The organism is Proteocatella sphenisci DSM 23131, from assembly GCF_000423525.1.
Lineage (GTDB): Bacteria > Bacillota > Clostridia > Peptostreptococcales > Filifactoraceae > Proteocatella > Proteocatella sphenisci.
In genome coordinates this window covers 1-47,896 of the sequence record NZ_AUID01000021.1, presented here as the reverse complement: position 1 = coordinate 47,896, position 47,896 = coordinate 1, and the positions used below count along the sequence as shown (strand labels likewise).

Annotated in this window: 36 protein-coding genes, 1 pseudogene and 1 riboswitch; of the genes and pseudogenes, 24 read left to right on the top strand and 13 right to left on the bottom strand. The window is 38.9% G+C overall.

What is annotated here, in order from left to right:
* From G558_RS14180 to nhaC, 4 genes and pseudogenes are all read right to left on the bottom strand, one after another.
* Positions 1 to 216, bottom strand: a pseudogene (locus tag G558_RS14180) (hypothetical protein); the annotation flags it as partial.
* A gap of 147 nt (positions 217 to 363) precedes the next feature.
* Positions 364 to 1,893 (bottom strand): amidohydrolase, encoded by a 1,530-nt coding sequence (locus G558_RS0108790; protein WP_028829850.1) that lies wholly within the window; start codon positions 1,891 to 1,893, stop codon positions 364 to 366.
* A gap of 42 nt (positions 1,894 to 1,935) precedes the next feature.
* Positions 1,936 to 3,558 carry an amidohydrolase gene (locus G558_RS0108785; protein ID WP_028829849.1) on the bottom strand — a complete coding sequence of 541 codons (1,623 nt, stop codon included), beginning with the start codon at positions 3,556 to 3,558 and terminating at the stop codon, positions 1,936 to 1,938.
* On the bottom strand, positions 3,555 to 5,009 hold the full coding sequence (gene nhaC, locus G558_RS12840; protein ID WP_051188611.1) for a Na+/H+ antiporter NhaC: 1,455 nt from the start codon (positions 5,007 to 5,009) through the stop codon (positions 3,555 to 3,557). Before nhaC ends, G558_RS0108785 begins: the two co-directional genes overlap by 4 nt.
* A gap of 199 nt (positions 5,010 to 5,208) precedes the next feature.
* Here nhaC and G558_RS0108775 point away from each other — a divergent pair, with 199 nt between their 5' ends.
* Entirely contained in the window at positions 5,209 to 6,351 is a 1,143-nt protein-coding gene (locus G558_RS0108775; RefSeq protein ID WP_028829848.1) for an AfsR/SARP family transcriptional regulator, read from the top strand.
* A gap of 17 nt (positions 6,352 to 6,368) precedes the next feature.
* Here G558_RS0108775 and G558_RS0108770 read toward each other — a convergent pair whose 3' ends face one another.
* The 4 genes from G558_RS0108770 to G558_RS0108755 form a co-directional block, all read right to left on the bottom strand.
* Positions 6,369 to 7,451 carry a hypothetical protein gene (locus G558_RS0108770; RefSeq protein WP_028829847.1) on the bottom strand — a complete coding sequence of 361 codons (1,083 nt, stop codon included), beginning with the start codon at positions 7,449 to 7,451 and terminating at the stop codon, positions 6,369 to 6,371.
* A 78-nt stretch (positions 7,452 to 7,529) separates the two neighbouring features.
* Positions 7,530 to 7,916: a hypothetical protein gene (locus G558_RS0108765; RefSeq protein WP_028829846.1), complete on the bottom strand. Its 387-nt coding sequence runs from the start codon at positions 7,914 to 7,916 to the stop codon at positions 7,530 to 7,532.
* A gap of 34 nt (positions 7,917 to 7,950) precedes the next feature.
* On the bottom strand, positions 7,951 to 8,436 hold the full coding sequence (locus G558_RS0108760) for a hypothetical protein (RefSeq protein WP_028829845.1): 486 nt from the start codon (positions 8,434 to 8,436) through the stop codon (positions 7,951 to 7,953).
* An 11-nt stretch (positions 8,437 to 8,447) separates the two neighbouring features.
* Positions 8,448 to 9,671, bottom strand: a complete 1,224-nt coding sequence (locus tag G558_RS0108755) for an MFS transporter (RefSeq protein WP_028829844.1) — start codon at positions 9,669 to 9,671, stop codon at positions 8,448 to 8,450.
* A gap of 158 nt (positions 9,672 to 9,829) precedes the next feature.
* Between G558_RS0108755 and G558_RS0108750 the strand changes: the two genes are divergently transcribed.
* From G558_RS0108750 to G558_RS0108725, 6 genes are all read left to right on the top strand, one after another.
* Complete coding sequence (locus G558_RS0108750; protein ID WP_028829843.1) at positions 9,830 to 10,852, top strand: alpha-hydroxy-acid oxidizing protein; 1,023 nt, start codon at positions 9,830 to 9,832, stop codon at positions 10,850 to 10,852.
* Positions 10,853 to 11,156: 304 nt separating this feature from the next.
* Positions 11,157 to 11,411: a TM1266 family iron-only hydrogenase system putative regulator gene (locus tag G558_RS0108745; RefSeq protein ID WP_028829842.1), complete on the top strand. Its 255-nt coding sequence runs from the start codon at positions 11,157 to 11,159 to the stop codon at positions 11,409 to 11,411.
* A gap of 22 nt (positions 11,412 to 11,433) precedes the next feature.
* Positions 11,434 to 12,456 (top strand): [FeFe] hydrogenase H-cluster radical SAM maturase HydE, encoded by a 1,023-nt coding sequence (hydE, locus tag G558_RS0108740; RefSeq protein ID WP_028829841.1) that lies wholly within the window; start codon positions 11,434 to 11,436, stop codon positions 12,454 to 12,456.
* A gap of 13 nt (positions 12,457 to 12,469) precedes the next feature.
* Positions 12,470 to 13,891, top strand: a complete 1,422-nt coding sequence (hydG, locus tag G558_RS0108735) for a [FeFe] hydrogenase H-cluster radical SAM maturase HydG (protein ID WP_028829840.1) — start codon at positions 12,470 to 12,472, stop codon at positions 13,889 to 13,891.
* A gap of 34 nt (positions 13,892 to 13,925) precedes the next feature.
* Complete coding sequence (hydF, locus tag G558_RS0108730; RefSeq protein WP_028829839.1) at positions 13,926 to 15,170, top strand: [FeFe] hydrogenase H-cluster maturation GTPase HydF; 1,245 nt, start codon at positions 13,926 to 13,928, stop codon at positions 15,168 to 15,170.
* Positions 15,171 to 15,222: 52 nt separating this feature from the next.
* Positions 15,223 to 15,789 (top strand): hypothetical protein, encoded by a 567-nt coding sequence (locus G558_RS0108725; protein WP_028829838.1) that lies wholly within the window; start codon positions 15,223 to 15,225, stop codon positions 15,787 to 15,789.
* Positions 15,790 to 15,819: 30 nt separating this feature from the next.
* Here G558_RS0108725 and G558_RS0108720 read toward each other — a convergent pair whose 3' ends face one another.
* Positions 15,820 to 17,535 (bottom strand): sigma-54 interaction domain-containing protein, encoded by a 1,716-nt coding sequence (locus G558_RS0108720; protein WP_036931840.1) that lies wholly within the window; start codon positions 17,533 to 17,535, stop codon positions 15,820 to 15,822.
* Between the two features lie 344 nt (positions 17,536 to 17,879).
* On the opposite strand from G558_RS0108720, the gene G558_RS0108715 reads away from it, so the two are divergent.
* The 4 genes from G558_RS0108715 (at position 17,880) to G558_RS0108700 (ending at position 22,853) form a co-directional block, all read left to right on the top strand.
* On the top strand, positions 17,880 to 18,674 hold the full coding sequence (locus G558_RS0108715; protein ID WP_028829836.1) for an SDR family NAD(P)-dependent oxidoreductase: 795 nt from the start codon (positions 17,880 to 17,882) through the stop codon (positions 18,672 to 18,674).
* A 27-nt stretch (positions 18,675 to 18,701) separates the two neighbouring features.
* A complete protein-coding gene (gene gcvPA / locus G558_RS0108710; protein ID WP_028829835.1) occupies positions 18,702 to 20,102 on the top strand; it encodes an aminomethyl-transferring glycine dehydrogenase subunit GcvPA in 1,401 nt (466 codons plus the stop codon).
* 1 nt (position 20,103) lies between these two features.
* Positions 20,104 to 21,660 (top strand): aminomethyl-transferring glycine dehydrogenase subunit GcvPB, encoded by a 1,557-nt coding sequence (gene gcvPB, locus G558_RS0108705; RefSeq protein ID WP_028829834.1) that lies wholly within the window; start codon positions 20,104 to 20,106, stop codon positions 21,658 to 21,660.
* An 83-nt stretch (positions 21,661 to 21,743) separates the two neighbouring features.
* Entirely contained in the window at positions 21,744 to 22,853 is a 1,110-nt protein-coding gene (locus G558_RS0108700) for an ATP-NAD kinase family protein (protein WP_028829833.1), read from the top strand.
* 61 nt (positions 22,854 to 22,914) lie between these two features.
* On the opposite strand, the gene G558_RS12835 is transcribed toward G558_RS0108700, so the two are convergent.
* Entirely contained in the window at positions 22,915 to 24,546 is a 1,632-nt protein-coding gene (locus G558_RS12835) for a Na+/H+ antiporter NhaC family protein (protein ID WP_051188610.1), read from the bottom strand.
* A gap of 223 nt (positions 24,547 to 24,769) precedes the next feature.
* Here G558_RS12835 and G558_RS13440 point away from each other — a divergent pair, with 223 nt between their 5' ends.
* Positions 24,770 to 27,373 carry a bifunctional diguanylate cyclase/phosphodiesterase gene (locus G558_RS13440; RefSeq protein ID WP_051188609.1) on the top strand — a complete coding sequence of 868 codons (2,604 nt, stop codon included), beginning with the start codon at positions 24,770 to 24,772 and terminating at the stop codon, positions 27,371 to 27,373.
* Positions 27,374 to 27,454: 81 nt separating this feature from the next.
* Here the strand turns inward: G558_RS13440 and G558_RS0108685 are convergent, their stop codons facing one another.
* The gene (locus tag G558_RS0108685; RefSeq protein WP_028829832.1) at positions 27,455 to 28,009 is read right to left on the bottom strand and encodes a helix-turn-helix domain-containing protein; all 555 of its coding nucleotides are present in this window, start codon (positions 28,007 to 28,009) and stop codon (positions 27,455 to 27,457) included.
* 196 nt (positions 28,010 to 28,205) lie between these two features.
* Here G558_RS0108685 and G558_RS0108680 point away from each other — a divergent pair, with 196 nt between their 5' ends.
* The 9 genes from G558_RS0108680 (at position 28,206) to aspD (ending at position 39,851) form a co-directional block, all read left to right on the top strand.
* Positions 28,206 to 29,564, top strand: coding sequence for an APC family permease (locus G558_RS0108680; protein WP_051188608.1), 1,359 nt, complete (start codon positions 28,206 to 28,208; stop codon positions 29,562 to 29,564).
* Between the two features lie 140 nt (positions 29,565 to 29,704).
* Positions 29,705 to 29,888, top strand: a riboswitch (cobalamin riboswitch).
* Positions 29,889 to 29,989: 101 nt separating this feature from the next.
* Complete coding sequence (gene tsaA / locus G558_RS0108675) at positions 29,990 to 30,412, top strand: tRNA (N6-threonylcarbamoyladenosine(37)-N6)-methyltransferase TrmO (RefSeq protein WP_028829830.1); 423 nt, start codon at positions 29,990 to 29,992, stop codon at positions 30,410 to 30,412.
* Entirely contained in the window at positions 30,409 to 31,461 is a 1,053-nt protein-coding gene (locus G558_RS0108670; RefSeq protein ID WP_036931839.1) for a FecCD family ABC transporter permease, read from the top strand. Before tsaA ends, G558_RS0108670 begins: the two co-directional genes overlap by 4 nt.
* Positions 31,458 to 32,210, top strand: a complete 753-nt coding sequence (locus G558_RS0108665) for an ABC transporter ATP-binding protein (RefSeq protein WP_028829828.1) — start codon at positions 31,458 to 31,460, stop codon at positions 32,208 to 32,210. The genes G558_RS0108670 and G558_RS0108665 overlap by 4 nt, the downstream gene beginning before the upstream one ends.
* Before the next feature lie 8 nt (positions 32,211 to 32,218).
* Entirely contained in the window at positions 32,219 to 33,328 is a 1,110-nt protein-coding gene (locus G558_RS0108660; RefSeq protein WP_028829827.1) for an iron ABC transporter substrate-binding protein, read from the top strand.
* A 225-nt stretch (positions 33,329 to 33,553) separates the two neighbouring features.
* Entirely contained in the window at positions 33,554 to 33,715 is a 162-nt protein-coding gene (locus tag G558_RS13985) for a hypothetical protein (protein WP_156888535.1), read from the top strand.
* A 196-nt stretch (positions 33,716 to 33,911) separates the two neighbouring features.
* On the top strand, positions 33,912 to 37,085 hold the full coding sequence (locus tag G558_RS0108650; RefSeq protein ID WP_028829826.1) for a DEAD/DEAH box helicase: 3,174 nt from the start codon (positions 33,912 to 33,914) through the stop codon (positions 37,083 to 37,085).
* A gap of 77 nt (positions 37,086 to 37,162) precedes the next feature.
* Positions 37,163 to 38,203 carry a PDDEXK nuclease domain-containing protein gene (locus G558_RS0108645; RefSeq protein ID WP_028829825.1) on the top strand — a complete coding sequence of 347 codons (1,041 nt, stop codon included), beginning with the start codon at positions 37,163 to 37,165 and terminating at the stop codon, positions 38,201 to 38,203.
* 16 nt (positions 38,204 to 38,219) lie between these two features.
* Positions 38,220 to 39,851 (top strand): aspartate 4-decarboxylase, encoded by a 1,632-nt coding sequence (gene aspD, locus G558_RS0108640; protein ID WP_028829824.1) that lies wholly within the window; start codon positions 38,220 to 38,222, stop codon positions 39,849 to 39,851.
* 1 nt (position 39,852) lies between these two features.
* On the opposite strand, the gene G558_RS13435 is transcribed toward aspD, so the two are convergent.
* Complete coding sequence (locus G558_RS13435; protein WP_051188607.1) at positions 39,853 to 41,550, bottom strand: DUF5301 domain-containing protein; 1,698 nt, start codon at positions 41,548 to 41,550, stop codon at positions 39,853 to 39,855.
* A gap of 2 nt (positions 41,551 to 41,552) precedes the next feature.
* Complete coding sequence (locus tag G558_RS0108630; RefSeq protein ID WP_028829823.1) at positions 41,553 to 41,915, bottom strand: BlaI/MecI/CopY family transcriptional regulator; 363 nt, start codon at positions 41,913 to 41,915, stop codon at positions 41,553 to 41,555.
* A gap of 182 nt (positions 41,916 to 42,097) precedes the next feature.
* Here G558_RS0108630 and G558_RS0108625 point away from each other — a divergent pair, with 182 nt between their 5' ends.
* The 3 genes from G558_RS0108625 (at position 42,098) to G558_RS0108610 (ending at position 47,818) form a co-directional block, all read left to right on the top strand.
* The gene (locus G558_RS0108625; protein ID WP_028829822.1) at positions 42,098 to 42,829 is read left to right on the top strand and encodes a LytR/AlgR family response regulator transcription factor; all 732 of its coding nucleotides are present in this window, start codon (positions 42,098 to 42,100) and stop codon (positions 42,827 to 42,829) included.
* Between the two features lie 852 nt (positions 42,830 to 43,681).
* Positions 43,682 to 44,152, top strand: coding sequence for a GHKL domain-containing protein (locus G558_RS0108615; protein WP_169337716.1), 471 nt, complete (start codon positions 43,682 to 43,684; stop codon positions 44,150 to 44,152).
* A 207-nt stretch (positions 44,153 to 44,359) separates the two neighbouring features.
* Positions 44,360 to 47,818: an S-layer homology domain-containing protein gene (locus tag G558_RS0108610; protein WP_028829819.1), complete on the top strand. Its 3,459-nt coding sequence runs from the start codon at positions 44,360 to 44,362 to the stop codon at positions 47,816 to 47,818.
* Positions 47,819 to 47,896: the final 78 nt, after the last annotated feature.

Below are 47,896 nucleotides of genomic sequence, written 5' to 3'. Positions count from 1 at the left end.
CATATTTGCGTAAAGCAATACTGCAAATAACATAATAGGGTTATAGCCTTTTCTTCCCTTGTTTGAGTATCTAGCCAGTAAGCTAGAAAAATCGAAATCCTCCAATACATTTATTAGGGTATAGACTGGATCGTCAGCAGGTAAACCTATTGTGTAAAGATTAAAATTAATAACCTGTTGTCCTTTTTCAAAAAATTGGTTATAATATTGTTTCATGGGCAGTTATATTATAAAATATAACGGGAAAAGATGGCAATATTATTTTGTCATTTTTTTTTGTTTTTTTTGCATTAAAAAAAGCGAACTAGTCGCTTTTTTCTTTGGGAGCTATTTCCCGACAGCCCCTTTTTATATTATAAATCTTTAAATTTTATAGATAATATCTCCAGATTTTATTGTAGTAACTACCTTTATTTGGTCTATAAGGGACTGGTCTACGCAAAGTATGTCTCTGTCAAGAATAATAATATCAGCCAGTTTTCCAGATTCCAGTGTTCCTTTGATATTTTCCTCAAATATGGCATATGAAGAGTTTGAAGTGTACATTTCAAGTGCCTCGTATACTGTGATTCTGTGTTTTTCCACGGGATGGTTTACCGCAGCTGAAATTCCTACCAAGGGATTGTAATCCGTAATATCACTGTCAGAGCCTCCCACAAGAAGTACGCCGCAATCTATTATTTCCCTGAACATATTAGTCTTTACATAATTTTGTCCCAGACGTTCAAAATACATCTTGTCCGGCCCGCCCCAATATGTCTCATAAGTTGGGTTCATAGAAAAGATGATTCCTAATTCTTTTGCTTTTTTTATGTGGTCTATAGTAGCGAGTTCAACATGTTCAAGTCTATGGCGAAGTCCCGTTATTCCAGTATGATAAAGCGCATATTCATGGGCAGCCAGTGCTGAACCTATAGCGCGGTCTCCTATTGTATAAAGAGATAATTGCAATTTATTCTTATAGCACTGGGCCACAAAATCATTGAGCTCATTTTGCGTATACCTTAGACTTCCCATTATTCCCGGACAATCTGCATATTCAAAGGAAAGGGCCGCTGTTCGAGCGCCCATGGTACCATCCACATAAAGGCTTCCGCCAACACGCTTCAGGTTATTGAGCTTGACTTTTTCCAAGTCCAGAGACTGATAAAACAAGACCATGTCTACAGGGAAATCACTTTCATATTCAAGTATAAAATCCGCATCTTTATCGCTGTACATATAACCGCCTTCCATAGCGTTGACGGTAGTAATTCCAGTCGACAGCAGAGCAGGGATCATATCAGACACCACTTCTTTTCTATACTTATCAGTTATGGTATCCAAAATAGTTTTTCTTAATACAGCATTTGCCTTGCCCCTTATAACTCCAGTTGCAACATCATTGGCATCTTTTTCAATACCATCCATATTAAAAGGTATCTTATAATACAAAAGACCATAAGTATTAAGCATGCTTACCTGATAATCCAGACTGTTTATCCACAAGGGCACATTTTTGCAATATTTATCAAGGAGAAGTCTGTCGGGGAAGGTTTTTTCTTCCAGATGATCCATTTGAAGACCTATGCCCATGATACTTTTTCCTGGATTTTTGAGTAGGGCATTTTCTATCTCACGTCCTATATCATCAAAGCTCTTTACCTTGTTTAAATCCATACTCTTTGCGTTAAGTGCAGTCTGAACAACATGGAAATGGCTGTCAATAAATCCAGGAAGCACGGTATTGCCCTGAGCATCAATAATAGTGGTGTTTTTGCCAATCAGGTTATCTTCTTCTCCACTTAGACCAAGAGAAAGAATGTTTTTACCTTTTATTGCAATCCAATCACCAACAAATCCATCCTTCATGGTTAAACACTTTGCATTTTTTATCAATATATCTGCTTTCAATTTATTCCCTCCAGCCATTTCCCATATTGTTAAACTAAGAACCTAAAATACTCTTCTTCCAGCTATATAAGTCTGGTTGACTTTGATATCTTTCAGATCGGATTCACTTGATTTAAATGGATCAGAGTCAAGAACCACTATATCTGCAAACTTTCCAACTTCGAGTGTCCCTAAAAAATCCTGCTGACCGGTAGCGTAGTGGACATTTTTTGTAAAGATTTCAACAGCCTCATATACAGACAATTTTTGCTCAGGGCCGTAACCGCCAGGGGGATTTCCATCTTTATCAGCGCGGGCAACAGATGCGTATATTCCAGATATAGGATCAAAGCTTTCAACAGGACAATCAGAGCTTCCTGTCTGAATAAGTCCGGCATCTTTAAGCGTTTTCCATGCATAAGCATTTTTTGCTCTTTCTGGTCCAATTCTGTCTTCAATCCAGCGATAATCCGTACACAAAAATATTGGCTGGATGTCAAGCACTACAGGTAGTTTTTTCATTCTCTCTAACAAAGAATCATTTATCATCTGTACATGGATTATTCTAAAAGGCAGGCGATTTGTCTGTTCTTTTTGGGTCATTCCCTTTGATCTTGAAATTTCAAGTGTCTGTTCAATAGCAGTAAGGGTCATATCAAGAGCCCTGTCTCCAATAGCATGAATTGCTGGCTGAAGCCCACTTTCATAAGCTTTGAGAACATTTGAAGTAAATTCATCCTGAGAGTAGAGAACAAAGCCTTTTTCCCCGGGCGCATCTGAATAATCTTCATAAAGAGCCGCAGACCTGGACCCCAAAGAACCATCAGAGAAGATCTTGTATCCGCCAAACTGGGTCAATCTGTATGGATCGGATTTTTGCTTATCAGTAAGCTTTTCCGGGTTGAAAAGTTCATCCATATACACAGTTACTCTTACGGGAAGTTCTCGAGAAGCATCGAGGTCTCTATAAGTATCTATATCTTCATTATATTGCCAGATTTTTGCGGCGTAGGTGTGAATGCTGGTAACGCCCTTAGAAGACATATGACCAAGCACCTCAAGCATAATCTTTCTTTTTTGAGCCTCATCTAAAAGAGGATCAGGGATTATATCGTCAAATACTCTTGTGCTTTGTTCTTTCAAGATACCATTAGGGTATCCATCTTCTTCAAACTCTACTATACCGCCAGAACCTGGATCATATCCAGGACCTACCCCGGTAATTTCCAAAGCAGACGTATTTGCAACTACCGCATGAAGACAGCAGCGCTTTACAACTATAGGGTGTTTAGTACTTATTTTATCTAAATCATGTCTTGTTGGAAATATGTTTTTTACAAACTTTGTCTGGTCAAAATTCACACCTTTAATCCAGTTTCCTTGTGGAGTTTCCTGAGCTTTTATGGACATGGTAGCAACAAGCTCATCTATGCTTCTGGCATGTTCGAGATTGACAAAAGTCTGGTTTTGGCAGTATGCGTACATATGCATGTGAGAATCAGCCATGCCAGGGATTAGAGCTTTTCCACCCAAATCAACTGTATGCCTGCTTTCATAATCCTCAGCAGCCTTGTCTGTTCCCGCAAAGACGATCTTTCCGTCCTTTATACCCAGTGCCTCAACTTTTTTGCCTTCATATTCCATTGTATATATATTTCCGTTTTTTAGCAATAGATCTAATTTCATTTTGTCACCTCATCCGTATATATTTCTTCAGTATCATTAATATTATCAGAAGGAGAGTCTACCTTCCACACAAACATACCAGTAATTGCATAGAAGAAGGCTATTACTGGAACTGCCCAGCACAATATTGCATATGGAGCGTATTCAAGCGGGCTAACCCCTAAAACTCCTGAAAAATAAACCGCACCAAGAGACCATGGAAGAAGCGGGTCAAGGCATATACCCGAATGTTCTAAAGTTCTTGAGGCAACAGTTCTCTTTATACCTAACTTGTCATATCCAGCTATAAACATCCTTCCTGGAATCAAGATACTTACATAGGGACTTGCGGTAGCCGCAATAGTTGCAAATCCTGCAATCATCTGGGTGATTATAAGGTTTCTTGAATTGCTTGTAAAAGCCCGGGCACTAAATAGCAAGGTATCCAGCACCCCTGTTTTTTCAAGAATTCCGCCATAGGAAAGCCCAAGGTATCCTATAGAAACGGTCCACATCATAGACTGAAGCCCACCCCTGTTAAGGAGTTTATCTACGTCAAAATTTCCAGTGTCGATTACATAGCCGTAATTCATATAGCTCATCATGTCGACAAGGTTATAGCCTTGAAATATAATGGCAATTAACATACCTGTAAGTGCACTTATTACAATTGTTGCCAGCGCATTGAACTTTCTAAGAGCAAGCACAACAACCAGTATCATGGGGATTAAGCTGATTATAGCATACATGGGAGTTATGTTGAAATTATCACTTAAAATATTAAGAAGTGGTCCGATTTGCTGATCGTTTATCTGCCCACTGGAATATTTCATTCCCAGAAAAACGGAGACTACAAGAGCAATTATATAGCCGGGAACTGTTGCAGTAGCTACACTCTTTATGTGGTCAAATACATTTACCTCGCAAGTTGCAGATGAAAGGTTTACAGTGTCTGAAATAGGAGATAGTTTGTCGCCAAAGATAGCTCCAGAGACAACCGCTCCTGCAGTCATAGCAGGGTTAATTCCAAGGCCTCCCCCTATTCCCATCAATGCAACCCCAAAAGTAGCAGCAGTTCCCCACGAAGTTCCCGTTGCCAGGCATGAGAGCGAACACACAAGAGTAGCCGTTAATAAAAAGTAAGTTGGAGATATAATCTGAACCCCATAGTAAATAAGTGAGGGAATAGTTCCAGCAGCAATCCATGCCGGAATCATAACTCCAATAAACATCAAAATCATCATGGAGATAGTGGCTATCTTAGAGCCATGAATAATACCTTCCTCAACCAAAGAAAGCGGGGTTTTGTTGAATACACATAACATCACTATTGCAAATACTGCTGCAAAAATCAAAGTCATATGTACATCTGGCGAGCCTATAGTAATTATCTGTGCTGCAAAACTGACAAATAAAAACAGTACTATGGCCAGGGATATCCCTAAAGAGGGCTTTTTAAAATCTTCATTCATTTTAGTTCTCCTTTTGTAGTGTATTTTTCTATATTATAAACAAAGAGTGTTCTTTGACCCGTTGTTTTTCTTATAACATATAAAAATACTATTTTTTTGATTCAACACCTTTCTCAACAACTTTTTGTGTCGACATGTGATACAATAAGGATAATTTACAAAATTGGCAAGTAGGATAATTTAGGATGAAGGTGAATGTATGTTAAAAATATCTTTTTTGGGGAAACTATATTTTGAATATGATGGCTTTGAAATAACAGATAAAATAGGAGCAAAGACCGCTGCACTTGTGGCGCTTTTAATGCTGCGAGAAAATAAAAATATGAGCAGGGAAAAAGCAACTTCCTATCTTTGGCCTGACAGCAATGAAGAATCTGCAAAATACAACTTGAGATATACCTTCTGGATGCTGAAAAAACTTATAGGAGAAGACTCTAAAAAAGAAAAATTTTTAAACATAGACAAAGAATACTGTGGAATAAATTCCAAATACAGGTTCAAATGCGACATATTAGAACTTTTGCATTTTGATGAAAACAAAGAATATGACATTAAAGAGCTTTTAGAAATAAAAGGTATTTTACGAGGAGATTTTTTTGAGGGGCATTATTTTAACAACTGCGACGAATTCAATGAACTCATATTATTTGAAAGAAATAATTTTGAAAATAAAAAAATAAAATTATTAAAAAAGATGGTAAATGTATATCAAAATCTTGAAAAATACGAAGAATGCATTAGTATACTAAATGATATATTCAAGCTTGATCCCTACAGCGAAGAAACAGCTGTAAAGGCTTTAGATATACACTACTTAAAAAACGACAGAGCCGGAGCCGTAAAATTTTACAAAATTTTTTCTAACAAACTCGTAAGTGACCTTGGAATAAGGCCATCATCTGATTTAGTTTCAAAATATAACGATATAAAAACAGAAAAAGCAGAAATTGTATCAAAAGCCACCAGCCATATTTCAATGAGCCGCGTTGACATCAGCACATACTGCATGAAAGATATAGAGTTCTTCTGGATAGCGGAGGTTATCGAAAATATAACAAGAAATAAGAATTTCAATCCACCCGTTTTTGAAGAATATGTATTAAGAGATATTTCATATATTGTCCCAGATATATGGGAAGATAATATAAAATATGATGAAATCTTTGCCGTGCCTCAGGTGAGAACAGTAAAAGCCTGCATATGTTTCATAAAGCAGGCCTGCAAGAATAATTTACTGGAGATAAGGATTGAGAATTTTAAGGATATGGACAAGATATCTTATGGAATATACAAGCACATAATAGATCTGAATATTGAAAACATAAAATTCATATTACCTTAATTCAATGTAATGCGGGATTAGGGCGATATGAATTTTATGTCGTAATATCGTATATAGTCCTCTTCTATTTTGAAATCATTATCCGCAGTTTTCCTTAACAGTAGCTGTCCCTTGTCTGAAAATTCAAAGCTCCTGCTGTCTTCGGTCTCAGCAGTATAAGTAATTGTATAATCATATGCAATAGCGTCATCTTCTTTTTTAGCTAATTTAAGATCTATATCCATGTTTTTTATAGAAACTATATTATTCTCTTTAAAGAACTTAAGGCGTGCTCTGTAAATTTCATTATTCAAAAAGCTTGCATACCCTTCTTTGGTAAAGTATTGCTTATAATTATCATACAAATATTTATACATTACGGTCACTTTTTTTTCAAACTCATCTTCGCCAAAGCCGCCTGTATCTATGGTAGCTAGATCTATATATAAGAGCGTCTCAAGATACTCTAAGGACATTTCATCAGACGGAATTGAATGATCCTGATTATTGGGAAGGAAAGTATCCAGGTTAGTTGATATTAAAATAATGCTTAGATACTCTTCTGAAGAATTAATATATGGCTTAACTAAATCAATTTGAATATAATAATCATTAATTTTATTTTCCCAGGAAGATCTCTCTTCAAAACCAAAACGATCTCCTGATGTTCTTTCACTTGGAAATTTAGTAGTGTTTACAGTATCATATTCTTTTGAAAAAACATTATAAAGCTGATGCTTATTTTTAAATCCACCGTTTAGAATAGTAGCAAAAACAATAAAATTTTCCCATTCACTTTTTGGTAATGAATATTCATTGTTATAGTACAAAGCTGCTGAAACATTGAGAAATGTTTCTCCATCTTTTAAACCACTTATAACATTACCAATTAATTCATCATCTTTTCTAAGATTATATATAGTTTGGCCCTCAACAACAGGTTCTTGTTCTTCCACAGTCCATGAAAGACCGGCTTCTTGTAATGCGGATTCAACAGTAGTAATGTCGAGGGGGTACTTTGGAACTGTTAAAGTCTGATTTGTACAGCCACTAAAAAAGATAAGAGAAAAAATAAAAAATACTGCTAATAAAAAACTACAAATACGCTTGTTTAGATTCATAATTTTCACCTCGGTTCAGTTAAGATATTACTCAGAGTGTATCGTTTACTATGTAGGGTGGTTCTTAATTGGATTTGATTATAGGCGTTTAAATAAAACGCTAAATAGTATAAAAATCCCTCCGAAATAATGTTGGCTGGCCAGGACTCTCAGGTGTGTAAGCCATGCCTGATGAGCAAGAACATAATCACTTCTTGGTCTGAACCATACGCTCATCAGGAATAAACCAAGTCCAAACTGAATTCCAAAGATTATCAGGCTTAATATGATTTGATTCTTTCTGATTTCAACATTTTTCACAGACAGATATGTAACAATCAGCAATGTGAAACTCAGGATATATAACGGAGCAACTTTAGAAATTGGCGCCATTTCATCTTTAATGTATATTGACAGAAAGAACATATACAATAATACACTCACAAAACTACTAATAATAAGCTGACGCAGATTTAGATTTTTCATTGTGTAAGCCTCCCTGTTAAATATATTTTGAGCATCATTCAAAATCAGATATAAGCTTTTTGCCGGGAGCCACAGTTTCATCATAAACTGACTTCCACAGCTCCTCTTTTTGAGCATCAGAATAGTTCTCAATCCTCTCTATCACAGCTTTGGTGCTGACTTCAAAATCGGATTCAGCTGATTCTAGTGCCTTGTCCTTAACTTTCTTATAGGCAGAAGAAATGCTCTTCATCTCTCCGGCAAGCAGCCTGGATGGATATTCGTAGTTCCTGATATAGTCGGTGTAATCATACTTGTCTTCAATTTCCAGTATAAGTTCATTAAAAGAATCTTCAAGAACTTCTATATGAGACTGAGCTTCTCCAAGGCTGATATCATCATCGAGCTCAATCTTCGGGATGGTATTTGTTATGACTATCTCATCCAGAGCGGACTGAACCTCTTTTGAAGGCCCGCATCCAGTGAGCGAAAAGGCAACAAAAACAATGACGAAAAGGTACATGGCAATTTTTTTATACAATAGAATACCTCCTATTCAGTTTTCCCTATCCTCATTATAAAAGGTGAAATGATCAGTATACATATACCCGTAACCATTATTATATATTCTATCTTTACCGCATCACCGAGGGGTCCAAACAGGAGCATCCCAAGAGGCATCACAGAAGAAATTATAATCTGAACTATGGAAAACACTCTTCCCAGCATATTTTCTGCTACGTTTTCCTGTATAAGTACAGTTTCAGCGGTAGCAAACAGAGGCATGAAGATACCCGAAATAAATATTATAATAAGATACGCCCAAATGTTGCTCGCGAATCCAATAAGTGTCAAAGTGATTCCAAATCCTACGCAGCTTAGTGTCATAGTTGCGAGTCTGTTCTTAAATCCTCCCCATAACGAGATGATTATTCCCCCGATTATGGAGCCCGCGGTCCATAAAATTTCATTCGCTGTCAGTTTCCATACCTCGGATCCAAAACTTCTTTTTACAAGAAGCGGAGACAGAAATGCGACAGGAGTTACAAGAAAAAAGAACAACATGTAAAATACAAGCAGACTGCGAATAAGTGGATTGCTCTTTATATATATAAAACCTTCTTTCATGAACGCCAAGGTTGAAACCTTGGCCTGGTCAGCTTCTGACGGTTTTTTTTGATGTACATTTTCATATTTAAGGGCAGCCATTATAAGGATGGCTACAAGAGCAGAAAACACATCCACGTAAAGCGTAGAAGCAAAACCCATGGTTCCCAGAAGTATCCCTCCTGCGGCAGGCGAAGCTATCAGAAGCACTGACGTGAGTGAAGAGTTGATGCCGTTTACCCTCGTGAGTTTGTCCTTAGGAACCAGTTGAGGGAGGATTGCACTCACTGCAGGCAGCTGTATGCCCGTACCTATTGACCTGATTGCATTTACGAGAAATATCATGCCAAGGCTGAAGTTTCCCCCTGCGAGAAATATCACAAGAAAAAGGCTTGCCAGAGCAGACATAAGATCTGACAGCATTATTATAACTTTTCGGTTGTAACGATCGGCCCAGACCCCTGCAAAGAGTGATATTACTATCTGAGGAAGAAACGACGTTATTATAGAAAGCGCCATTACCTTAGCAGATGAAGTCTCAAGCGTTATATGCCATATTATTGCGTAACTTACTATGGAAGAGCCAAATATAGAAAACATCTGACTTGCAATAAAAATTCCCGTTCTTTTTTTCCATGCCTGTGAATCATATTTTAAAATTTCACTCATATATTACTTCCTTTTTCCATTCAGTATACAGTGAAAAAAGCACACATACAATCATTTTGTGCTGCTCAGATTGCATTTTGTGCAAGCTCGATAGCCCTTGAGTATCTTGATATGATATAATTATAGAACAAGAATAATATAAAGAAAAGAGGTAAAAAATGAACTATCAAGAAGTTATTGCAAACGCAAAAAAAAATATAGGACCACACTGCAAGGTATGTCCGCAGTGTAACGGTATAGCATGTAAGGGCGTTATTCCAGGACCTGGAGGAAAAGCAAGCGGAATCGGATTTATCAGAAATTATCAGGCCTTCAAGGCGGTATCACTAAACATGGATACTCTGCATGATGTAGTAGATCCGGACATATCCATAGAGCTTTTTGGAAAAAAATTCGACCTTCCGGTATTTGCAGCACCGGTAGGCGCAGTGCAGCTTCACTACAGCGATCTTTACGATGATCTTAAATATTCAGAGATTATAATAAAAGGAAGCAAAAATGCAGGAAGCATAGGCTTTACAGGGGATGGAGTTGTAGCATCAGTATTTGACGGTACGGCAGATGCCATCAAGGCATGCGGAGGACACGGAATCCCAACAATCAAGCCGTGGAGCAAAGATGAAGTGATTGAAAAAATAAGAACTGCCGAAGCAGCAGGTTCTTTCGCGGTAGCAATGGATGTTGATGCGGCAGGCCTTGCAATACTTGCAGTACAGGGAAAACCTGTATATCCGGTATCTGAAGAAGTGCTTAGACAGATAATATCTTCAACAGAGCTTCCATTTATAGTAAAGGGAATAATGACAGCAGAAGCAGCCCTCAAAGCGGCAGAAGCTGGCGCATATGCAATAATCGTATCAAATCACGGAGGAAGAGTGCTTGATGATACACCGTCAACGCTGAGCGTGCTTCCCGAGATAGTGCAGGCAGTAAAAGGAAAAGTAAAGATATTTATAGACGGCGGAATAAGAACCGGACTCGATGTATTCAAGGCTATAGCTCTTGGCGCAGACGCAGTGCTTATGGCCAGACCATTTGTTACGGCAGTATACGGCGGCGCAGAAGAAGGCGTGGAGCTGCTTTACAATCAGATTGGATCGGAGCTTAAAAATGCCATGCTGATGACTGGCTGCAAAGACCTTGCTTCAATAAATGAAAAGCATGTGAGAAAAACCCATTGACAAAACTTTGACAATGATATAGAATGGTATAAATCCAAAATTATTATTTTTACACTGAAAAATGCTGATCCTGAAGGTAAAGGAGTACCTGACCCTGATGGATCAGCTGTAATTTCGGTAATACAAATATGATTTATGGTAAAAATTAAATAGTGTGAAATTTTTCTGATGGCCCAAGGGGTAAAAACCTGGGATAAAGTTAACTTACAGAGATTATAAATCTGCCTTTTAACACATCAGAAATGGTGTGTTTTTTATTTCACAAAAAATAAAGAGATATAAAAATAAAAATTTGGAGGAAAAGATGGATACCAAAATAGCCATAGTTAGCATAATAGTCGAAGACTCTGAGAGCAGCGCCCCAACAAATGACCTGCTTCACGAATTTTCAAACTACATAGTAGGACGTATGGGCATACCCTACAGGCAAAGAGGAATAGGGATCATATCAGTAGTTGTAGATGCCCCGCAAAATGTTATCAGCAGCCTTTCTGGAAAACTTGGAATGATAAAAGGAATAAATGTAAAGGTAACAGTATCTAAAACAGGAGAAAAATAAAATAGTGCAGAAGGGAGGTAATATGGATAGAAATGCCACCAAAGAAAAATCATACCTTATAGACAGCTTGTCCCAAGGATACTTACCAGAGCCTGAAGAACTCATAACCCTTCTTGAGGGCGGCATAGACGAGTATCTTTTCCAAAAAGCGAATGAAATGACCCTTGAAAGAAAAGGCAAAAAAGTAGATATAAGAGCTATACTCGAATTCTCAAACTACTGCAGATGCAGGTGTACATACTGCGGTCTGAGCGCCGAAAACCCAAATGTAAACAGATACAGACTATCTGAAGAAGACATAGTAAAGACGACTCTTGAGGCTGCTCAGGCAGGCTACAGAACAATAGTGCTTCAATCAGGAGAAGATCTCTTTTATACAGAAGAAAAGATATGCAAGATAGTAAGGAAAATAAAAGCGCAATCAGACATATCAATAACCCTGAGCATAGGAGAGCGCCCATACCAAGAGCTCAGCGCCATGAGAAAAGCAGGGGCGGACAGATTTTTACTCAAGCATGAAACCTCAGACGAAGATTTTTATAAAGAGATCCACAAAGGTGATCTTCTAAAAGACCGAGTAGACACTCAGAAAAATCTCAAATCCCTGGGCTATGAGACTGGAGGAGGGTTCATGATAGGAATACCAGGGCAGACCCTTCAAATGATTGCAGGAGACCTTCTTCTCATAAGAGAAATTGGCTGCGAGATGGCAGGAATAGGACCATTCATATCCCATGAAGATACTCCGCTCAGAGGTCAAAAAAGTGGAGATCCACTGCTTACAAGAAGGACCGTAGCAATAGCAAGGCTTCTGCTTCCAGATGCCAACCTTCCGGCAACGACTTCACTCGGGGTAATTGACAGTTCTCAGCTTGATCTTATATTCAAAAACGGAGCCAATGTAATAATGCGAAAAGTGACTCCCTGGAGCGAAAGAACCAAATACGAAATTTATCCTACAAATTTTGGTGAAGAAAAAGACATAAAAACCGCAAGAACAGAACTTGAAAAATATATAGAGTCGTTAGATAGAATTCCCGTTTAGAAGAGGAGAAAATATGTATAATTCAAAATCAAAAATAGCAGAAGAATTTATAAATCACGATGAGATACTGAAAACCATCGAATATGCAAAGCAAAACAAAGACAACGCCGAGCTTATTGATTCAATACTAAAAAAAGCTTCAAAATTTGAAGGATTAGACCATACAGAAGTAGCAGTGCTTCTTGAATCAGAGGACAAAGAAACAATTGCAAAAATCCATGAGACTGCAGCAAAGATAAAAGAACATATATATGGAAACCGAATAGTTATGTTTGCCCCTCTTTATCTGTCAAACTACTGCATAAATGAGTGCAGATACTGTGGATACCACCATTCCAACAAAGAGATGACAAGAAAAAAACTTACTCAGGAAGAAATCAAAAAAGAAGTAATCGCCCTTCAGGATATGGGACACAAAAGACTTGCGTTAGAGCTTGGAGAGGACCCCGAAAACAGCTCACTGGAATACCTTCTTGAAAGCATAAAGACAATATACTCTGTAAAACATAAGAACGGAGAAATAAGAAGAGTAAATGTAAACATAGCAGCGGCAAGCGTGGAAGACTATTTAAAGCTCAAGGAAGCGGGAATCGGAACCTATATCCTCTTTCAGGAAACATACAACAAAGATACTTATGGATACATGCATCCAAAAGGTCCAAAGCATAACTACGCATACCATACAGAGGCTATGGACAGAGCCATGGAGGCTGGACTTGATGATGTTGGAATAGGCGTACTTCTGGGGCTTCATGACGACTACCACTATGATGCAGTAGGCATGATGCTTCACGTAAAACATCTCGAAGATACCTTTGGAGTAGGACCTCACACAATGAGCTTTCCAAGAATCAGAGCAGCAAGTGACGTGGAGATGTCGCAATACACTGGAATCACAGACGAAAAATTTTATAATCTGGTAGCCATATTCAGGCTGGCAGTCCCATATACAGGCATTATAATCTCCACAAGAGAGACCATGGAAAGCAGAGCGGACCTTTTGAAACTTGGAGTATCACAGCTTAGCGGAGGCTCATGCACAGGCGTAGGCGGATATGATGAGATGGCAAAACTGGAAAAGGCAAACACATCACAGTTTGATGTAGAAGACCACAGAACGCTTGACGAAATAACTCTTGATCTCGCAAAAAACGGCTACATTCCAAGTTTTTGCACAGCATGTTACAGAGAGGGCAGAACAGGTGACAGATTCATGGCCCTTGCAAAAGTAGGCCAGATAGGAAACGTGTGTCAGCCCAATGCCCTGCTTACACTTCAGGAATACCTTATGGACTACGCTTCGCCAGAGACAAAGGAAATTGGAGAAAAAGTTATAAGAGACCAGGCTCAAAAGATACCAAATCCGGAGATGAAGCAAAAAACAGCCCAGTGGCTCGAGAGGATAAAAAACGGAGAAAGAGACTTTAGAGTATAGATAGCATAGATAGTTATAGAATAAAGGAGGCGACATGGCAGTAAACGAACTAAACGCTACCCCAAATGCCCTAAGGCTTCACATAGCCATATTTGGAAGGCGAAACAGCGGAAAATCATCACTCATAAATGCCATCTCAAATCAAAATACAGCGCTCGTGAGCGATGTGGCTGGAACGACCACAGACCCAGTATACAGGCCAATAGAGATACATCCCCTTGGACCATGTGTACTTATTGACACAGCAGGCTTTGATGATGAGGGCGAGCTCGGACTTATGAGGGTTGAAAAGACCAGAGAAGTCATCTCAAAGACAGATCTCGCAGTAATGGCAGTAGTAGCAGGTCAGAGCGATTTTTCAAAAGAACTTGAGTGGCTGGCGTTTCTGGACGAAAAAAAAATACCAGTACTGCTTACGATAAATAAACTGGACACTGTTATGACTTTGCCACTGGGGTCAGGCGTCCATGAGGCGAAACCGAATGAGCGCTCTGCCATTAATCTTCCCCAGGAGCTTGAAGGCCTTGAGAGAGTATATATAAGTGCAAGAGAAAATACCAACATCGAAAAATTCAGGCAAAAACTCATAGAACTTGCGCCTTCGGAGTATGAACTCGACTCCATAACAGCCCACCTTATAAACAAGGGAGATCATGTGCTGCTCGTAGCGCCGCAAGACATACAGGCTCCAAAAGGAAGGCTTATACTTCCTCAGATACAGACTATAAGAGACCTTCTGGACCACAAGGCCATAGTATCAATAGTTACTACAGACAAGCTCGAAGAAAGCCTCATGCTTTACAAAAATCCACCAAAGCTTATAATAACCGACTCTCAGGTATTTAAATATGTAAAGGACAGATGCCCCAAAGAGACCCTGCTTACATCGTTTTCGGTGCTTATGGCAAGGTACAAGGGCGACATAGACGAGTTTGTAAGAGGGGCCGCGGCCATAGACTCTCTCAGTGAAAAAAGCAGTATACTCATACTCGAGGCCTGCAGTCACAATCCCCTTGATGGAGATATAGGAAGAATAAAAATTCCAGCAATGCTCAAAAAACGCTTTGGAGAGAATATAAAATTCACATGGAAGAGTGGAAATGACATACCAGCAGACGTCTCAAGCTTTGATTTAGTAATTCATTGCGGGGGCTGCATGCTCAATAGAAAGAATGTAATATCAAGGATACAAAGGTGCAAAGACCAGAAAATACCAGTTACCAACTACGGAGTTTTTATCGCTCACATGAGTGGAATCCTCTCAGATGTGGTATATTAAATAGTATAACTCTAAAATGAGTATCATTTGATTAACATCTGGAGGGGTAATTATGAAAACTGTATCAAAACATAGAAGATCCAGGTCACTATATAAAAGATTTCTCGCACTACTGACCCTGATTATAGTATCTTCATACCTGACGACAGCGTGTGCGGTATTGCCTGTAAAAGACTCAGTACAAAACTTTACAAAAGAGTACCTGGGCAAGGTTCTCAGCGAAAGTTTTAAAAAATCCAAAGAGGATTTCCCTGGAGAAGATCAGGCAAGCAGACTTAAATCAGAAAAATATATCCAGAGTGAATTTGGAAAATATTTTACAGATTCAGGCTATGAGCTTTTTGTCAGTGAAGAAATATTTGCCAGAAGACTTGGATATTTTAGAGAAAATGATATACAAAAGATACTCAATATCATAATAACCGTCAGTGCAAGCCAAGGCAGCGATGAAAAAGAAGACGAAATAAGCTATGACTACAGGATCGAATACTATGCAATAGACTCAGATAACGGATCCGAAAAAATAACAGACTCTGGAGTGCTCCAGGTAATAAAAGAAAACGCAGGAAGCTACATCATAGATTCAGATGAGATAAATTACAGCGATGTATTTTCTTAAAAAAATAATATCACAAACAAAAATACGGGATCATGAGATCCCGTATTTTTCCATTCTCCTATAAAGCGTCCGCAGGCTTATGCCCATTTTTTTTGAAATGTTATTCTTGCCCTCAAGAGAGCAGCCATATTCATCAAGAAGCTCAAGTATATGTTGGTGCTCAAGCGTATCCAGATTGCATTCCAAAGATTGACCAGAGACTTCTAAAGCGGCATGAGTAAGGGCAGGAGGCAGGTCGCCTATAGACATCATTCGCCCATCTGAGAGATTGGTCGCATATTCTATGACATTTTGCAGCTCTCTTATGTTTCCGGGCCATGAATACCTGAGCATGAAATTCGTGACATCTTCATCAAAACCCTCAAGACTTGTGTCCATGCGATTCTTGAGAGTTCGCAGATAATCAGAGGCTATAGGCATTATATCTTGAGTCCGGCTTCGCAGAGGAGGAAGCTCCAGGTTGATTACCCCTATCCTGTAATAAAGGTCCTGCCTGAACTTGCCTGATGTCATCATATCAGATAGATCTCTGTTGGTGGCTGCTATAACTCTTATGTTGAGTGAAATCTTTTCAGTAGAGCCAACCCGCTCGAGTTCATAATCCTGAAGGACTCTGAGCAGCTTTGGCTGGGCATGCAGGGGCATCTCTCCAAGCTCATCAAGAAACAGAGTTCCGCCCTGAGCCATCTCTATCTTTCCTGTTTTTCCACCTTTGCGGGCACCTGTAAAAGAGCCCTCTTCGTATCCAAAAAGCTCACTTTCAAAAAGATTTTCAGGAATGCTGGAGCAGTTTATGGCCACAAAAGGATAGGTCCTGCGACTGCTTCTTTCATGGACAGCTCTCGCGACAAGCTCTTTTCCCGTCCCTGTTTCACCTGTTATGAGAATTGGGGTAGGGCTGTCGGCAAGCTTTTTGACAAGTGAGTGGATTTTTTTTGTCTCACTGCTGGCTCCGACCATGCGGTCGAGATAGTCACGCTTTTTGTCATCTTCAAATATTTCATTGGAAAACCTCAGCACTATTGCCACCACGACCTCATTTATGACAACATTGCTGGTAGTAAGCCTTGCACGATAATTTTCCATGGATATCTCATTTTCAAAAAACTCCTCCCCCGCTAGTACTCGCTTTACTATATTATCAGGCAGGATATGCCACAATGAAGAAGACATCAGGTCACACGAAGGCATGTTCTTTACAGCTATGGAATTACACTGAGTTATGACTCCGTTGGAGTCAGTAAGGAGCATAGAAGACCTGGATACATCAAATATTCCGTTTACATAGTGCTCTGCCTTGAAGGCGTGTCCCTGTCCGTTTTGATTAACGATGCTTTCCCCTATAAGGCCAGAAATTTCCGTTAAAACATCTCGATACATATCTATATTTGAAGAAATCCTCTGATGACCTTCCTTTGTAAATGAAGTCATTGCAATAACTCCCATAACAATCCCATCAGCCTTTATGCAGCTGAGGATTTCAATTGTAGAAGGGCAGTTGTCCTTAAAGCGGCAGCCAACGCACGATGCCATCTCACCCGGCCGATTGACAAGCACACTTCCATAACTGAGCACCTCATTTATAGAAGGTTCATGAACGGTCCTTCCCTTTCGCTTGAGATATACAGGAGTAGAGTAAAAAAGCGCTGCACTGTTGTCAAAAACGGCAATTTCAACCTTCATTGCATTAGCAACTGCCTGGGTGATTCTTTGCACTGATGAACGTACTTCTTCCAGAATATACAATCTTACACCACCTTACATAATAAATTTTCAGACTATTGGGTCATTATATAATGAATTGTCAATGTTGACAAGTAAAAAACCTGCTTGCCACAAATATTGTCAAAGCATATAGTGTTTGCCATAAAAACTGACAAATAAATTGTGGGATATGACAAATTCCCGCCTGTAAAGGATTTTTTTGGATAGACAAATCATTTAAAAAAATTACAAATGTCATTGTTTGCAGCGCTTACATATAAGGAATTTAATTTCCTATATAAAAAAACAGAAAAGTGGCAATGTTGGCACGATTAATGCATTAAATATATTACATGAAAAATAAAATTACATAGGAGGAATTAAATATGCTATACAAAAAAGATTTGCTTGATTTAACAGGTAGAGTTGCCATAATAACAGGAGCAGGTTCAGGAATAGGTCTGGGAACGGCTCAGCTTCTTTCTGCCTACGGTGCAGCCGTAGCAATGGTAGACGTTAGTGATGCAGCAGAAGAAAAAGCTGAAGAGATAAGAAAAGAAGGAAGACAGGCAGCATTTTTCAAATGTGATGTAAGAGACGAAGCTCAGGTAAAAGCTACAGTAGAAGCCGTAAAAGAAAAATTTGGAAGAATAGATATACTTTTCAACAATGCCGGAGTTACTGTAAGAAAGACAGTTCCAGAGCTTTCAGAAAAAGAATGGGATTTTGTTCTCGATGTAGGCCTTAAAGGACTGTTCCTGTTCTCTAAATATACAATACCAGTAATGGAAGAGCTTGGAGGCGGAAGCATAATAAATACCGGTTCTGGCTGGGGCCTAAAAGGCGGAGACATGGCAGCGGCGTATTGCGCAGTCAAAGGCGGAATTGTCAATGTTACAAGAGCAATGGCAATAGATCACGGAGCAAAAAAAATAAGAGTAAACTCAGTAAATCCGGGAGATACAGATACAGCAATGCTAAGGGATGAGGGAGTACAGACAGGGCTTGTCAAAGATGAGAACTCCCAAAATGCATATCTGGAGGACTGTGGAACAGGAAGACCACTGGCAAGAATAGGAATGCCAGAAGACATTGCCAACGCAGTTTTATACCTTGCAAGCGATCTTTCAAGCTGGGTTACTGGAGCAGCACTTGTGGTAGACGGAGGCGGAATCGCTTAAATAAGATTAACAGAGGAGGAAAGATAAATGAAGGGATTTAAGAATCACCCATATATACCAAACTCAGATCCTGCAATCCAGAAAGAAATGCTGGAATACATTGGACTGAGCTCTTTAGAGGAACTTCACGAGGAGATTCCAGAAGAGATAAAACTGAAAGCACCGATGGATATGGAAGAAGCCATACCATCTGAATATGAACTAAAGAGACACATGATGTCAATTCTTTCAAAAAACATGGACTGCACAGAAAATCTTTGTTTCCTTGGAGCGGGATGCTGGCCTCACTATGTACCGGCAATCTGTGATGAGGTAAACAGCAGAGGCGAGTTCCTTACAGCTTATGGTGGAGAGCCATACAACGATTTTGGAAGATTCCAGACGCTGTTTGAATATCAGAGTATGATTGCAGAGCTTGTTGACATGGAAGTTGTCAATGTGCCAACTATGGACTGGGGTCAGGCAGCAGCTACATCTATAAGGATGGCAGGAAGAATAACGGGGAAAAAAGACGTTTTCGTATCGGGAACAATAGCTCCAGACAGACTGAGTGAAATCATAAACTACTGTAAATTAGATCTTAACATCATAAAAATAGCCTATGATTCAAAAACAGGACTCATGGACCTTCAAGATTTAAAATCCAAGCTGACAAAAAATGCAGCCGCAGTATATTTTGAATATCCATCGTATCTTGGATTTGTTGAAACTCAGGGAAGTGAAATTTCCAAAATAACGCATGATGCAGGAGCAGAGCTTGTGGTAGGAGTAGACCCAATATCACTGGGAGTGCTTGAATCACCAAGAACGTGGGGAGCAGACATAATATGTGGAGATCTTCAGCCGCTTGGAATCCACATGAATTATGGAGGAGGCCAGGGCGGATTTATGGCAACCATGGACGAAGAAAAATACGTAATGGAATATCCATCCAGACTTTTTGGTATAGCACCAACCTCAAAAGCGGGTGAGTACGGATTTGGAGACGTTGCATATGACAGGACTTCCTTTGGAAACAACAGAGAAAAGGGAAAAGAATACGTAGGAACTCAGACCGGTCTTTGGGGAATAACAGCGGGAGTATATCTTGCGATCATGGGACCAAAAGGAATGCAAGACGTTGGAAATAATATAATTCAGAAAAACCTTTATACAAAGCAGGAGCTTTCAAAAATAGACAATTTATCCCTTAGATTTGACAGTTTTGGATTCAAGGAATTTGTCGTAGATTTTGGAAAGACAGGAAAGACTGTAAGTGAAATAAACAAAAAGTTAATTGAAAAGAACATATTTGGAGGAAAAGACCTTTCAAAAGAGTTCCCAGAGCTTGGACAATGCGCACTATACTGTGTGACAGAAATCCATACAAAAGAAGATATAGACTGCCTTGTAAACGCGATAAAAGAATCAGTGAAAGGAGAGTGCTAAAATGAAAAAAATAGACAGAAGCAACATAGTAAGGGACTTTCATCAGGCAAAATGGGACGAGCCGATAATATTTGAACTGAGCACTCCCGGCGAAAGAGGTATAATCGTACCAGGACCAGGACGTGAAATAGAATCACAGGTAGGTGATGCAGTATCTGCAATACCAGAAAATCTGAGGAGAAAACAGGCACCGGCTCTTCCTGAAGTTGCACAGCACAGAGTACTTAGACACTATACAAGACTTTCACAGGAAACACTTGGAGCAGACGTAAACCTTGAGATAGGCCAGGGTACATGTACTGTAAAATACAGTCCTAAAATAAATGAAGTAATAGCAAGAAGCTCAAAGATGACAGAGCTTCATCCAGAGCAGGATCCATCAACAACACAGGGAATCCTAGAAGTTTTTTACAAGATGGACAAATCCCTTCAGGCAATATCAGGTATGGACAGATTTACATTCCAGCCATCAGGAGGAAGCCAGGCAATATATGCAATGGCTGCCCTGGTTAGAGCATATCATGAAAAAAATGGAAATGCAGGTATAAAGGACGAGATTATAACAACCATATATTCACATCCATCGGATGCAGCAGCTCCGGCAGTGGCAGGATACAAGATAAAGTACATCTACCCTGACAAAGACGGATATCCAGATCTGGAAGCCTTCAAAGAAGCAGTATCAGAGCGTACAGCAGGTTTCTTTGTAGCAAACCCAGAAGACACTGGAGTATACAACAAAAACATTCTCGAATTCACAAAACTTGTACATGAAAACGGCGGACTTTGCTGTTACGATCAGGCAAATGCAAATGGACTTCTTGGAGTTACAAGAGCAAAAGAAGCGGGATTTGACATGTGTTTCTTCAACCTTCACAAGACCTTCTCAACCCCTCATGGATGCGGTGGACCGGCATGTGGAGCGCTTGGAGTAACAAAAGAAATAGAAAAATTCCTGCCTGCACCGGTAGTAGAATTTGACGGAAAATCATACATCCTCGATTACGATCGCCCAGACTCCATAGGAAAAATAAGAAGTTTCAGTGGAGTGGCACCGGTTGTACTTAAAGCATATACCTGGATCAGAACTCTTGGAGCAGAAGGACTTTACGAAGTTGCAAAAGTAGCTGTGCTGAACAACAACTATATGTTCAGGAAACTTATGGAAATCGACTGCGTAGACGCACCATATATAGAAGGAAAACAGCGTATAGAGCAGGTAAGATACACACTTGAAAAGATGTTTGATGATACAGGAATAAGCACAGGAGATATACAAAGAAGAATGATGGATTTTGGAACCCATTACTGGACAAGCCATCACCCTTATCATATTCCAGAGCCGGCAACACTTGAGCCTACAGAGTCTCCTTCAAAGGCGGATATAGATGAATACGTTGCAATATTAAAGCATGTATTGACCGAAGCATACGAAAATCCAGAGATATTCAAAGATGCACCACACCGAAGTGTATCGCATCAGGTAGATGAATCAGGCATGGACGATCCACAAAAATGGGCAATCACATGGAGAAGCTACAATAAAAAGTATAAATAAAAAATGCAGATAAAATAAACAAATAAAAACAAACGGCATAGCAAAGTCTATGTCTTTTGTTTATCCAAAAAGGAGATTTTACATTGAAAAAAATAGGCCTTATAGTAAACCCAATAGCAGGAATGGGTGGCAGCACAGGGCTCAAAGGCACAGACGGGATGCTTGAAGAGGCCCTTAAAAGAGGAGCAAAACCAAACTCTCCAGGCAGAGCAGTCAAGGCCCTTGAGATTCTTACAGAAATAAAATCAGAGTTTTCAATCCTTTGCGGAAGTGGAGCGCTTGGTGAGGATGAAGCGCTTTTGGCAGGACTTTCTCCAGAGCTAATAAACATAGAGGCGCAAAACAATGCACAAGACACCAGAAATCTCTGCCGGGAATTTTTAAAAAATGAGGTAGACGCAATCATTTTTGCAGGTGGGGACGGTACCGCAAGAGACATACTAGATATAATACAGGACCAGATTGTAGTAGTTGGAATACCAGCTGGAGTGAAGATTCACTCCGCAGTATTTTCACAAAAACCCGAATATGCAGGTCAGCTGCTGAGAAAGTTTATCTTAGGAGAACTAAGAGGCACAAGACTTGCAGAAGTAATGGATATAGACGAAGAACTCTACCGGGCAGGGACTGTATCATCAAAACTCTACGGATATATGACGGTGCCTTTTGACAACAAGCTGCTCCAGGGCAAAAAATCAGGGAGCCTTCCATCAGAAGCAGCTAATCAGCAGTCCATGGCCTGGGATATAACGGATTTCATGGAGCAAGACGTTATATATCTGGTGGGACCAGGATCCACGACAAGCTATATAATGAAGACTCTTGAGCTTCCATACACACTGATAGGAATAGATGCAGTGATGAACAAAAACCTCATTGCACAGGACCTTTCAGAACAAGGAATACTGGAGCTAATGGATAAATTTCCAGCTCAGAAAATAAAGCTCATCCTTACCCCAATTGGAGGTCAGGGAATAATCCTGGGCAGAGGTAATCAGCAGATAAGCAGCAGGATTTTAATGCACATCGAGAAAAAAAACATAATCGTCATGGCATCAAAAAACAAGCTGGCAGAGATTAGAGGCAGAGCATTTATATTAGATACAGGAGACAAGGCTACCGACGAAAAATTCGGGGGATACATGAACGTAGTTACAGGCTACAAAGAATATGTCATTTACAAAGCAGAATAAAAAACCCCTGATATCAAAGGATCACATGTTCCTTTTGATATCAGGGGTTTTACTTTAAGGATTAAACCTGCGCTTCAGAATCTTCTATATCCTGGAAATTGTGTTCTACAATATCTTTGATCATAGAATTCGCATAATCTTCATCCATATCATATTTCTTTATATAGTACTTGTGAAGAACGTTTTGGAGTACAACTAGAATTGCAACTCCAATAGGAAGAAGTACAAAAGGACTCACTCTTGTAAATCCATATATAGTGTAAAGCACAGCTATGACACCACCAACGGTAAGTGCATAAGGAAGTTGAGTCTGTACGTGATCTATATGGTCAGCCCCTGAAAATATGGAAGCCATAACAGTTGTATCAGATACAGGAGAAGCATGATCTCCAAGTATAGCTCCAGAAAGCACTGCGCCAGACATTGCTATGGCAACGTTTACATCTCCAGTAAGCGAATAAGCAAGAGGTATAGCGAGTGGAGTCATTATAGCCATAGTTCCCCATGAAGTACCAGTTGCAAAAGCAACTCCAATAGAAAGAAGAAGTATAAGCGGTGGAAGCAGTCCAAAGGGGATATTGTCACCAATCAGATGAATAACATACTGAGCCAGTCCAAGTTCCTTTGTTATAGATCCAAGAGACCACGCCATTATAAGGATGGCACCGGTAAGTACCATGAGCTTAAATCCATCAACTATACATGTCATAGTTTCATCAAAATTCATTATTTTGCTTGAAAGAGCGATTACAATTCCAGTAAGAGCCATTACAAAAGAACCCCATAGCAGAGCAGACCTTGCATCACACGTCTCAAGAACTGCCATTATGCCCTGGGGTGCAGCTTCTCTTCCAGTCCAGTATATACCAATTAATATAGTGGCAAGTGAAAGCACTATAGGAAGCACAAATGATTTTATCATGGGCTTTGTCTTTTTTGGTTCACCAAGGTCAGAACCAACATTAAGCATAGGGTTTGCGCCGTCTCTCGTAAATTTTCCTGTAGTCATGCATCTCATCTCAGCCTTAAGCATTGGTCCGTAATCTTTTCCTGTATACATAAGGATTCCTACAAATATAAGGGTAAGAATCGAATACATGTTAAAGGGTATACTTCTTATGTAGGCAGCAACAGGTTGTATCTCGGTTATTCCGGCAACGTCGAGTCCCTGACCTATCATTCCTATCTGATAGGCTATCCAGTCAGAAATAAATATAGCAGCCGCTGGAGCCGCAGTAGAATCCAGTACATAAGAAAACTTTTCAGATGAAATCCTGTATTCACGGCAGATATCACGAAATACGTTTCCGTCAACCGCGGCAACAAGACAGTCATTTATAGACGTTCCCATTCCAAGTCCCCATGTAGCAAGACATACAGAGCGTCGAGTCTTGAACCTCTTTTTAGCAGCCTCAGCAAGTGCAAAACTTCCGCCCAGTCTCCATATAAAAGAAATACCAACTCCCATAAACATGGTAAATAAAAGCAGCATAGCATTAGACGGGTCCGTCATGTTTTCAATAATGACCGCCAGTGAATATCCAACTCCAGCTATGGGGTTCCATCCCGAAATAACAAGAGCCCCAGTAAAAAGTCCAGCAAAAAGTGAAATAAGAACCTGCTTTGTGATAAAGCAAAGAGATATTGCAACCACGGGTGGAAGCAGGCATAAGATTCCATAAGAAACATCCATAATTTTTTTCCTCCTTTGTATTTTTACTATATATAAGCATTAATCGTGCCAAAAAGGCACAATTGACAAGAGTAGATGACAAATTGCCACAGCAATCAACCCCAATGTGGCAATAAAATAATTATCAACAATTACTCACAATATCTTAAACTATTTTATAAAATTGTCGATAGTACTTCTATGATGATAAAAAATTAGAAATCAACATAGAAGCAGGTGTTAGATGTTTAAAAACAGTTCCATAAGAAGAAAATTAATAGCAGGAATAATACTGGGAGGAATGATACCAAGTCTCATAGGAAGCATTTATATTGTTGACAGTTCAAGAAACTGGATGTACAAAAACAATTTAGATAACAACAAAATCATGCTTGAGCAGATGGCAGTTTATGTTGATGGAGTAATTTTGAAAAATATGGAAGGCATTGTCGGTGCGGTTTCACAAGAAGAAAGACTTATGACAGCAAGCGGCAGTATAAAAAAATATACAGAATTTTCACCTCAAATTCTCTCTCAGGAACCATCCCAAAAAGAAAAAGAAATCTATGACTTATTCAAAAATATAACAGAGAATAACGAAAATATCACCTTCATATCATTTGGGACTTCAGATGGAGGTTATGTTGAATATCCGCAGTTCAATCCAAAAGAGTCATACGACCCAAGAAGTAGAGACTGGTACAAAAATGCCCTGGAAAAAGAAGGGGTATCCATATCAGAACCCTACCTTACAAAAGTTAGTGGCGAGATAGTGGTAAGCGTTGACAAAAGAGTAATAAATGAAGGAAAGACGGTCGGTGTAATTAGCCTGACCATAAACATAGAAAAATTCATATCAAGCCTTAAAATGACAAAATACGGGAAAACCGGATATGTGAGCATACTTAGCAGCGAAGGAGTCTTTATAAACTCGCCCGCAAATCCAGACTGGCTTATGAAACAATCATCAGAAGTCCTTCCTCAGGTGTATGGAGAATATAGGAGTGTAGACGGAGATTTTTATGAAAGTGAGTTTAAAGGAGAATCGGGAACAAGCACAAAGGTAATAAGCACATATGAATCCCCTTACAGTGGCTGGAAATATATATCAGTAATAGACAAAAGCGAAGTAATGGATGAAGTAACCAGATGGGTAAGCTTTTTGATAATCACAATCACCTCGATAATACTCATAACAGTATTTATAATAATATTCCTTTCAGGCTATATAACAAAACCCATACTTAAAATATCAAAAATGATAAACAAGATGTCATCTTTTGACTTCGAAGATTACGAAAATCGCAGTCTCGAAGAATACAATATAAGGAAGGATGAAATAGGGGAAATATCCAGAGCAATGAGTGGAATGCAAAAAAACTTTACCGAGTTGAAAAACAATATTTATGATATGGATCTTCAAATCAAGAATATAGATATCAGCGAAAGTGGATTAAACAAGCTCACAATGTCAAAAGAAAACCCATTTTCAAGAGTAGCAGACTCTGTAAACGATCTTCTTGGAAGAGTCAATAAATATGTGGAAAAAATAAAAACACAAAATGAGCACATACACTTTCTTGCACATAATGACATTATGACAAAGCTTCCAAACAGAATCAGATTCAATGAAAAACTCCAGGAAGTTATAAATTCAGGGGCAAAGGGTGGAGTAATCCTAATAGACATAGATGATTTCAAAGGAATAAACGATTCCATGGGCCATATGTATGGAGATAAGGTAATAAGCACAGTAGCTCAAAGACTGACTGAGATATCTGATAAACTAACCTTCGTATCAAGATTTGGAGGAGACGAATTTCTCATACTCTATGAATACAAAGATGACATTCACGACCTTGTAAGCTATATACTCAATATATTCGTAGCGATGGAAAAAGAATTTGAGATAGAGCAAAACAAGATAAAAATAGAGATTAGTGTAGGGGTATCAGTATTTCCTAAAGACAGCTCAGACGTAGATGAACTCATGATGTATGCAGATATTGCCATGTACACAGTGAAAAACTCTGGCAAGAACAACTACGCCTTTTTTAACATACCAATGGCACAAAACCTTAAAAGGAACATGGAGATAAAGAAAATCTTGAGTGAAGCCATAGAATCAGAAGCATTCAAGATACTCTATCAGCCCCAGGTAGAATTAAAAACTGGGGAAATAGTTGGATTTGAAGCCCTTGTGAGACTGAAAAATCACAATATATCACCTGGAGAATTTATACCAGTAGCAGAAGAAAATGGGACCATAATACCAATAGGCAGACTTGTTACCAGAATGGCCATAGAACAGATGAAAACATGGAGTGACAGAGGACTTGAGCCAAAGCCCGTGGCCATAAACTTTTCAGCAGTCCAGATACATGATATAGGCTACAAGAGCTACCTTATGAGCCTGCTCAAAGAAAACGAAATAGATCCGCAAATGATAACAATAGAAATAACAGAAGGAATATTTTTGGAGCATAAAGACACCACCATATATCTACTCAAAGAACTTAGATCACATGGAATAAAGATAGCCATAGACGATTTTGGGACAGGGTTTTCATCACTGAGCTACCTTACAACCCTGCCCATAGACTGTATAAAATTTGACCGTATGCTGAGCATGAAATTCCTTGAAGTTGAAGATATAAGCGTTATAAAAAGCCTTATATCACTGTCACACGGCCTGGATCTCAAAGTAGTGGCAGAAGGAATAGAAGACCTGAAACAAGTTGAAAAACTAAAAGATGGAAACTGTGACACAATACAAGGCTACTATTTCAGCAAACCTCTTGAGGCAAAAGACGCAGAAGCCATATATAATCACAAATATGAAGTGTAAAAAATATTATATATACAAAAACAAGAAGATATCCACAAAATTATGCAAAATTGTGGATATCTTCTTGTTTTTGTACTAAACTTATCTGTTGTAATAAATAATCGAGTGAAGCGAGCAAGGAGATGATGACGAATTTCTGTACTCGTGAGCCTTATCAGCATGAAATCTGATAGAATCACCCTCAGACAAAAGGTAGATTTGACCATCTATACTCAGTTCAAAACTGCCACAACATACATATATGTATTCATCAACACCGCTTCCATGAGACTCAGACCTGTGTACACAATCAGACTCCAGATCCACTATAAGGACCTCAAAATCCCTCCTGGGATCATATTTAAATGTAGGATATATGGTGTATTTCGAATTCATGTCAGTAATGTGCTGCAAGTCTCCCTTCTTGATTATTACAAGTTCTTCAGGCTTTTCCTCAAAAAGCGAAGTAGAAGATATATGGAGTCCGCTTGATATCTTCCATAAGGTAGACACAGAAGGATTGGTCTCACCACGTTCAATCTGGCCGATCATCCCCTTGCTGACACCAGTCATTTCGGAAACCTTATCCAGACTCAGCCCCATATTTCTTCGATACCTGTTAAGATTGTTTCCTATGATTTTATTGATATTATCCAAACGCGTCGACTCCTTTATGTAAAAAAAATGTCTATAAATAATTTTATCACAAATATTAGCATCACTCAATACACTAATTTTTCGGATAAAAATATGTTGTACACTGCAAAACCACATGATATAATATAAAACGTTGTCGGTACAAAATAACGTACTAAAGAAACAATATATTAGACAGAATAAAGGAGATTTATTTATGGAATCAAAAGTATCAAAAGTAAACAATGCAGAAGTATCAACTGCAGGCGAGCTTAAAAAGACACTTGGCCTTGTTCCGGCACTTGCAATAGTAGTAGGAATGGTAATAGGATCAGGAGTATTTTTTAAACCCACAGCCGTATTTACAGCTACAGGAGCTCCTGGACTTGGACTTATAGCATGGATAATAGGTGGGGTCATAACTATATGTGGAGGTCTTACTGTAGCAGAAATAGCAGCAGCAATACCAAGAACAGGTGGAATGATAACGTACCTCGAAGAAACATACGGACCAGTGTGGGCGTATCTTCTTGGCTGGGCACAGACAGTAATATATTTCCCCGCAACGATTGCAGCTCAGGCTATAATATTTGCAACACAGGCAGTATCACTGATGACGCTGTCAGATTCACTCATTACCCCGATAGCAATAGCAATAATGCTCTTCCTTATATTCATGAATATACTGGGGTCAAAAACAGGCGGAATCATACAGACACTTGCAACTATAGGTAAATTAGTACCACTTTTTGGAATTATAATAGCAGGACTCATGACTGACGGTGGTGGTATAGTAAGACTGGTACCAATCACGGCACTTGATCATCCCTTTGTAACGAGCCTTGGTTCAGCACTGATAGGGATAATGTTTGCATACGACGGCTGGATAAACGTTGGAGCAATAGCAGGAGAGATGAAAAATCCAGGTAAAGACCTTCCGAAAGCAATAGTTGGAGGACTTACACTCGTAATGGGAGTATATCTTCTGGTAAACGTTGCATATCTGTTCGTACTTACAGCGCCAGAACTTGCAGGAACACCTACACCAGCAGCAGACGTTGCAAATGTGTTGTTTGGAGCAAGCGGTGGAAAAGTAATAACAGTAGGAATCCTTATATCAATATTTGGAGCACTTAACGGATATATAATGACAGGAATGAGAATTCCATACGCTATGGCAAAAGAAAATAAACTGCCATTTAGTGAATTTTTTGCAAAGCTTCATCCAAAATTCCAGACACCAGCAAACGCAGGACTACTGCTTGCAGCAATATCAGTAGTAATGATATTTTCAGGAAAATTTGATCAGCTTACAGACCTTGTAATGTTCGTAATCTGGATATTCTATACAATGACATTTGTATCAGTATTTATACTGAGAAAACAACAACCAGATCTACACAGACCATACAAAGTGCCACTATATCCAATCGTACCTATAATAGCAATAGCAGGTGGAGCATATATAGTTATAAACACTTTGTTCACGCAGCCACTTAATGCAGCTATAGGACTTGTGATTACAGTAATAGGACTGCCTATATACTATGTGAGAAAAAGCAAATTTACGAAATAAACCATTGATAAAATAATATAAAAACCAAATGACTCTCATTTCAGATAAGAACCCTGAATTGAGAGTCATTTTCAATTGACATCGAAAAGTAATTGTGATATGCTAAAAACGAAAATTATGAAAATTGAATAGTGTTTGAGATTATATCTCTGTATATAAGTGCCCTATGTATTACAAAGGGCTTAAAAGGGAAGTTGGGTTAAATGCCCACGCGGTCCCGCCACCGTAAAAGAAGAGTTGTTTCAGTATGCCACTGGGAAACCGGGAAGGTTGAAACAATGATGAAGCTTGAGCCGGTAGACCTGCTTATAAACAACACGCAATCCTGCGAGAGACGGGATCTGTGTAAAGCAAAGGCGGATAAATCTGTCTGTAACTTTAAGCATTTCTGTGTCACAGGGATGTTTATTTTTTTGGAGGAAAATATGATATTAAAAGAGATTGGAAAAATCAAAAGCCCTTACAAGGTAAAAGGGGAAGCGCCAAGACAGGGAAAGCTGTCAAAAGAAACTATGATCCTGGAGATGTTTCCTGAATTCAGAGATGCCATGTACGGACTCGAAGAAGGCCAGAACATAGTGGTGATCTACTGGGGAGATAGGGCAGACAGGGCAGCTCTGAGGACAGTTCCACCGGGAAAAGACAGGGAATACGGAGTTTTTGCGACCCGTTCTCCAAACCGTCCAAACCCGCTTGCTCTCAACGTAGCAAAAATAATGAGCATAGATGAGGAAAAACTTGAAGTCGTAGGACTTGATGCCTTAGACAACAGCCCGCTTCTGGACATAAAGATATATATACCTGCAATGGACAGCCTGGAAAATGAAAAGAATGAGCAAGAATCATGATAAAGAACGCCTATGAACAGCAGACACAGAGAAACAGATATATACTCTCGGCGCTGGCTCTGGCAATCATGGTTTGTGCATATATCGCACTAAACACAGGTTCGGCCCAGGCACATATTGGCAGCGTATTAAAAACCCTGATCCTTCAGGGAGATAAATTTGCAGATATCGTAATATGGAAGATAAGGCTGCCTCGAATCCTGGGAGGTATCGTTGCAGGAGCAGGACTTGCCGTCTCAGGATGCATAATGCAGACAAGCCTCAAAAATCCTATAGCATCACCATCCACGCTGGGTATATCAAATGCAGCCGCATTTGGAGCCAACCTCTCCATTGTTCTGGCAGGAGAAGGGAGATACAACAGCTCCTCAGCAAATCCCATATTCATCGAGAACCCGTATATGGTGAGCATATTTGCATTTTCATTCTCTATGATAGCTATGACATGGATACTGGCCCTGGCCAGAAACAGAGGATTTACCCCGGAATCAGTAGTACTTGCAGGAGTTGCAATAGGCTCTCTTTTTACTGCAGGATCAACCCTTCTACAGTACTTTGCCGACGACGTCCAGATAGCATCCATGGTGTTTTGGACATTTGGAGACCTGGGGAGGATAACCTGGAAAGAACTGGGGATAATGAGTATTACAGTAGCAGCCGGAACACTTTACTTTCTGTTCAACAGATGGAACTATAATGCCCTTGACAGCGGAGAAGCAACTGCAAAGAGCCTCGGGGTAAACGTAGAAAATCTGAGATTTACAGGGATGTTCCTGGCATCGCTCATAACAGCAGTCACTGTCTCATTCGTGGGAATAATAGGATTTGTAGGACTTATAGCGCCTCAGATAATGAGAAGGCTGACAGGAGAGGATCACAGGCTGCTTATACCATCAGCAGTTCTGACAGGAAGCCTCATACTTCTCGTATCAGACACGGCAGCAAGGACAATCATAGCACCTATAGTGCTTCCCGTAGGGACCATAACCTCCTTTCTGGGGGCACCGCTGTTCCTGTATCTTCTTATGAAAGGAGCAAAACAGAAATGAGATTAAGTATCGAAGGAGTAGAATTTTCATATCCAGGAAATCCCGTACTCGAAGACATCTGCTTCAGGGCGGCACCGGAAGAGTTCGTTGCAGTGCTTGGAACAAATGGGACAGGCAAGACCACTCTTTTGAAATGCATAAATCTGATCCTCGAACCGGAAAAAGGGACCGTGCTGATAGAAAACAGATGCACCAGAGACCATTCCCGCAAAGAGCTTGCCCAAAAGATGAGCTATGTAGAACAGAGGAAAGTCAGCAACCGGATAAAAGTATTCAATGCCATACTTCTTGGAAGAAAACCCTATATAAAATGGGATGCCACAAGAGAAGACATAGAGATAGCACACAGAGCAATAGAAAGCCTGGGGCTGAAAAGATATGAAAATAGGTACATAGACGAGCTGAGCGGCGGCGAACTGCAGATGGTAATGATAGCGAGAGCCATAGCACAGAATCCCAAAGTCATACTTATGGACGAGCCAACGAATCATCTCGACCTGAGGAATCAGCTCGATGTACTTGACGTAATCAAAAAAGCAGTAAGAGAAAATCATCTTACAGCCATAGTGGCAATGCACGACATAAACCTCGCCCTGCGCTATGCAGACAGATTCATACTCATGAAGGACAAGGGAGTTTTTGCAGCCGGCGGAAAAGAGATAATAACGGCCTCGAATATAGAAGAAATATACTCAGTGCCGGTGAACATAATAAAATGTGAAAATCATACAGTGGTAGTACCTAAATAGGAGGAAAAATGAAAAAAATCATAAACTGCTTACTCATCATTACATTATTAGCGTCCCTCATGACGCTTACAGGCTGTACAGGAAGCGCAGGTTCAGCAGAATCACAGCCAGATTCAACGGAAAAAAAGCTTATCGCTGACATATTGGGACGTGAAGTAGAAATTCTCGGTTCAGTATCAAAAGTCGCAGTTACAGGCGTAGGCGCACTGAGACTCTACGCATACTCAGCTGATCTTGAAAAACTTGCAGGTGTAGAGGCCGTAGAGCATGAAGACGCACCGGGAAGACCATACACACAGATAAATCAGGAGATCTTCAGATCTCTTCCTGTGATCGGACAGGGTGGACCAAATGGCGGAAACGACCCTGAAAAGATCCTTGGAGTATCACCGGACGTGATATTTACGACATATGAAAATCCAGACGAGCTGCAAAGCACGCTGGGAATACCTGTAATAGCAATAGGATACGGAGCAAACGGGCTTTTTGACGAGCAGGTATACCAGTCGCTAAATATAATCGGAGAAGTAATGGGAACGCAGGAAAAAGCAGAAACAGTAGTTTCATACATGCAGTCGTGCGCAAAGGACCTCAAAGAGCGGACTGAGAGCATAGAGACACAAGATAGGGCACAGGCATATGTAGGAGCACTGGGAAGCAAGGGAGCCAAAGGCATAGAAAGCACAAGGGGAGGCTTTGTGATATTTGACTCGCTCAATGTAGACAACGTAGCAGATGAAACCGGAAAAACAGGAAGCCTTATGATAGACAAAGAACAGCTTTTCGTATGGGACCCCGAGTTTATCTTCCTGGATCTGAATGGACTTGTTCACGTAAAAGAAGACTACATGAACAACAAAGAGTTTTATGAATCGCTCAGTGCATTCAGGAATCACAAAGTATACGGGCAGATGCCATACAACTTCCTTACTACAAACATAGATACAGCCATGGTAAACGCATACTTCACAGGCAAGACCGTATATCCGGAAGCATTTGCAGACCTGGATCCAGAGGAAAAAGCAGACGAGATATATGAGACGCTTCTGGGAAAGTCATTCTACCAGCAGATGAAAGACACGTTCGGTGGATTTGGACCCTTGGAATCACTTGAGTAAAAAAGAACCGTCGCAGTCCTTGGGATGGCAAACAGCGGACCTATCGCAAGATACCCCTGGCACACAAGTATTATCCAAAGAGTCACCTGCCATGCAACCGTACTTATAATGTAAAACTTACCCAGAACAAGTACAAGCAGATATGCAAACGCAGGACTCCTGCTTGCTGTAATATCAGTATCCATACTTAGAAAACAACAGCCAGATCTACACAGACCATACAGAGTGTCACTATATCCAATCATACCTATAATAGCAATAGCAGGTGGAGCATATATAGTTATAAACACCTTGTTCACTCAGCCGCTCAATGCAGCTATAGGACTTGTTATTACAGTAATAGGACTGGCTATATACTATTCAAGAAAAAGCAAATTTACGAAATAAAAGATAAAAATATAAAAATTCATGTGTATTTTATAAAAAATCAGCGCCGTTGAGACGCTGATTTTTTATTGCGTCTTTTTCTCTTGTTTTTACTTATATGAATTTCAAACTAATATGCTGTTTAAATAAATTTCTAATATGTTATACTTAAGGAAGACAATTGTGCGTTCAAATTTATGCAAAAAGGTGGGATATTATGTTGAAACGGGGAATTTATGAGCAGGTAATAAGTAGGGATATAGGTAGAGCGCTTGACGATAATAAAGATATTATCAAGACGGTTGAGAAGATAGATGAAGCAGAGTCCTCAACTATATTAGCAAAATACATAACAGAAATAATTGAAAAGGGTCTAAATCAAATCAATGACGGAAAAGAAGTAGTAAAAAGTAAAATAGAATTAGTTAATAAGATAGTTAATGTGATTTCAGAGACAGTTGGAGACTTAGATTTCGATGATTTTGCTGTAGATGAAAGAGCTGAACAGTTACTAGCTATATTGGATTCTAAAAACAATATTAATGCAATTACCAATTCTACAGAAGTAGTCAGGCCGGAGACTTCAATGTCTATGACTTCTCTTTTTACAGGCTCAGGACACGAACCGAGTATGTATACAGAATTGAAAAAAGAGATAGTTTCAAGTAATCGAATAGATATGTTGGTTTCTTTTATAAAATGGAGTGGTTTGGTAAAGATAATAGAAGAATTAAGAGAGTTTACGCAAAATGGTGGAGAGCTGAGAATAATAACTACTTCATATATGGGAGCCACAGACTTAAAAGCAGTTGAAGAACTCAGAAAGCTTCAAAACACTCAAATACGAGTATCTTATGATACAAAAAGAACGAGATTACATGCTAAAACATATGTTTTTTATAGAGACACAGGATTTACTACAGCGTATGTTGGTTCATCGAATTTATCGAATGCAGCGATATCAGGTGGACTGGAATGGAATGTAAAGCTTACAGAAAAAGATTCCAAACAAACGATAAGAAAAATTGAAGCAACTTTAGAATCGTATTGGAATTCATACGAGTTTGAAGATTATACAGGAGAGAGTAAGGCGAAATTGGAAATGGCTTTAGAGGCCGAGAGGTACTATAAGGAAAAAAATAGTATGGTGTTCAATTTTGATGTAACACCATACCCATACCAACAAGAAATTCTGGATAAATTGCAAACAGAAAGAATTGTAAGAGGTAGTTACAAAAATCTCATTGTGGCAGCGACAGGAACAGGTAAGACCGTAATTTCAGCTTTTGATTACAAAAATCATTGCATTCAAAATCCAGAAAAACAAAATAATTTACTATTTGTTACTCATAGAAAAGAAATTCTTGAACAGGCGATGAATTGCTTTAGGGGAATTTTGAAAGATAACAACTTTGGAGAATTATTTGTAGGAGAATATAAGCCAAAGGATGTAAAGCACCTTTTTGTTTCAGTGCAGACGCTTAATTCTCAAAAGTTATGGGATAAATTTTCAAAGGATTTTTATGACTACATAATAATTGATGAAACTCATCACGCCAAGGCAGATTCGTATCAAGTAATATTTGATCATTTTACTCCTAAAATATTACTTGGGCTGACAGCTACGCCAGAACGTATGGACGGAGAGAGCATTCTTGATTATTTTGATAACAGGATAGCAGCAGAAATAAGGCTTCCAGAAGCTATAGAGAGAAAACTACTTTCTCCTTTCCAATATTTTGGAGTAAGTGATACTGTAGACTTGGATTCATTAAAATGGGCAAAAGGTGGATATGAAAAAAAAGCACTCTCGGAGTTGTATACCGGATATAAGAACGACGAAGACGGTAGTATAATAAAACTCGAAAACGTAGTTGCACAAAAACGTGCACAGCTTATTGTAAATTCTTTAGATAGATATATAGCGGATATGAGAGATGTAAAAGGCTTAGGCTTTTGCGTAACAGTAGATCATGCACAATATATGGCAGAGTATTTTAATAAGTGCGGTATTAGTTCTATTGCACTTACTGGGAATTCTGGTACAGAAGATAGAAATACAGCTAAAGCAAAGCTTGTAAGGGGAGATGTTAAATTTATTTTTGTAGTAGATATTTATAATGAAGGTGTAGATATTCCGGAAATCAATACGGTTTTATTTCTGAGGCCTACAGAAAGCATAACAATATTTCTTCAGCAATTGGGAAGAGGACTTAGACTTGCAGAAAACAAAGACTGCCTTACAGTACTAGATTTTATAGGTATGGCAAACAAAAAATATAATTTTTCAGACAAATTAGGATCACTTTTATCAAACAGTTCCAGAAGTGTAGAAAGAGAAATAAAGGATGATTTTATTTCAGTACCAAAAGGATGTTATATACATCTTGAAAAAAAGGCGAAAGAAGCCATACTGAAAAATATAAAAAGTTCACTCGGAACTACAGCGGGAATAGTATCAAAAATAATTTCATATGGCGAAGATGCTGAAATTCCAATTACTCTTAAAAATTTCTTAGATTACTATCACTTCAGCGAAAAAGAAATATACAGATGGGGAACGTTCTCGAGATTATGCGTAAGAGCAGGACTTAAAGATGATTTTAATGAAGAATTGGAACAAGTGATGGAAAAAGCACTTAAGAGAATATGTCATATAGACTCAAGAAGATGGATTAAATTTATTATTAACATTTTGAGTGATATAGAAGGCCTCGACTTAAGAAAATTTAGTCAAGGAGAGATAAGGATGCTCCAAATGCTTCAATTTACAATCTGGCAAAAACCATTAGAAGAATGCGGATTTTCAAATCATAAAGAAGCTTTAGATATATTTAAAAACAATCCAAATATGTTAGCTGAGTTTATAGAATTATTAGAATACAGATATGAAGAAATAGACTTTATAGATGAAAAGATCGAACTTGGATTCGAGTGTCCGTTGGACCTTTATTGTAACTACTCAAGAGATCAAATTTTGGTAGCTATGGACTATATGAAACCATTAAGCATGGTACAAGGAGTAAAATATTTAGAAGATAAAAATGTTGACATTTTCTTCATTACGCTTAATAAAAGCGAAAAGCATTACTCGCCAACTACCATGTATGAAGACTATTCAATAAATAATATCTTATTCCACTGGCAGAGCCAAAGCAAGACGGCTGAAAATTCGCAAACTGGACAAAGATATATAAACCATAAAAAAATGAACAGTCAAGTGTTACTGTTCGTAAGAGAACAAAAGAACGATATTCTGGGGGCTATGCCGTACACATTCTTAGGAAAAGCAGACTATGTAAGTCACAAAGACTCAAAACCTATGAGCATTATTTGGAAACTAGAAAAACCAACTCCAGCCAAGTATTTAATGAAAACATCTGTGAATTAAATTTTTAATTTATATGATTTTAATAACTGCGATAACTAAAATAATTTTTTAGAAATACTAAAAGGATGGGAATTGTTATGTTAGATCTTCAAAATCAATCTGTTATAAATGAAATCAAGCAAATATTAACTGAAGCAAGAGAAAAAGTTGCGCGAACCGTAAACAATGAACTTTTATTAGCTTATTGGAATATCGGGAGAGTTATTGTAGAAAGCGAACAAGCAGGTTCAGAAAAGGCAGAGTATGGCAAGCAATTACTAAAGTCGCTATCTAAAGAACTGACCAGGGAGCTTGGCAAAGGTTTTTCGCGCTCTAATCTACAAAATATGAGACTGTTATATTTAAACTATCCAATTTGCCAGTCACTGTCTGGCAAATTAAGTTTTACGCATTACTGTGAATTATTTTCGGTGTCAGATAAAAATGCTAGATCTTTCTACGAGCAGGAGGCACAAAACTCAAATTGGTCTGTACGTGAGTTGAAAAGACAGATTAATACATCTTTATTTGAGAGACTTTTACTCTCTAATGGAGATGTTAATAAGGAAAAGGTACTATCTCTTGCAAAGCAAGGTGCTATTTATGCTAAACCGAATGATATATTGAAAGATCCCTATGTATTTGAGTTCTTAGGTATTCCAGAAAACAAACCAATGCTTGAGAAAGATTTGGAAAAGGCCTTAATTGTAAAAATAGAAAAGTTTCTTCTTGAGCTGGGTCGAGGTTTTATGTTCGTAGGCTCGCAGCAGAGAATCACTTTGGGAAATACGCATTACTATGTAGATATGGTGTTTTACAATAAAATCCTAAGAGCATATGTTTTGATAGATTTGAAGATGGGGAGTCTCAAACCAGAAAATATTGGACAGATGAATATGTATGTAAATTATTATGCAAATGAGGTAAATGACGACGGTGACGATAAACCGATAGGTATAATTCTATGTGCAGATGCTTCGGAAATTGTTGCAGAATATGCACTTGGTGGTCTTGAGAACCAGATTTTTGCATCGAAATATGTTTACTATATTCCTAATAAAGATGAGCTTATTCAGCAAGTACAGTCGGTTATAAATGATATTGGGGAAATACAAGAATCAGAAAATATAAAAAAATAATTAATCTGGAGGAAATATGTATAATTCAAGTATTCAACGTGAAGAAATTGAAAGGGTTTATGGAAAGATAAGTCCCTTTGAGCTTAAAGATAAATTGATAAATCTTGCAGAGGATTCGAGAAAGGGAAGTGCGCATTCCTTACTGGATGCAGGCAGGGGAAATCCCAACTGGATAGCCGCAACGCCAAGGGAAGCGTTTTTTACTTTTGGACAGTTTGCGGTTTCTGAAAGTCGCAGGGTATGGAACGAAGGCGATCTTGCGGGAATGCCAAAGAAGGAAGGAATAGCGGGGCGATTTAAGGCGTACATAAAAAACAATCCCGATGCGCCGGGGATTGAACTTCTGATGAAGATGATAAATTACGGGGTTACAGTAAAATGTTTTAATGCAGATGACTGGATTCATGAACTTGTGGATGGAATAATAGGTGACAACTACCCTCATCCAGACAGAATGCTTCGTCATGTGGAACTTGTAGTTAATGACTACCTGATTCAGGAGCTCTGTTATAATGAACCTCTTGAAGGCAAGTTTGATACATTTGCGGTGGAAGGTGCAACTGCAGGAATGTGCTATATTTTTGATTCCCTTATAGCGAACAATATATTATCCAAAGGCGATAAAATAGCACTGATGACACCGATTTTTACTCCATATCTGGAGATTCCTCATTTGCCGAGATATAATTTTGAAGTAGTCAATATTTGCGCGGATGAAATGGATGAAGAGGGAAGACACACATGGCAGTATCCTGAGAGTGAAATGGATAAATTGAGAGATACTTCTATAAAAGCTTTGTTTGTAGTCAATCCAAACAATCCACCTTCAGTTGCGATGAGGCCTGAAAGTGTAAAACAGCTTAAGCATATAGTTGATAATTCCAATCCGGATTTAATGATTATTTCAGATGATGTCTACAGTACTTTTGTGGATAATTTCTGCTCCATAATGGCTGATCTGCCATACAATACTATTGGGGTTTATTCATATTCAAAATATTTTGGGGTTACTGGATGGCGCCTTGGAACTATAGCACTTTATGAGGACAATGTTTTTGACAAGTTGTTAAGAGAGCAGGATGAGGATAAAAAGGAAAGGGCCAGAAAGCGCTACTGCGGACTTTCAACTGACCCTGATAAAATTCTTTTTATAGACAGAATTGTTGCAGACAGCCGTCAGGTTGCCCTAAACCATACTGCAGGGCTTTCGACTCCTCAGCAGGTACAGATGGCATTCTTTTCACTGTTTGCAATAGTTGATAAAGAAAACCGATATAAGAAACTGACAAACGATATATGCCGCCGCCGCAAGCAGCTTTTGTTTGATGGACTGGGTATTAAGATGAAGGAAGATCCTTATGATGCATCTTACTACACTCAATTTGACCTGCTTGAATGGGCAAATAGAAACTATAATGATGGGTTTGTAAAGTATCTTCAGGAAAATTACAAACCGGTAGATATTTTAATACAGTTAGCGGAAAAGTCTTCCATAGTTTTATTAGACGGCGGCGGATTTAATGCTCCTAAGTGGTCAATAAGGATATCTCTTGCAAATCTTAATGATAAAGCATATTCTACAATTGGAGAAAATCTCCTGAATGTCTTGGAAATGTATGCTACAAAATGGAGAGAAAGCAAACGGTAATCTATTCTTGTTTGATCAATTCCATCAGTTTTTCTGGACTTATTGCAAAGCTGCGGACATCGCTGCCTGCAGTATGATCTGCCCACTCACGAGTATTGGTAAATGATACTTCACGGCTGCCGTCTTTTAGTAGGGCATTAACAGCATCTGCATTATCTACCAGAGCCATTAATAGCAATGCGTTTTTTCTAAACATATCAGCTGCGGGGTTATCTGGAGCACCATATTTTTCAATAGATTCAGCTGTAACTGAATACACAATTTTGATGCTGTATGGCTGAGAAGCGGTCTGGAGTTCAAGATGGTCATACTGCAAACCTTCTGGAACGGGAAGCAGTCCAAGCAGTGTTGAAACAGCGTTATTATCTCCAATATATTGCGTGCGGGCATTCCACAAATCTATAACATTATATTGCAAATATTCGCCTGCATTTGATTTATAGAGACTGGAAATAGAATCGCTGTCCCCTGCATTTATCTTGTAAATGCCAGAATAAGGTTGTTCGATGTAATTTTTTCTGCCGTCATTGTATAAATAAAATGTTTGCGTAGTTGAACCAAGGATGTCTATTTTAAAATAGTTTTTAACGCTTGGAGAGTCATTTACCGAATCTTTGAGCGTTTTATTTGTGTTTTCAAAAGCATTCAGCACAGTTTGAATATCTTTATTATCTGAGATTTCAATGGCCCCAAGGCTTATTCCCTCATTAATCTGTTCTATTCTTATGCTGGACACTTTATCATCAGGCGTAAGTATAACAGGTTCATTTTTGGGATTTGAAAGCAGGCCTGTTCCAATGATTACAACAATTATAAGTGTAACGCTGATTACCCAAAATGAAGGTTTTTTGTAGTTGAGTACATTTTTGACTCTTTCTTTTGTATCTCCTTCACCAAAAGCAAGCGGAGCACCTCCTGCGATTCGTCTGCCTGTTGAGAGGGTGAGAAGTGAAGCTGAATAATCTTTTTTTATGTCGTTTCCGAGCTGTTTGATCACGGCTTCATCACAGGCCATCTCCATATCTTTACTGCTGGCGAAAAATGAAACCCACACAAGTGGATTAAACCAGTGAATACATAATGCCAAAAAGCTTAGGATCTTGATTATATGATCAAATCTTTTGAGGTGAGTTTGTTCATGAAGTAATATATATTTCATTTGTGCACTGCTCAGATTTGCGGGCATATAAATTCGCGGATGGAAAACGCCAACAACAAAGGCGGTGCTGATTCTGTCTGAAAGAAATATATTATCTTCATAAAGCGTGGCATCTTTCAGGCGTTTTTGCAGATGCACCAGAGAGAAAATGCTGTATATCAGCAAAAGAGCTATGCCGATAATCCAGAGCAGGCTTCCGGCAAAAATCCAGATCTGAATAGGATTTACGCTTGCGTATGGAGTAGCTGAAGGGAGAACAGAATTTATAGCATTGTTTACGGATGCGATTCCGGTATCTATCTTTGGCGCATTCATGTAGATTATATCTTGTGAAATGGGATTTGTCCGCGCAGGCAAAAGGCTGTACATGCTCTCAAAGGAAAAAGGACACAAGAGCCTGAATATTACCACAGACCAAAGGGCATAGGAAAATGCCTTGGGAACTCTTTTCAAAAAGAGTCTTGCTGCCAGGACAAAAGCTATAACAAGGCCTCCTGTAAAGCTCATATTCAAAACCTGCAGAAATATTTTATCAAGCATGTTTATTCCTCCTTGTGATCATCAATGAGCTTTTGTATCTCTTTTATTTCATTTTCACTGAGTTTTTTTCTACGTGTAAAGGCTGCTAAAAATCTTGGAAGAGATCCATCAAATGCCTCACTCAAAAACTGTTCTCCCTTTGCCGCCCCAAATTCATTTTTAGACATAAGAGAAGTCACAGTACCATTATTGTTTTGAAATATTTTTCTTTCACACAAACGTTTGAGCATGGTATAGGTAGTGGAGCGTTTCCAGGCAAATTCGTTTTCGCAAAGCTCGGTAAGTGTGCGGGAACTGACGGGTTCATTTTCCCAAATCAGATCGGCAAATCGCTGCTCCATCTCGCCCAATTTATATTTTTCCATATTATAATCCTCCTGTCGTATATCATTAGACCATATTCAGTCTAACACCATTAGACAGAGGTGTCAATATCTGCAGATGTAACTCTTCTTACACTATGATATTTGATACAAAAATGGTACAATCAATGTATAAAAAAACACAGGATAATTAGTGAACAACTTGATGAATGGAAGGCGAATTTATGATTAATATTGCAATTTGTGATGACGAACCTCAAGAACTTGAGCGCGCTCAGATTTTTCTTGGAAAATACATACAAGAGCATCCACAATATGAAATAACAATAGTTTCATTTTCTGCGCCCTTAGAGTTGTTATCTTATGTGGAAGAGCATGGATCCTTTGATGTATTTCTTTTAGATGTTTACATGGCTGGGATGCTTGGTACAGATGCGGCGCGCGAACTGCGCCAGCTTGATGACAGCGGAGAAATTATATTTCTTACAACCTCACGAGACCACGCTATTGACGCGTTTGAAGTAGATGCTGCAAAGTATCTGATTAAACCATATACAGAAAATACTATTTTTTCAGCTTTAGACAAAGTGCTAGGTCGCTTAAAAGTAGAAAGACGTCACATAATTACACTCAAGACATCAGAGGGAATGGTTCGTCTTTTTACGAGAGATGTGGTATTTACTCAAACGGGTAGAAATAATTATCAGATCGTTCACACGATTCAAGGTGAAAGACTGGAAGTGAGAATGACTGCCTCAGAACTTTTTGAACACTTGACACCGGCCAAATATTTCGTAAAATGTGGTGCTTCGATAAACTTAAACTTAAAATACATCAGGCAAATCAGGAAAGATACAATCGTCTTGGATTCGGGTGAACACTTGGCGTACCCTTACCGTGTGTATAAAGAACTTAAAGAACAGTTTCTGTGTTTTCAAATGTCCACGGGGGAATAAGAAACGGAGGAAACCAATTTGATTTACAATATTTTAGTATTCTTATCATTTACAGAGTCAATTATTGGTTTTATACTGATGTCATCTTCAACTATGAAATTTCGGGAGCCCATCAAAAAACGAGTCGTTACAGGATTTTTTATAATGTTTTTAGGCATAAGTCTTCTTTCTTATATACTGTTTACTCAGGGAGCTCATCCGTTAGACAGTTTTTCAATCTTTATTATTTTGGCAATATCGATTTCGTGGTTTTTGATTTGCACAGATGATAGTTTTTTTGTATCGCTCTTTAGTTTCCTTACTTTCGTTAATATCTATGTATCAATAAGCTATGTGAGTGATAATCTGGCTTTCGCTTTCGATGGGAGTGCTTTTATTGGAGCGCGAATCGTGATACGCACTTTGATATATATGATTATTCTTCCGCTGTTGTATAAATATGTAAGAGTGCGTTTTCGGAGATTAGTGGAGACTTTGGATAAGGAGTGGCGACCGGCTACATTGGTGCCATTGATGTTTTTAATAATGCAAATAATGGTAATATATTACCCGACTCCTTACTGGTATTGGACTAATGCCACTTGGTCTAGATTTATTATTATCACTGTTTACATATTGTTCTTGGCAGTGTACTACCTCTTGTACATACAGGCAAATGCCATAGTGGAAAAGTATGCACTTGAAAAACGGCAATTATTGATGGCATAGCAGGAGAAACTCTGGGAATCGGAACTTATTCGACAAAAAGCTACAGCAGCACTGACTTTTCAGCAAAGGCATGATATGCATCACCATAATTCGGTTATAATGGGGCTTTTGCAAAGCAGGGATTTTGACAACCTGAAAGATTATATGACAAGTTTTGATGCAGCACTTGAGGCTAATAATTCCAACTCATATTGCCTTAATCCAATTGCTAACAGCATTTTAAACCTCTATGCAAGTAGAGCAGAGGAGGAAAATATAAAAACTGTTTTTAATGTAAATCTGCCCAATCGAATTGGCATCGATAACATCGATCTCACTTGTGTACTTGGAAATGCATTGGAAAACGCGCTTGAAGGCTGTCTTCGGATGCTAGAGAGCGAGGAAAAGAAAATTACTGTCACTGTTAAATATTTCGACCGTCGTTTACGGGTGAAGGTAGAAAATACCTGTAAATCAGACATTGAATTTCAAGGCGAAATGCCTTTGACACAAAAAACCGGTGGCGGAACGGGAACTAAAAGTATACTATATACCGCCGAACGTTACGACGGTACGGCGGGCTTTTCAGTAATAGATGGAAGATTTGTAACTCAAGTTGTACTAAATGAGAAGTGATATTATTTATAAATAAATATGTTGTGAATGGCTGTCTCTATAAAAGGCAGTCTTTTTTTGTGAAAAACAGGCAATTATACCTAAAATAATAGCAATTACCCCACAAACGGTGTTAATCTTTTATATTTGTTATGATGTAAAATATGTATAAATTAATATTTATTATTTATATTAAGAAACTAAAAACAACACATAGGAGGAGAAAAGATGAAAAAAAAGATACTTAGTACAATACTTACGCTGTGTATGATAGTGACTCTGATACCGATAGGAGTATTCGCAGATTCAGAGGGTATAGCGTTGAATATTGAAGATGGGCCAATTGTTATTGAAGATGATACGGCGAATAGTGACAAAATATGTATCTTACAAGCCTATGATGGATCAACAAATACTGATTTTAGCGTGGTAGATTCGGGTTTAACTACTTTTAATAACGTGCAAGATAGCTCGGTTGATGAAGATGTAGACATTCCAAATTCAGTAGTATCTGTTGACAGCTGGAGTAATCTCAAAACAGCTGTAGAAAATGCACCAACTGATGGAACATTGCAGACTATAGAAATAACCGGTGATTTCTCAAAAGATGGCGATGGAATTAATATTGGAGACGGAAAGAATATTGAAGACGGAAAGAATATTATAATTCAGAGTGGCGCAGGCGGGACTTATACCATAACTCGTGCTAATGATGAGAAGCGAGGTTTCTTTGGAATATATTATGAAGGCAATTCCTTAACGCTTAAAAACATTGTTCTTGATGGAAATGGGGAAAATATTACTGCTACAAGTACTATTATTCATAAACAAGCCGGTTCATTTATCATGGAAAGCGGCGCAGTGATTCAAAATTCGAGGATAGATGAAGGTGGAAATCGTGCCGCAGCTGTTAGCAACGGGGCAGGTGATTTTATAATGAAGCCTGGATCTGAGATTAAAAATGCAGAAAATATTGAAGCAAATGGATCCGGCGGAGTGGTGAACTTCGGAACCTTTATAATGGAAGGGGGAAGCATATCTGGGAGCAAGGGTGCACTCGCCGGCGGGGTTTGCAATTACGACAATGTTACTATAGAGGGTGGAACAATAAGCGGAAATACAGGTAAATATGCCGGAGGAATTCTTAATTATGGTACATTGAGCGTTTCCGGACTTATTAATATAAGTGATAACATAAATACAGATACAGGTGCACCATACAATGTTTATTCCTCAAATATAATCACCGTGGATACAGCGGGATTGGATTCTGGTTCAAGGATTGGAGTGACAATGGATCAGAGCCTGTATGAATCGCAGCCGGTTGATATCACGGGAAATAACAGTGCGGATAACAGCGTCAATTTTAGCAGTGATGATTTAAATTACACTGTAAAAAACAGTGGAACCGGCGAAAATCAGGTAGTGCAGCTTACTGTCCCGGATCCACCGGACACAGAGTCTCCATTCCTTACGGCCGGAGCGGCAGTAAGAACAGGCCATACGGCGGGAAGTGTAAAATTCACCTCAAATGAATCAGGAAGCTACTACTATGAAGTGGTTGAAGCCGGAGCAGGTGAACCTTATATAGATACAGAAGGAGATGGAGAATCCTGCACTACATCAGAAACTACAATAACTGATCCAGCAGGACTTACAGCAGGAGCAAAAGACATCTATATCAGAGTAAAAGATGCTGCAGGAAATGTAAGTTCTGCCATAAAGATAGAAATAGCTGCATACAAAGCACCGGACACAGTATCTCCATTCCTTACAGCCGGAGCAGCAGTAAGAACCGGCCATACGGCGGTAAGTGTAAAATTCACCTCAAATGAGTCCGGAAGCTACTACTATGAAGTGGTTGAAGCCGGAGCAGGTGAACCTTATATAGAGACAGGCGGAGCCGGAGAATCCTGCACTACATCAGAAACTACAATGACTGATCCGGCAGGACTTACAGCAGGAGCAAAAGACATCTATATCAAAGTAAAAGATGCTGCAGGAAATGTAAGTTCTGCCATAAAGATAGAAATAGAAGCATACAAAGAGCCAGACACAACAGCGCCAAGTCTTACAACTGGAGCCGTTACCAGAACCAGTGACACAGCAGGAACAGTAAAGTTTACTTCAAACGAAGCAGGAACTTACTATTACGCAATTGTAGCAGATGGATCCGCAGCGCCGGCAATTAATACAAGCGGAGCTGGAGCAGTCTGTACAACAGCAGAAACAACCATAACCAATCCGACAGGATTGACAGCAGGAGCAAAGGATATCTACATTAAGGTAAAAGATGCAGCTGGAAATGTCAGCACAGTAGTTAAGATAGATATAACGGCCTGCGTAGCGCCAAGTAGCGGTTCGGGCAGCGGAAGTTCTTCTAATGGAATCAGCAAGCCGACTATAGGTAGTGGCATCGTAATTGTAAACGGTAAGGAGCAAAACGCGGGTAATGAAACAAAGACAACAGAGAGCGGAAAATCAACTTCAACTGTGGAAGTCGACAATAAAGTAATTGAAAGTAAAATTGATGAAGCTATTAAAAACAACAAAACAGGGACTGGAAATTTCATCCAAGTGATCGTAGGGGACAAGACCTCAGATATTGCTAAGGTGGAACTTACTGGTGATATAGTTAAGAAACTAGAAGCTAGTAAATTTAATATTTCAGTTAAACAAAATAACATGGAATATATAATCCCGGCAGAAGAATTTGCCATAAGTAAAGTAGCAAAAAATCTTGGTGTATCAGAAACGGATCTGGTAGACATAAAAGTAGAAGTGAAAATTACAAAACTGGATGAAAAAGTTATTAAGGAGTACAAAAAAGTTGCGGAAGCTAACGGCTTGGATCTGATATTACCACCGGTATCTTTTGAAGTAGTAGCTAAAACCATAAAATCAGATGGGACAACTGGAGAAGCTTTGATAAGTAAGTTTAACAACTATGTAGAGCGAGTTATGGAGATTCCTTCAGGTGTAGACCCAGGCAAAATAACAACTGGTATTGTGTTCAACGCAGATGGAACGTATAGCCACGTACCAACGTCATTATACCAAAAGGATGGTAAGTGGTATGCGAGCTTGAATTCTTTGACAAACTCAAACTACTCTGTAATTTGGAATTCGGTTACTGTGAAGTCTGTAGAGAATCATTGGGCTAAGGATGTTGTCAATGATATGGCATCAAGACTCGTAATTTTTAATCCTGAAAATTTTGATCCGAACAAAGCTATTACAAGAGCAGATTTTGCAGAATATATTGTTAGAGCACTGGGACTTTACAGAGAAGGACCTACTCATGAGAATAAGTTCAAGGATGTAAGCAGCGCAGACGAAAGAACACGTGCGATTCTAATAGCAAATGAGTATGGAATTGTAGCAGGATATCCAGATGGAAGGTTTAGACCAGATGCACTTATTACTCGTGAAGAGGCTATGGTTATGTATCAAAGAGTCATGAAGGTAACAAAACTAACTGGAAGTGATAAAGATCGTTATCAAAGCTACACGGACTTTACAAAAGTAAACGACTGGGCAAAAAGTAGTATAAAAGAAGTATTAGCAGCCCACGTTTTTAATGGAAGTAGCAAAACAACTATTTCACCAAAATCAAATCTGACATCTGCAGAATCAGTACAGGCGATTAAAAATATTTTGGTTCAATCAAAACTGATTAATAAATAATGATACAAAAATGGGGCTGTCGGGAAATAGCCCCCAAAGAAAAAAGCGACTAGTTCGCTTTTTTTAATGCAAAAAAAA

What these genes read in the sequence shown, in the direction of transcription:
- G558_RS0108785 (WP_028829849.1), bottom strand. Translation starts at nt 3,558, where the DNA reads ATGAAATTAGATCTATTGCTAAAAAACGGAAATATATATACAATGGAA.
- nhaC (WP_051188611.1), bottom strand. Translation starts at nt 5,009, where the DNA reads ATGAATGAAGATTTTAAAAAGCCCTCTTTAGGGATATCCCTGGCCATA.
- G558_RS0108775 (WP_028829848.1), top strand. Translation starts at nt 5,209, where the DNA reads ATGTTAAAAATATCTTTTTTGGGGAAACTATATTTTGAATATGATGGC.
- G558_RS0108770 (WP_028829847.1), bottom strand. Translation starts at nt 7,451, where the DNA reads ATGAATCTAAACAAGCGTATTTGTAGTTTTTTATTAGCAGTATTTTTT.
- G558_RS0108765 (WP_028829846.1), bottom strand. Translation starts at nt 7,916, where the DNA reads ATGAAAAATCTAAATCTGCGTCAGCTTATTATTAGTAGTTTTGTGAGT.
- G558_RS0108755 (WP_028829844.1), bottom strand. Translation starts at nt 9,671, where the DNA reads ATGAGTGAAATTTTAAAATATGATTCACAGGCATGGAAAAAAAGAACG.
- G558_RS0108750 (WP_028829843.1), top strand. Translation starts at nt 9,830, where the DNA reads ATGAACTATCAAGAAGTTATTGCAAACGCAAAAAAAAATATAGGACCA.
- G558_RS0108745 (WP_028829842.1), top strand. Translation starts at nt 11,157, where the DNA reads ATGGATACCAAAATAGCCATAGTTAGCATAATAGTCGAAGACTCTGAG.
- hydE (WP_028829841.1), top strand. Translation starts at nt 11,434, where the DNA reads ATGGATAGAAATGCCACCAAAGAAAAATCATACCTTATAGACAGCTTG.
- hydG (WP_028829840.1), top strand. Translation starts at nt 12,470, where the DNA reads ATGTATAATTCAAAATCAAAAATAGCAGAAGAATTTATAAATCACGAT.
- hydF (WP_028829839.1), top strand. Translation starts at nt 13,926, where the DNA reads ATGGCAGTAAACGAACTAAACGCTACCCCAAATGCCCTAAGGCTTCAC.
- G558_RS0108725 (WP_028829838.1), top strand. Translation starts at nt 15,223, where the DNA reads ATGAAAACTGTATCAAAACATAGAAGATCCAGGTCACTATATAAAAGA.
- G558_RS0108715 (WP_028829836.1), top strand. Translation starts at nt 17,880, where the DNA reads ATGCTATACAAAAAAGATTTGCTTGATTTAACAGGTAGAGTTGCCATA.
- gcvPA (WP_028829835.1), top strand. Translation starts at nt 18,702, where the DNA reads ATGAAGGGATTTAAGAATCACCCATATATACCAAACTCAGATCCTGCA.
- gcvPB (WP_028829834.1), top strand. Translation starts at nt 20,104, where the DNA reads ATGAAAAAAATAGACAGAAGCAACATAGTAAGGGACTTTCATCAGGCA.
- G558_RS12835 (WP_051188610.1), bottom strand. Translation starts at nt 24,546, where the DNA reads ATGGATGTTTCTTATGGAATCTTATGCCTGCTTCCACCCGTGGTTGCA.
- G558_RS13440 (WP_051188609.1), top strand. Translation starts at nt 24,770, where the DNA reads ATGTTTAAAAACAGTTCCATAAGAAGAAAATTAATAGCAGGAATAATA.
- G558_RS0108680 (WP_051188608.1), top strand. Translation starts at nt 28,206, where the DNA reads ATGGAATCAAAAGTATCAAAAGTAAACAATGCAGAAGTATCAACTGCA.
- tsaA (WP_028829830.1), top strand. Translation starts at nt 29,990, where the DNA reads ATGATATTAAAAGAGATTGGAAAAATCAAAAGCCCTTACAAGGTAAAA.
- G558_RS0108670 (WP_036931839.1), top strand. Translation starts at nt 30,409, where the DNA reads ATGATAAAGAACGCCTATGAACAGCAGACACAGAGAAACAGATATATA.
- G558_RS0108665 (WP_028829828.1), top strand. Translation starts at nt 31,458, where the DNA reads ATGAGATTAAGTATCGAAGGAGTAGAATTTTCATATCCAGGAAATCCC.
- G558_RS0108660 (WP_028829827.1), top strand. Translation starts at nt 32,219, where the DNA reads ATGAAAAAAATCATAAACTGCTTACTCATCATTACATTATTAGCGTCC.
- G558_RS0108650 (WP_028829826.1), top strand. Translation starts at nt 33,912, where the DNA reads ATGTTGAAACGGGGAATTTATGAGCAGGTAATAAGTAGGGATATAGGT.
- G558_RS0108645 (WP_028829825.1), top strand. Translation starts at nt 37,163, where the DNA reads ATGTTAGATCTTCAAAATCAATCTGTTATAAATGAAATCAAGCAAATA.
- aspD (WP_028829824.1), top strand. Translation starts at nt 38,220, where the DNA reads ATGTATAATTCAAGTATTCAACGTGAAGAAATTGAAAGGGTTTATGGA.
- G558_RS13435 (WP_051188607.1), bottom strand. Translation starts at nt 41,550, where the DNA reads ATGCTTGATAAAATATTTCTGCAGGTTTTGAATATGAGCTTTACAGGA.
- G558_RS0108630 (WP_028829823.1), bottom strand. Translation starts at nt 41,915, where the DNA reads ATGGAAAAATATAAATTGGGCGAGATGGAGCAGCGATTTGCCGATCTG.
- G558_RS0108625 (WP_028829822.1), top strand. Translation starts at nt 42,098, where the DNA reads ATGATTAATATTGCAATTTGTGATGACGAACCTCAAGAACTTGAGCGC.
- G558_RS0108615 (WP_169337716.1), top strand. Translation starts at nt 43,682, where the DNA reads ATGACAAGTTTTGATGCAGCACTTGAGGCTAATAATTCCAACTCATAT.
- G558_RS0108610 (WP_028829819.1), top strand. Translation starts at nt 44,360, where the DNA reads ATGAAAAAAAAGATACTTAGTACAATACTTACGCTGTGTATGATAGTG.